Raw genomic sequence first — 57,671 nt, 5'->3', positions numbered from 1 at the left:
CTTCGGATGATCCTTTGGCTCGCCTCAGGGAGGATCTGGTCGCCCTTCTGGCTCATTTTTATGTCGTAGTGGATCACCTGGATCTTCCCGATGAGGAAGCTCCTGAGCTTTCAGATCTCCTTGGCCGCATGGACCAGATCCTGCTAAAACTTTCGTCCATGGTACGGGATCAAAAACGGGGGCTGAAAAAGCGATCCGGATTCACCGTCGCTCTTGTCGGCCATCCCAATACCGGGAAATCGAGCCTTTTTAACCGTATTCTCGGAGAGTCGAGAGCAATAGTCTCGACCGTTCCGGGAACAACAAGGGATGTTATCGAAGGTCGCTATCAAACCGCTTTTGGGGATGTGATCCTTCTGGACACAGCGGGCATTCGGGTTACAGATGATCCTCTTGAAAAAGAGGGAATCCGGATGACAAAATCTCTCCTGAAAGAGATTTCTCTTGGGATATTCCTGCGGACTCCCGAAGATCCTTCTCCTGTCTTACTGAACCACACGGGAGAGTTTCTGACAGTCCTGAACAAGTCGGACCTTCTTCCAAAGGGCTCCCTCAACCGTTTTCTAAAGGAGCTTTCTCCTGCTCCTTCCGTCCTTTACCCCGTTTCTTCCAGAACGGGAAGGGGGCTTCCCGAGCTCTTAATGGCAATAGGCGAACGGGCGAGGATCTATTATGAGGGTGGATCCGTAAACTCTGGAGGGGATTCTTCTCCAATCCGACTGGATTTGCTACAGCGTTTTCAACGGTCAATGAGGCAGGCGCGGATTCCGCTTTCTGCAGGCCAGTTTCTCGAGTCACTCCACAGACTTGAGCAAATGCGCAGAGAGTGGGAGGATCTGTTTGGTGTCGTCTCTCATGAAGAAGTTTATGACCGGATCTTTTCAACCTTTTGTATCGGGAAGTAGTTTGGAGGAATCGTGAATTCATGGGATGTGGTCGTTGTAGGAGGAGGTCATTCTGGTATTGAGGCTGCTTTGGCTTCCTGCCGGATGGGGCTCCGCACTCTTCTGATCACGCTGAATCTTGATATGATCGGGCAAATGTCCTGCAATCCTTCCGTGGGAGGGATCGGTAAAGGGCATATTGTTGCAGAAATTGAGGCTATGGGCGGGGGCATGGGACGGCTTGCAGATCAGTCCGGGCTCCAGTTTCGTATGCTGAATACCCGGAAAGGTTATGCTGTTCAGGCTCTGCGGGTCCAGACCGACCGGTATCGTTATCGTGATTTGGCGAGAAGACTTCTGGAGTCCTATCCTGGTCTCTCGTTGAGGCAAGGAGAGGTTGTCGGCGTTGAGGTGATAGGGGGGAAGGTCCAATCTCTTCTTCTTCACGACGAGACCAGAATTTCCGGGAAGTCCTTTGTTTTGACGACGGGGACCTTTCTCTCGGGTATCCTTCATCAGGGCTTTTCCACTCTTGAAGGAGGACGATCCGGAGACCGGGCTTCAAAACGACTTTCCAGACCTCTATCGGAAGATCTGGGGCTTCAGCTCGGCCGCCTTAAAACCGGGACACCACCAAGATTATCAGGCAAAACCATAGACTGGGCAAAATTAACGATTCAGCCTGGGGATGATCCTCCTTCTTTTTTCTCTGGAAAAACAACCGGGATTTTTTATGAAGGTGCTCAAATTCCTTGTCATCTGACCAGGACAACGGCCCAAACATCAGAGATCATCCGAAACAACCTTGACCGCTCACCCCTCTACAGCGGAAAAATCCGCGGGATTGGTCCCCGATATTGCCCTTCTATTGAAGATAAAATCGTCAAGTTTCCTGACCGGGACTCCCACCACATTTTTATTGAGCCGGAGGGTCTTGGAATCGATGAGGTCTATCCAAACGGAATCTCCACGAGTCTACCGGTCGATGTTCAGGAACAGATCGTCGCATCGATCCCCGGTCTTGAAAGAGCCGCCATCATGCGCCCCGGTTATGCGGTGGAATACGACTTCGTTTTTCCGGACCAGCTTGATCATGGTTTAAAGGTTCAACATCTGGAAAATCTTTTTCTTGCAGGGCAGATTAATGGGACGACTGGTTATGAAGAGGCCGCGGGGCAGGGACTTGTAGCCGGAATCAACGCGGCAGCTTATGCCCGCGGCTCTTCCTTCTGGTATCCGGACCGGTCGTTATCGTATCTCGGTGTCATGGTTGATGATCTTGTAACCCAGGGAATTGACGAGCCTTATCGGATGTTCACCTCAAGAGCGGAAAATCGTCTCTCCCTTCGCTATCACAATGCGGATATGCGTCTCTCTCCGGTCGCCATTGAACTTGGATTGTTGGGGGAAGACCAGAAAGAGGGATTCCTTCAAAAGATGGAGGAATTTTCTGCGGGGAGGGGAGAGATCTCCCGTAAGGTCATTGACGGGAAAAAGGCGATTGATCAATTGAAAAGGCCTGAAATGTCTTTTGATGATCTCTTTTCCGAAGATTCCTCCGCTTTGTGTTCATGGCCAATATCCTGGAAGATTGCTTTTGAGTCTGAGGTCAAATATGAGGGGTATATTCAGATCCATGATTCGCGGAGTCCATTGGCAGCCGAGACGATCATTCCTCCTTCAATCCTGCAAGAAGATGTCCCTGGGATTTCGACTGAAATGATGGTTCGTCTGAGAAAGGCAAACCCCCGGACTTTTTCTGATGCAAGTCAGGTAAAAGGCGTCAGCCCTGGAGCGCTTGAGGCTCTCAGGATGAGGCTGAAGCGTCAAAAGTCGGTTCATGGTGGCTGAACAGGAACGTCTTCTGGATCAATATTGCGACTTGTTACTCCATTGGAACTCCAGGGTTCGCTTGACAGGATTCCACACCAAAAGCGAAATCCAAAAAAATCTCATTTTTGAGCCAGCGAGTGCCTCCAGGTATTTCTCCTTGCAGAATGATCCTTTTCCTCTTGTAGATCTGGGATCCGGGAATGGATCTCCAGGAATCATTTTTGCCATTTTAAATCCTGCCAGGCCCATATTCTTAATTGAGCGTCGCCAAAAAAAAATGACCTTTCTACTGTATGCCGCCGGAAACCTCAAACTGTCCAATGTTCATGTTCTGGAAGATATTACGATGATTAAGCCGTATCTTTCAGGGAGCCAAGTCGATATCTGGTCGAAGGCAGTTTCCTGGGAAGATCTTTTGAAGGCGTGTTTACCGCTATTGCCTCTGTACTCTCCGATCCGGATTCGAAAATTTGGTGAGGATCTTCCTTTATTGACTTGCTCTTCCATGGCTGTTCATGGGATAACATTCAAAGATTTTAAGGAATCCGGACAGTCTGGAAAAGTGGCAGACTTTTATGTCTCAGAAGCTCTTTTGTCTGGCCAAACCGGCCTTTGATGAGGATTGTTCCACGTGGAACAATCGGCTAAAAAGACTATGTATATCGCTCGGGCGGAGGATTGAATGCCAAGAATCATGGCGGTTGCAAATCAGAAGGGTGGAGTCGGGAAGACGACTACAACGATCAATCTTGCAGCGTCCCTGGCTGTTGAAGAAAAAAAAGTTCTGATCATTGATCTGGACCCTCAAGGAAACACGACAAGTGGTTTGGGTATCTCCCTTTCTCCTTCGGCACCGTCATCCTATCAGTTTATTGCCGGAACCCGATCGATGGGTGAGTGCATGCTGGAAACAAGTCTGAAGTACTTATCGCTGTTGCCGGGAACGATGCAGATGGCAGGATTTGAAGCTGAAGGGGCCAAAATGTCAAATCCACATCTGACACTTCGGAAAAAAATGGCAGAGTGTTCCCTTTCGGATTATGATTTTATTTTTCTGGATTGCCCTCCATCTCTTGGCTATATCACGATTAATGCCCTGGTCGCGGCCGATTCTGTTTTAATACCTGTTCAATGTGAGTTTTTTGCTTTGGAAGGATTGTCCCATCTTTTGAAAACGCTTGAACGGGTCAGGAAGTCATGGAATCCCTCCCTTGAAATCGAGGGAATACTCCCAACAATGTTTGACAAGAGAAACAGACTCTCGAATCAGGTATTGGATGAGTTGAAAAATCATTTTCCCGAGATGGTTTTTAAAAGCATCATCCCCAGAAATGTGACTCTTGGTGAGGCACCAAGCCACGGTAAGCCAGTTCTTCTCTATGACGCGATGAGCCGCGGGGCCCAATCGTATCTGCATTTGGCACGGGAGATCCTTGCATATGGCTAAAAACAGTTTGGGACGAGGGCTTGATTCTCTTTTTGAACCAGAAGGACCGAGCCATGAGGGGGATATCCTCATGATTCCGGTAACGGATATTCAGGGAAATCCCTATCAGCCGAGGAAGACCTTCAGGGAAGAAGAGCTCCTTGAGATGATGGACTCTCTGGCCAATCATGGAATTCTCCAGCCGATTATTTTGACCAAAATTCCCAGTCGGGGAGAGGGATACTTCCTGGTGGCCGGAGAAAGACGGTACCGGGCAGCGTGCCGTTTGGGCTGGGAAACGATTCCGGGAATCGTCAAGGATATTCCGGAGACCAGTTTGCTCGAGATCGCTCTGGTCGAAAATCTGCAGCGTTCGGATCTGAACCCTGTTGAAATCGCCGTGGGACTGAACCAGTTGATTGAAGAATGTACCTGGACACAGGAACAATTGGCCAAACATTTGGGCATGAAACGCTCTACCATTGCAAACTATCTCCGCATTCTTGCATTGCCTATTGAAACGCTGGGCCTTCTGGAAACCGGAGAGTTGAATATGGGCCATGCAAAAATCCTGCTTGGCATCAAAGACCCCCAGATGCAGAAGAAGTGGGAAAACAGCATTATAGAAGAGGGTCTCTCTGTCAGAAGTCTTGAAAAGAATATTGGGAAAAAAACGTTTCCCAAAAAAGCCGTTCCCGAATGGGCAGTGTCAAGTCAGGAAACCTTGACGTCAAGTTTTGGAAGGGCTGTCCGGATCAAACCAGTGAAAAAAGCGTTTCAGATTACGGTCGACATTCAGGATGAGAAGGATCTGAATGACTTTCTTGGGCGATTGGGTCTTACTCCCGATTATGAAAGCGAAAGGTCTGAATAATGTCATCTGAAAGCAATTCGTTCAAGAACCAGTCCGGTTTGTCCGGAAAAAACATAACGGCTTTCCTGGGGAAGGAAACCTACTTTAAAGGTGTGATCCAGTTTGAAGGGACCATGCGAATTGATGGAAAGGTCGATGGGGAGATTATCTCAAACCACACTCTGATCATTGGGGAAACGGCCGAAATCGATGGAGCTGTCCGGGTCAGGACTGTGGTTTGCGGTGGCCAGATCACCGGGGAAATCGAATCGGGGGATTCTCTCCATCTTGTCAAACCGTCAAAAGTCAGGGCAAAAATACAGACGAGATCATTGCTGGTTGAGGAAGGGGTGATCTTTAATGGTCAATGTGAAATGCCGGAAGCCGGGAGCGGAGAATCCGACAAGACAAGAAAATGAATAATAAAGTCCTGGTTGGAATGAGCGGAGGAGTGGATTCCGCTGTGGCCGCCCTGAAGATGCAACAGGCAGGATATGACGTTACCGGGGCTATCATCGAAATATGGGACCCACAAGATCAGTCTGAATGCGGGACATCTCCCGAAACCTCCCGTCCCTGGTCCGAACGGGGATGCTGTCATGTGCCCATGGTCAAATACCTCTGCGAAGAAATTCTTTCGATCCCATTTATCATGGTTGACCGGCGTGATGCGTTCCGGAAAAAGGTCATGGATCCCTTTCGTGAGGAGTATCTGAAGGCTCAAACCCCGAATCCCTGCGTGACATGCAATGCTCAGGTGAAGATCCATGAGTTGATGGCGCTTGCCGATTCCCTGAATATTCAGAAAGTCGCAACAGGTCATTATGCCAGAAAGACCCATTCCCCTCTTACGGGAGCTTTCCATGTTGCGAAAGGGAAAGATTCCAAAAAAGACCAGTCCTATTTTTTGGCAAAGCTTCAGTCGTCTGAAATTGAGCGACTTGAATGGCCCTTGGCAGAATTGACGAAGGAAGAAGTCCGGGAGATTGCCAGAAATTCCGGTTTTCCGGTTTCAGAGATGGTTGAAAACATGGAAGCTTGTTTTGTGTCGGATAAAAATCTGAAGTCTTACCTTGATCGCTGGATTCCCTTGGAAATGAAGGGACAATGGGAAGCCGTCGGGCAATCGGGGGAAAAGATCGGATCGATGGAAGGTGGTCTGGGACTTACGCGAGGTCAACGAAGAGGGATGGGAACAGGGTTTGGAGAACGAGTGTATGTCCTCGATATTATTCCCGAAAGGAAGCAAGTCGTTCTTGGTTCGAAAGAGAGCCTTTCTGTTGAGGAATGTATCCTTGAAGATTGGAGTGGTCCAGATCCCGATTCCATTAAAACCCCCTTGTCGGTCGTTTTCAGGTCCTCAATGAAACCGGTGGCTTGCCAGATATCCTGGTATTCTCCTGGCCAGAAAAAGGTTGGACTGACTCTTATGGAACCTTCTCCTTGGGTTTCTCCAGGACAGGTTGGTGCAATATTGTTTGATAGGGAGATCATTCTTGGAGCCGGAACGATCTCCTTATCCGGGAATGAAGAATCTTGAAGGGGGACCGGTTGAACATTGCGTATCTCGACGTGGAGACATCGGGTCTGTTACGGGACCCGGAGGCGAGAGTCGTGGAGTGGGGATTATCCGTCTGGCAGGGTGATGTCGAGGTGTTCCGGGGGGAAAGCATGGTCGGTGGTCAGGGGGCCATTCCGGAGGAAGTCAGCCGGATCAATGGGATTACAACAGAAATGACCATAGGCTATCCTCCCTTGAAAGCGTTATACGGGAAATGGAAGAATCATCTGATAAACGCGATCGTTGTGGCCCATAATCTGTCTTTTGATTTGGGAATGATCAACAGGGACCTGATCCGGCAAGGCGAAATCCCTTTAGGGAATCCTGGAATCGACTCTCTTGCTCTTTTCCGCAGGATGAAACCTGAGCTTTCGTCCTATAAGTTGACTGAACTTGTCCGGACTATGGGGGTGGTTCATGATAATCCCCACCGGGCTATGGGTGATGTGGACGCAATGAGGGGAATACTGACAAAATTATTTGAAAAATCCCTTTCTTCCCATGATGAAGGTGTTCTCAGAATGTGGTGCGGATGGGGAGGAACGAGCGCCCACCGATATCAGAAGGATCTTCTGTCGTGGGCCCAGCAACGGGATTTGCCTGTCTTGATAGAGAGAAGTTTTCCTGGAGGGTTCCTGTCCTGGGGCTCGATAGAAGGTAAAGTCATTTCTTTAAATGGTGAAAGCGTATGTATCGAACAGGGGGGTGAGGAATCAAGCCTGTCCATGCAGGACGTCATGGCTGTAAAATTGGTATCGATCTGAAAAATGGAAGAATCTGTTGGATTTGAAAGTCCTTTTTGTGGGAGAATGTCGTCCGTTATATTGTGTTCACAATTTGATTTCGGTAATTCGAAGAGGAGGCAGTATTGTTTGAATATCGGGGGAAGACCCTTCCCCGATCACCCGAATTACTCATTCGTATTCTGGGACTTCCTGTAAAGGAAAACCTTAGGATTGAAGAGGCGTTGACCCATCGGTCCGCATCTCACGAAAGAGGCAGAAAAAATCCTGTTCCAAACTATGAACGCCTGGAGTTTTTAGGAGACCGAGTCATTGGACTGATTGTGAGCGAGTATCTCTTGAACACTTGGCCCACCGCTAATGAAGGGGATATTGGCCAGATTTTCTCGAGCATCGTCAGTACACAGATTTTGGCTTCGATTGCAAGGCGAATGGATCTGGGTTCTTTCATGATTTTGGGGAAGGGAAGCCATTCATCGGGAGACCGGGATAATCCGTCAATTCTGGCTGATACCCTGGAATCCCTGACAGCATGTCTATATCTTGAGTATGGCCTTGAAACGGTTCGACAGATTCTGATCCCTTGGTTTGCCCAGCCTCTTCGGGAAATTGTCATTGGTCTTGAACAGGCCAATGTGATCAAGGAAGCGAAAGACGGTAAGGAAAGAAAAGAGCCCGAAGCGAGCATTGCCTCTGTCCTGGTGCCTCGCCGGCCTCCCTCCTTGAACTACAAGATGCTTGTGCAGAAATGGTGTCAAAGGAGCCATGGAGTTCAACCGGAATATCGTGTTATCGAAGAATTTGGTCCTCCCCACCAGAGACGCTTCAGGGTTGGAGCTTTTGTGAAGGAGGAGCTTTTGGCCTCCGGGGAGACAACGACCAAAAGGGGAGCTTCCATCCTTGCGGCCAAGAATGCCTGGGAAGTGGTCAGTGGCCGGGATGGTGAAACAAAAAAGACAGATGAACCATTGCAGGAAGAACCAGGAATTCATAAAAGTCATATGGCTGAAGAAGTCATCCATGAGCCGGGCGAGAGAACCGGGGAAATGACGGAAACAGCTCCTGAAAATCTGGATCACGAAGCCCCTACCAAGATGACTGAGACTTTACAGGCTCGTGAGGCATTTCCTTCTGACCAGGAAGAACCATTGATTGAGGACTCGGGTTTGATGATGAGTAAAGAGGTTGTTGCGCCTGGGGAAAAGAGTTCGGCTGGCGAACAAAGTGAGTCTTTCCAAGGATTTTAGGGAATAATCTATGATGGTAAATGGTTTTCCAAAAAAAGGGCAACCCGGAATGGGTCGCCCTTTTTTTAGAGAGATTCTCGTAGGGATGGATTTGAGGAGGAGGTCGTTTTACAATCCACCGATGGGTGTGTGGTTGGCAACTGCATAAAAATGTCCAAAAACGATCACCAGTGCTACCAGTGTGCCGATTACAGAAACATAAGTGAAGGCTACACCGCCGGAATCAGAAATTCTTTTCATGATGAGCTCCTTCTGAATGAACATGCTCCATGCTCTCTTGGGAACCGGATCATATCCCCTAGTGGTTCATTGGGTTTGAATGTTAGAAAAGCCATGAAACATGATTTCAAAAGTGATCAGTCATGTTTCATAAATGAAACGTAACATGAACAATGGGGATTGTCAACGCATTTATTTGTTATTTTTTGTAATAAGTTAAGAGAATTATTGGATAGCGTGAAGGAGAATTGAGTGGATTATATCGAGTCGGTAAAACTGGACTGTTCCGGAATGATGTGTCCCATGCCGGTACTAAAAACCAGGAAACAAATCAACGAAATGAATGTGGGTGAAATTGTTCTGATGATTTCAACGGACCCAGGCAGTCGTCCGGATATGGAGGCATGGACCAAAAAAACAGGACACACTCTGCTGAAAAGTGAAGAAAAGGACAAGTCTTTTTTGTTTTGGATCAGGAAAGAGAAAGAAGGGATCTGACCGATACACTAGACCCGGTTTGGGGAATAGGGAAAAGCCCTGGAGAGGTATTTAAGGGCTCCAGGGCTTTTATTTATTTGGGAAATGGCATTGAAAAGGGGGTCTGAGGGCGACCAAGTGCCGGTACGGAGACTGTCAGGTCTCCAGAGCCCATTTCTGTCTGGCAAGCGAGCCTGTTGTCATCGGCCAGCATCATGGCTTTTGCGAGGAAACCTTCTTTGGCATTTCTGGGCTTGAGGGTCTCTGCCCCTTCCTTGATGATGAGGTTACAGGTACCGCATGCGGCATTTCCGCCGCAAACAAATCCAAATGAAATTCCCTGAACCATCAGGGAGATCAAAATGGGAACGCCAGTTTCGATCTCTACCGATTTGTTCAGTTCTGTAATTGTAAGTTTGGGCATGAAAGAATTCTCCAGAATAGCTCATTGTTGACAGGAATATCTTCTCAAAAATTCAGATGCTCAATTCAAGGAAAGACCTTTTCGGGAACGATAGTCGGTTCCAACCGGTGTAATCAGAAAAACACCTGTTATTCTATTTGTTAAGGAACCGTGTGGTCAACTGAAAGATTTAAGAGAGCCATTTTGAGCAGGATCAAAAAGTTGAAGTTCCTCTCCGCGGGAGATACCATTGGTTAACTGGAAAGGAGATCCACCATGCTGGAATTCGAGGTAAGAGAGATTATATTTGACGGGATGACAAAGTCTTACATCCTGATTTTGCAGGACTTGGAGAAAGAACATACTTTACCAATATGGATTGGTCCGTTTGAAGCCCAGTCCATATCAATGGGGAGAGCGAATCAACCCCCGGAGCGGCCGCAGACACATGATCTGTTCAATGCCCTTCTGGAACATTTGGATGTGAAAGTGTTGTCCGTCGTGATCTCCCGGGTGGAAGAAGGGACTTTTTATGCCGCCCTTCACCTGTTATCGAAAGATTCGGAATTTTCCATCGATGCCCGTCCTAGTGACGCGATTGCCGTTGCGCTAAGGGCCAAAGCGCCTATTTTTGTAAAGGAGGAAGTTCTTGATCAAATGCCGGATGCCCCGGATTTTCGCCAGCTTCTTGACCATCCGGAAGAATCGGACAGCCCGGAAAGCTAACAATCCAAACACATTTTTCCCGTTGTTCTTGATTTTGATCAGTTTATCGTCTTGCCATAAAACGATCAACAATCTCTCAGTGATCGAGTGGAAAACAGAAAAATTTACTCCGTCCCTGATTACGAATGGCCGATTGGCTGTTCTTCCTGTTGGTCAGTCAGAAGGGATTTCATCCGAAACGAAGTGGTTGGGGACGGAACTTGCAAAAGATCTTGCTTCAGACTTCGGAAAGTCGCAAATCGTTGGTCCGGATGTTGTCAGCGGGTATTTGAAAGATCCATCCGTTGCGGAGATTTTAAAAAATCTCAAGAAAAAATCCGCTCCCGATACTGTAAGGGGGATTGTGGGTCTATCTCCGCTTGGACAGAAGCTGCATGTCCGGTATCTTTTGCAAACAGATCTCAGATTGTCGGAAGTTTCTGGGGGAGCGGAACATGTGAGGTTATTCGGACGAATCTGGGATACGGAGGATGATGAGATCATCTGGACAGGCTATGGTGAAGCAAGGGGTTATGTCTATATGTTCTTTCCTGCAGTACCGGCTTCCTTTGAAAAAGATGCGGCGGTAGCGGTAAAGGGGCTGGTAAAGGAGATCGAAAGAAGGTAGGTCCCATCGGGATGAAAGTAAAAAAGGGTACCAGGAAAACCTGGTACCCTTTTTTTATGTCTTTATTATGTCGTAATCAGGCCCAATGGAGCGCAAGTTCCATGGAAGAATCTTGATAGACCGGTACGTGATCAATCTCTTCCAGAAGATTTTCCGAAAGGAGATGAGAGAGAAACTTGGTGTGGAAAGCATGTCCGCCGCGTTTGACAGTGAATTTGCCGATGATGGGCGCTCCGGCGAGTCTCATGTCTCCGAGAAAATCCAGGATTTTATGGCGTACGAACTCGTTTTCAAAAGTTTGTGCTTCCGGATTCAAGAGTCCCTGATCCCCATAGACAAGTGCGTTTTGAAAGGAACCGCCCTTGGCCATTCCCGCAGCCTGCATTTTCTCGACATCGGAGGCGAAACAGAAGGTTTTTGATGGAGCGATTTCCTGCTGGAAGCGATGTTTTGTCAGTCGGAAAGAAAAATCCTGAACAAGCTTTCCAAAAAAATCAATTTCATAATGGACTTCGAATTGGGAAGATGGCTCTGCATGAATTTCCTTGTTTCCGTGGACAAAAGAGACAGGTCTTGTGATTGCGAGAAGTCTTGCCGGGGAGGTTTGCTCCACAATTCCTGCCTTGCGAAAAGCCTGGATAAAGTTGAGAGCGCTTCCGTCGAGGATAGGCATCTCCGGACCGGAGAGGGAGACAATCATATTGTCTAGGTAAAGGCCGGTTGCCGCGGACAGAAGGTGTTCCACTGTCTGAATTTCAGCATTGTTCTCGGCAAGGACGGTTGAAAGGACAGATTTGCTTGAAGAAACATTTTCCACATGAGCGCGAACGGTCTTGCCACCAAGATCCTCACGTACAAAAACAATTCCTGTATTGACCGGGGCGGGGTGGATTGTGGCTTTGGCGGGGAGCCCCTGATGTAAGCCTATCCCTTCGAGAACAACTGTTTGTTTTAATGTTCTTTGATTCCGGACTGTTCCGCTCATGAGTCACTCCTTCCATAGGTTTTCTGGCCTTATCAGAAGCACTTTTTATGCCAGAATGAAACGGGAGGGGAGGGATGGTCCTTGGATTCAGCATCCACGGGACTTGTCCGTTCCCCTTATGGGTCTTATCGGACAGGATTGTTAGAGGAATAGAGTGACGGAGTTGTCACTAATGTGGTAACTCCGCCACAGTGACTTTAAGGGATATCGGCCGGTGGATGGGTAAACATGGTGATGATGGGAATCGCTCCGACAAAAGAAAAGAAAGAAATGAAGATGAAAATCAGTGTGATGAAGAGCCAGGTGGGAATCTTGAAGTCCTGCCTGTTTTGGTACTGCTTTCTGAGGACAAAAATAAAAAAGGTGAGAAAGAAAAGAAGGGCGACAGAAGCGGCCCCTTTCATGAGTGGATCCTTGACTGTGTAAAGGATCCACGAGATCAGGACAGTGATGAGTGTTGGGATCACCACACGGAGAAAAAGTCGATTCTCGAGAGGTTTCATGCTATCTCCGGATTAGCCAAGCGATTTTCTGAGAATGGCCGCATCTTGCAGGTACGGGGTGATGTTCTTGTTTTCCTGCAAGAGAAAGTAAATGCTCGAAACAATGTTGCGATGGAGATAATGTTCAATCGTCACCGGTCCCAGCTCTATCTTGAAGAATGACTCCGCTATGGAAATGTCCTGGGCAATCATTTCCCATGCCGTGTTTTCGGAAGACAGGAATCTGAGATTTTCCCTGTTCAGATAAAAACCTGCCTGACGCACATCTTCCTTGAGGGAGCGACAGAATGTGGCGAGGGATTCTTCAAGCCCTTCGGACAAGGCCTGCTGGATTCCCCTGCCGAGAGAAATGAGTTCCGGAGGGATCCCCAGGGAGTAGAGCGATGCCGTAAATCCGATGGCTCGGGGGAGACGTTTTTGTCCAATTCCCCTGGAATACCCGAACAGGCCGATATGCAGGCGTCGTTCCCTTCTGGAAGGGATATGTTCCGATACGAGGTTGATGGTATCGGCGATTTCTTCCACCGTTTTCTGATAGATCTCGGAAAAGATCGTCGCGAGTCGTTCCCCCTCCCGGATTTCCTTTTCGGAATAGGAAAGAGGAGTTGTGAAAGGAAGGGTCCTGTTCAGAAGGTGTACTGCCTCCCGAACCTTTTCGAGGGGATAGTCGTAGCGGAAGGCCGACTGGAGTGTGACTGTCCGGACGCCGGCATATTCCTCCGCAAATTGGGGGACGGTATTGGGCGAAAGGCCTCCGCGAAATGGGAGTGAACCGACACCCATGATGGGATAAATGCCGATGCCGGATTCTTTTCCGAATTTATAGTACTCGGAGAGGGCGACCTTGGCGGCGATCGTGGCAGGAATGAATCCGGAGTTCAGTGCTGGATCGGATCGGGCGATAAACGGCCGAATGTAGGGAGGCTTTTCCCCATAGGCCTGTTCATGGATCTGGGCATACTCGTTCAGTATGTTGTGGGATGCCGTCAGCTGTGGTACGCCTTCTATGAGGGGGATCACCTGGAGATAGGAAGAATCCGTCTCCTGTTCAAGCGGAACCTCGTCAAAGACCTGGCTTTTGAGTCGGGCGATCTTCTGGAACGTGGTCTTGAGGTGAAGCATTTTCTGGGCTTCGTCCGTCATTGGCAAAATCACTTCAAAAACAGGAGGAGAGTTCAGTCCGAGATCGCGAGCCAGATCCGCGAAGGTCAGAATGCCAATGTAAGCCCTGGCGATCCGGTATCCTTTTTCATACCAGATGTTGGGAAGCCTGAAGGTGAGAAAGACATCCTTTCCCAGCTGATATTTTTGAAAATACTCGTGATATGAGGAAAAGAGTTTGTCTACCACCCCTTCGTCAACATACTTTCCTTCCCAGTCCCACATATATTCCTGGCAGCCGATATCGGTATAACTGCGAAAGCACTCCTCAAGCTCGTCGAGTGTGCTGATAAAGGCTTCTCCGTTGGATTTCCAGTATGGAGCGCTTGCATTGTCCGGGTGCTGCGTCGCCATGGTTGTGGGGATCTTTCGATCCAGAAAGGACTGGTGATAGACCGGACGAAGAAAGTTTTCGGGCAAAAGGATTCTCCTTATAGGAAAAGGTTGGTCAGCGAAGGATGAGAAGACCAAAAATATTTTGGAGGACTGCAGCCCAGAGAAGGACAAAAATGCCCAGCATGACATTGATATTTCTTAAAAGGCTCACCCGTCGTCTGAGAGCCGATTTCTGGACTTCGAGCTCATCAATCATCCGTGAGTCGGCGGTTGTCTCGAGCTGTTTCAGCGAAAGTCCTCGAATTTCTCCGGACATTTTGGCGGTCAGGATGCCCAGGATGCCGATGGCGCCGACAAAACTCAGTTTCAGAAGCCAGAATGTCTCATAGGAATTCTTGTAGGGGAACACCATGTTCTCCAGTGAGACAAGGCGATCAAAAATGACAAAGGCCCCTGTGATGATCAAAAGAGCCATGCTGACCCAAAAGACGGGAAGATAGAACTCTGAAGCTTTTTTGGCCAGCTTCCCTCTGACAGAAGGGTCAATTCCCGAAAGCAGGGGTGACAGGACGAAGAGCTGGAGGACCATTCCGCCGACAAGAGCCGCGGCCCCCACGAGATGCAACCACCGTATGAATGTGATCGTTACGAACATCGTTGGCTCCCAGGTAGGTATTTTAAGCTGGATCCGGGTGGCTGAATCCAGACGGTCATAGGTGAAGCCAGTTGCTCCCATTTTAAGTTCCTAACGAGCGAGTCTATCATAAGATGGTGTCTGTAGGATATCCTTGATCGTGTTTCTAATGGGATCGCTTGGCCTTTTTGGGAAACGGTGAACGCATGTGCCGGAAAGGAAGTCAATGAGGGATTTGGCAAAGGTCCGGTCAGTGGGCAGGGCTGCCATTGAGCAGGTTCGTCCACTGATCATGGCCGGTTTTGATCGTCGTCTGACGATCTCTTATAAAAATGAAATGGATCTTGTAACGGAAATCGATCTGGCTTCGGAAAAAGGGATTGTTGCCATTATCGAGGAAAGTTTTCCCGGGGACGGAATTCTGGGGGAGGAAGGAGGGGAGGTCCGATCAGAAGCCGAGTACCGGTGGGTGATTGATCCTCTCGACGGAACGACCAATTTCGCCCATCACTTTCCCTTTTTTTGCATTTCCATTGGCTTTGAGCAAAAGGGTGTCCTCCAGTACGGAATCATTCACGATCCGATCCGTCGCCAGACATTTGAGGCGGAAAAAGGAAAAGGTGCAACCCTGAATGGTGAGCCGCTCCAGGTTTCCAAGACGCCGAAGCTGTCGGCCGCTCTTTTGTGCACAGGATTTGCCGCTGCGAGAAGAGACGATCCTGAAAGGAACAACATGCCATTTTTTGACCGCTTCTGGAAAAAATGTCATGGAATCCGGAGAACAGGGTCGGCGGCTCTCGATCTATGCTATGTCGCCACAGGGGCGCTCGACGGATTTTGGGAATTGGGGCTTTCACCATGGGATACCGCAGCGGGAAGCCTGATTGTACGGGAGGCCGGAGGGACCGTTACCGATCGGGACGGATCCCCTCATACATTGAAGAGTGGATGTATTGTCGCCTCAAATGGCCTTATCCATCCAGAAATGATTTCGACTCTGGCAATCTGAAGGGGAGGCGCTAGCTTCCCTTCAGGGGAGAGGGAACGAAGATCAGGCATTCGACGATAAAAAGAAGAACTCCGAGAATTTTCCTGCGTTTTGAGAGTCCCATGTCATGAGCGATGCCGGGCGGATGTCCGGCTCCCATGACGAACAGAAGTACCGCCCATACGATCCATCCATGCCATGTTTCCCACCCGAGAATCAATAGAATGGACAAAATGACAGGTCTTGCTGCCCGGTGGAGCCGTTTTCCGAAAAACGCGTAAAAAACGTGACCTCCGTCGAGCTGACCTGCCGGAATGAGATTCAGGGACGTAATGAGAAGACCCATCCATCCGGCAAAAGCAATTGGAGACAGAAGAAGCTCTCCATGGATGTTTTGAGGTCCGAAAAGAGCTCCCACGGCTTTAAAAAGCAGGGATTCTCCCAGCTCGAGTTGACCACCTCCCGCTGGGGGAATGGTGCTGACAACGGTAGATGAATGGACTCCCGCGATGAGTGCAATGATCGCCGGAATGAGTCCGGCCACTGGGCCAGCAGCGGCGATGTCAAAAAGGACATTGGAGGACGTTGGTGCCGGGGGTGTCCGGATAATGGCTCCAAAGGTTCCGATCAGGGTGGGTGCGGGGATGAAGTAGGGCCAGCTTGTCGGCACATTGTACCAGCGGGCCACGAGGTAATGCCCCGCCTCATGGAGTGTCAGGATGGCCATGAGCGTGAAGGAAAAAGGCAACCCTTTTAAAAATCCCCCAGGAAAGTCCAGGGGATTCTGTCCGGAAAGCATCGCTCCTGCGCCGGTGGTGGTGATCCAGGTCAGGCCATACAAAACGGCCGGAAGCAAATTGCGACGGGGAGGCGGGGGGGAGAGAACGGTCTCCGGGAAAAGATCCTCTTCCAAGGAGCTCATTCCTCGGGAAACTGGCTATTGTGATTTTTTCTCTTCTTGGGACGGATCATCATCATGTAATAAATGACATAAAACCCAACACCAAGGTAGGCCGCTCCAGCAACTGTCCCGTAGTCGACCCAAGCTCTGGTATGGGTTTTGTTCAGGAAAGTTGGGGGTCTGTTGGTGGGCGTGTGGCGGTTTCCAAATAGGGGAAGGGACAGTATCAAAGCCACACTGTAGACAATAGCGGTCAGGACCATCATCCAGTAGGGAATGGGACCCTGGGATTTCTGAAGGTCTTTTCCGACCTGAGTCTGCTGAAATGTTCTTGGGTCCTCGCTCATGGGATACCTCCTCCTCCAATCATATCAGCAGCAGGGTGGTACGGAAAGCCTTCTTGGAAAGTCGAATGCCGATTGAGAATCGGGTCCAAGCGCCCTGATCCGTTTCCGGGGATGTTTTAAGATTCAGCTCCGCTATCGTTCGATCCAGCCATGGCTCATAATGCGTGTCGCCCTGAACCCGATCAAGAGGTTATAGATCAACTCCGTCCCGGAAGAACACAGCGTTGTCTGGATCGGATCCTGATTTGGCCACACATTCGCTCAACAGTGCTGTTTCTTCTCAACCATTGAATGAAATCCCGACCTGATAAAACTATGTATCGTTATTCTCTTTCAAAAATCGTTGTGAGTGAGAAAAGGGAGAACCGTATCAGTTTTGGTGGCGGTTCGAGGGCAAAAAAGAGTCAAAAAAACCATTAAAGACCACTTCTTGTTTTAGATTAAATCATTTTTGAATATGATAAGATAACAGAAGAACCTGAAGCATGAAAAACATCCGCTTCATTCTTCGAATCTGCAGCCCTGATTTTTTGATTGACAAGTTCTCTGGAAAAGCCTTAATTTATAACGCATGAATCCCCTTGCGATGGAAAGCCTGAGAAATGTTTGGACGGATTACGCCACGGACCTGAAGGCTGTAGAGAGCTCCCTTCACGGCCTGACGCTCGACGCCAATAGCACAATACGCGATGTGACGGCTCATCTGTTCGGAAGCGGTGGCAAGCGTCTGAGGCCGATGCTCCTGATTATATCCTCCAGACTGTCGGGTTATGACGGGTCAAATATGGTTCTCCTGTCCGCAGCTGTAGAGTTTATCCATACGGCAACGCTTCTCCACGATGATGTTGTGGACCATGCCGAGATTCGCCGCGGCAAACCGGCGGCCAATCAGGTTTGGGGCAATCAGGCGGCCATTCTGGTGGGGGACTATCTTTATGCGACAGCCCTGTACATCGCCACAGGCATCCATGACCATGAGATCAACGATATCCTGACCCTGGCGTGCCGGCAGATGTCAGAAGGAGAAATCCTGGAGTTGATGCTGGATAACAACCCCCAGGCAACGGAAGAAGAGTATCTGGAAGTTGTCGCGAGAAAGACCGCCGCCCTCACAGCCGGAACATGCCGGATGGGAGGCATTCTGGGCGGGCTTGATGCCGCAGGCCGAAAAGCTCTTGAGGATTATGGCTACTTTGCCGGAATGGCTTTTCAGGTTGCGGACGATGCGCTTGATTATATGGCCAAGGAGGAGAGGCTTGGGAAAACTCTTGGAAAAGATCTTTCCGAGGGAAAAATGACCCTGCCTCTGCTCCATTGCCTGTCTGCTGTCTCTCCTTCGGACCGGGAGAAGATCATTTCCTGCATGGGCAAGGGGGATCTTTCTCCGGGTGACCTGAAAATGGTCCTCTCGTTCATGAAAGAGACATCGTCGCTCGAATATGCCCTGTCGCGCGCGACAGGGTTCATGAATCAGGCCCGTGCTGCCCTGGACTACTTCCCCGACTCTTCTCATCGGCAAAATCTTCTGGCATTGTCTGATTTTATCATCGACCGGGATCTCTGAAGATCCGGGCCGTCCAATGATGTTTCACCCTGTATTCCACCCATCCATCTGAAAGGATTTTACCTTGGCAGAAGTGCAACCATTCAAAGGTCTTGTTTACCCGGATTCCCTCAAGGGAAAAATGGAATCATTAACCACCCCTCCCTACGACATTATCTCGAAGGAAGCCCAGGAGGAGTTTTACAAAAAAGATCCGAACAACGTCATTCGGCTCGAGCTCCCCAAAGGTTTTGAGGGAGAGGTCCCCGGAAAAAACCGCTATTCCCAGGCGGCTTCCGATCTGGCCCGGATGATCTCCGAGGGCGTTTTGGTCGAAGATTCCGTTCCTGCCTTCTACACCTATAAAATGAGCTATCGTTTCGGACCGGAAAACGAGCTTCGGACGGTAGAGGGATTTATCGGACGCGTCCGTCTTGAAGAGTGGGAAAAAAAGGTCGTTTATCCCCACGAAAGAACCCTTGCCGGCCCTAAAGAAGACCGTATGGCTCTTTTCCGTGCCACAAAAGCCTCTTTTAGCCAGATCTACTGTGTCTATTCAGATCCTTCGGCCAAAATCATGGGAAGTCTTTCTTCCGCGTCCGTCCCGAGGTTTCGTTGTGTCGATGGAGATGGAGTCATTCACGAGGTTGCGTCCGTCACAGATCCCAAAGTGGTTTCGGCTGTATCCGCATTCTTTCCATCGACTCCGCTTTTTATTGCCGACGGGCATCATCGGTATGAAACCTATCTCGCCTACAGGAACGAACGCAGGAAAGAAGATCCTAACGCCGGTCCGAACGCTCCATTTGAATTCGTGACAGTGTTTCTCGTTGCGATGGAAAACCCCGGGTTGACCGTTCTTCCGACACACCGGATGGTGCATAACGTGGGTGAAAACCCATGGGCTGCCCTGACTGGTTCCAAAAGCCCGCTCAAGACGGTGGCTACGTTTCCCGTTGGCCAGGAGACTGCCTTCCAGAAAGCCCTTCTCGAATCCCCTCCCGGAGAAATTCTCTTCGGTATGGTCGGGGGATCCCCTGTGGAATACCGGATTGTTTCGCTTCCCCGTGCCAAAGGGCCAGGGGTTCAGGCACTTGACAGCTATTGGCTCCAGGAAGGGGTGCTCGCCGAAGTCCTTTCCGTGACCCGAGAGCGTGTGGCGAAGGAAGATCTTCTTCGATACAGCAAATCCGCAGATGAAGTCATCAAGAAGATTCGTGCGGGTGAATATCCTGTGGCCTTTATCCTGAGACCGACCGGTGCCCGGGTGGTAGAGGATGTTTCTCTCCGGGGCGAGCTGATGCCGCAGAAGTCGACTTACTTTTATCCAAAACCGTTGACGGGTATGGTGATGAGGCTCTTGTAAAAAATTTGTCCCGTTTTTGAGATCGGGCAAACTTCAGTAGGGGGTCGGGACTTGGGTCCTGACCCCCTTTTTTATTGAGGGGTTCCAGAATGCTCCAAGGGCGTCAGCCGTGCGAGCGCCCGGGAGAAGTCATCCGGAAGTGGTGCTTCAAAGGCGAGCTCGACCCCAGTCTCGGGATGGAGAAAGGTCAGTTTGGCGGCATGGAGCATTTGACGGGGATAACGTTCTGGAGAGCCGGCATTTTTTCCGGCATAGACCTTGTCACCCAAAAGGGGATGTCCGATATGCTTGAAGTGGACCCGGATCTGGTGGGTTCTTCCGGTGAGAAGCGTAATGTCCACCAAGGCGCAATTCTCCCGATAGGAGGTGATGACCCGATAGCGTGTGGTCGACTGTTTTCCGTCTTCTCGCACGGCAAACATTTTCCGGTCATGGGAAGACCTTCCAAGAGGGGCATCGATCTCTCCCCTGCGTTTTTTTGGGATTCCGGAGACCAGCGCCAAATAACGCTTTGAGACGATCCTGTCCCTGAACTGGACCATCAGATTGTTGACGGCGTGTTCTGTTTTGCCAATGACCATCACTCCAGAGGTATCCTGGTCAAGACGATGGACGAGCCCCGCCCGCGCCAATTTTCCGGGAGCCTCTCCATCATCGCCTTCGGCCGGAGGAGCCTTTTCTTCCAAGTCGGTTTCCTTTGCTTCAAATGCCAATTCCGCAAGGTCACTGACAGGACTTTCATTATTTTGACCGAAATGGGCTAGAAGGCCATTGACGAGCGTTCCGTTGGGGTGACCGGGAGCCGGGTGTACGACAAGACCGGCCGGTTTGTTCAGGACAAGGACGACCTCATCTTCGTAGAGGATCTGAAGATCCATTTTTTGGGGAAGATCCATCTGCTGGCGGGGAGGCGGGATCAAAAGCTGAATGGTATCCCCCATCCTGACCTTGTGGGAAGGGGATACCATCTGGCCGTTAACGAGGACAAGCCCTTCCTCCATGAGTTTATGAACTCTTGAGCGGGAAAAGGGAACGCACTGGGCGACAAGGTAATGGTCAACCCTTCTGGGTGTTTCAATTCTGGGGACCTTGTACTCCCGGAACTCTCCCTGTTCGGGATGAGGCCGGGAAGTCTCAGGCATCCCCTTTTTTTCGGGACCGTTTTCTGGGTGTGGCAGCGTCTGTGGTCCTTGCAGCGGCTTTCTGGGCATTTTCCAGATACAGGCGGATCATGCTGTTTCCGGGATCCTGTGTCTGGGCAATCTTCCATTCGGAGATGGCCCGTTCGATGTTCTTCTGGTCCATCAGGACCGATCCGAGATCAATCCTTGCCTGAAGGTTCATTGGGTTGAGGGAGAGTGCTTCTTCAAGCATGGAAATGGCGGCATCTTTTTCTCCGGCCATGGACAGAGACCAGCCAAGTTCCCGGAGAATCTCGTCACTCGGAGAGATTTCCAGAGCATCTTCCCACTCCAGAATGGCCTCTTCCCACTTTCCCTGCTCTGAATAAAGAAGACCAAGAAGCTGATGGACCCTTGGGTGGGTGGGATCCACTTCGGAAAGCTCAAGAAAGATTCTTTCGGCCTCGTCAAGATGGCCCTGTTCAAAAAAGATTTTCCCAATGGTTTCAAAGGCATCGGTGTTCAGGGGATCTTCTTCGAGAAGAGCGTTTAAAAGCCGAACGGCCTGACGGATTTCGCCTTTTCCGTGCAGGGCAAAAGCCGTATGGAGCATGGCATCGCGCTGTTCGGAGGTGGAAAGGGTTCTTTTCAGGAGCATGCGCCCGACGGTCGTCGCCTCTTCGAATTCCCGGTGATAGACCAGAAGATGGAGAAGATAGAGCGACAGACGATTGTTTTTCGGCATTTCCTGCAGGAATTCACGGACTTTTGTCATGGCAAGGTCAAAGCGTTCGGCCATGATGAGAGAGTCGATCAGACAATATCTGCCCACTTCCGATTTGGGGTCGGAGGCGAGAAGGGCCAGGCAAAGATTATAGGCCTTGAGCCACTCTTTGTTCTCAAGGGCAATTTGTATTCTGGGCGTTAACTGCTTTGCAGCGTTGTCCATGGAGAGACCTCCTTTGCCCGTCGTACTTTTTTTCATTCAAATCTTTCCTAGTGAGTCGTATTGCCGGGGTTTTGAGGTTTTCCGGGTGATGATTCCGGAGACGTTCCGGAAGGTGTCGGGAACAATCCGAGACCCACGAGCAGGGAAACACCGATGACAATGGCCGAATCCGCAATATTAAAAGCCGGCCAGTGATGACCTGCGACCTGGAAATCGAGAAAATCCACGACCCGGCCCCCCAGAACCCTGTCACTCAGGTTTCCGAGGGCACCTCCCAGAACCAGCGCCAGGGGGAGGAACTCAAATCCTCTTTCACGCCGCCTTCTGGAACTATAATAAATGATCCCCGCCGCGGCCGCAACGGTCACCCCCACAAGAATCATCCGATGAAGGTTCTCTCCGTCCCCCTGAAACATCCCGAAGACAATCCCGGTGTTCCTGACAGAGACGATCTGGAAAAAATGGGGAATGACCACGATGGCCTCTCCCGGAAAGAGAGACTGGTGGATCCAGTTTTTCGTGAGCTGGTCGAGGAGAAAAACAGTTGCTGCAATCAGTATGTAGATCCACCAGCTGAATTTCCAGGAGGCAGTTGTTTCCCGGCTAGGCTCCATTGGAGGAGCCTTCTTCATGGCGTTTTGCTTCCTGGACGATCGGGAAGCACCGGTGACATAAAGGGAGGTGCTCCGGGTTGTCTCCAGTGGCGGGTGTCACCATCCAGCACCGTTCGCACTTGGTTCCCGAAGCCCGACGTATCATCCATTTTGCACCCGGAAGAGCCTGACTTTCTGTCATCGCAAGGATGGTTTGTTCCTCTTTTTCCGGCACCTCTTTCAGGAAAGAGAATCCAGAGACGATGAGGAACATGGCCGGATAGTCCGGTGGAAAATGCTTCCATGCCCCGGGAATCGTGTTTTCCCCTGTGATAAAAGATACTTCGACATCAAGGCCCGACCCTGCTTCCTTTTTTTTCCTTAGGTCGTCAATGATCCGGCCAAACTCCTGACGATAAACCAGCAGCTCTTCCATACTTTTTTCGAGGGTTTCATCTCTCCGTCCGGGAATCAGTGGCGGGTAAGCTTCGCCTTGTATCCATGCGGTTGCATCGGTTTCCCCGCTGGGGAGAAGGCCGAGAGGGAGAAGGTTTTCGGCAATCTCGTCCGATGTGAAAACGAGTATTGGCTGGATCAAAAGCAAGAGTTCCTTAAGGATCAGGGCCATCGTTTTTTGCGTTCCGGTCCTGAGGGGTGATCGGGCGGCCTCTGTATAGAGACGGTCCTTGATCATGTCGAAGTACAATGCCGAGAGGGAAACGGAGCAGAATCCTGACAGATGGTGCACTACCGCCGGGAAATCATAGTCCCGGTAGGCGGCTATGATTGTCCCTTTTGTCCCTTCCCAGAGGGAGAGAATCCACCGGTCAAGCGGGTCTGCTGAATCTTCCGTTCCAGAAAAGTCCGGCTGATAGTCGTAGAGATTCCCCATCATGAAGCGGAATGTGTTTCTGATCTTTCGGTAGGATTCGACCAGATGGGACAAGATGACCGGTGAGAGCCGGATGTCCTCCCGGTAGTCGGATGAGGCTGCCCAGAGCCGCAGGATATCCGCTCCATGCTGCTTGATGATTTCCGACGGGCTGATGACGTTTCCGATCGTCTTGGCCATTTTTCGTCCTTGGCCGTCGACTACAAAGCCGTGTGTCAAAACCGATCTGTAAGGAGGGGCATCATGAAGGGCCACACTTGTGAGAAGGGAGGAATGGAACCACCCCCTGTGCTGGTCAGAGCCTTCAAGGTACAGGTCTGCCGGCCAGGAAAGTCCTGGTCTTCTCTTGAGGACCGCTTCATGGCTGACCCCCGAATCGAACCAGACATCGAGGATATCCCGTTCGAGTTCAAGGTTCTGGCCGTGGCAACGCGGACAGGAGACCCCTTTTTTGATTTCTCCGGCCTGTTCTGGATCAAACCAGAAATCGATCCCTTCCTTCCGGGTCCTGGCAACGAGCCGTTCCATGAGATTGTTGTCGAGGAAGCTTTCTCCGCAATCGGAACATCCGAGCGCCGGGATCGGGACACCCCAGGATCTCTGTCTTGAAAGACACCAGTCGGGCCTGTTCTCGATCATGGAGGTGATCCTGTTTTCACCCCTGGCGGGAATCCATGAAACTGTCCGGATCGCAGCCAGGGTTCTCTGTCGGAGATTTTCCGCGGACAGGGAAAGAAACCATTGGGGAGTGGCCCGGAAAATCACCGGTTTTTTGCATCTCCAGCAGTGAGGGTAGGAGTGGCGATAGGCAGAATGGGAAATCAGACGGCCAAGGGAGGATAAAAGCGCCAGAATCTGCTCGTTTGAAGCCATGACGGGTTTTCCGACAAACTCGTCAAGTCCCATTTCGGAAAGGGTCTGCAGATATCGTCCGCGATTGTCCACGGGTGCCTCGACGGGAAGTCCGTGGAGGAGTCCCAGTCGATGGTCGTCCTCTCCATGGCCGGGAGCGATATGGACCATCCCCGTTCCCTGGTCCATTGTGACAAAATCCCCCGGAAGAAGGGGAACCCTGGCTCCTGTGAGGGGAGATGTGACAAAGGGAATCTCCCGGGCGAGATCCTCTCCCTTCAGGGTCCTGACGATGGAAAATCCTCCCGAGAGATTGCCGAGCCCGGCAAAGCTTCCCTCTTCTGTCCAGAGCGCGCTTGAGACAAAGAGCCGGTCATTTTTGGAAAAGGGGCCGGAGTCTTCTCCGCCGGTGTGGCTGAGTTCAAGATAGTCGGCATCAGGATGATAGGCGACCGCCTTGTTGGCCGGCAGTGTCCATGGGGTCGTGGTCCAGATGGCAATGAAGGTGTTTTCAGGAGAGGTTCCGGATTCGGGGGTTGCAAAAAGAACCGTTGCGGCTTGGGAGGTATGGTCTTCGTATTCGACCTCAGCCTCGGCGAGGGCTGTTTCGCACTGGGGGCACCAGAGAACCGGCTTGACGCCCTTGTAGACCAGTCCTTTTTTCACCATTTCCCTGAAAGAATCGAGGATGGTGGCTTCATAGTCAAAAGACATCGTGAGATAGGGGTGATCCCAGTCGGCCATCACTCCCATCCGGCGAAACTCCTCCATCTGGATCTTGACGAATTCATTCGCGGATTCCCGGCATTTCGTCCGGATCTCGACAGGTGTCAGTTCGGATCGATTCTTTTTCAGGTCTTTCAGGACCTTGTGTTCGATCGGGAGCCCATGACAGTCCCAGCCGGGAATGTAGGCAGGGCGTTTGCCCTCCCGGATAGCGACACGGTTGATCATGTCTTTCAGCACCTTGTTCAGGGCATGTCCCATGTGAAGGTGTCCGTTGGCGTAGGGAGGGCCGTCGTGGAGAATGAAAAGGGGCCGGCTACCCATCCTGGACAAAAGGGCCTGTTCGAGGCCAATCGAGTTCCAATGATTCAAAATGGAAGGTTCTTTTTCTGGAAGCCCCGCTTTCATGGGGAAATTTGTCTTGGGAAGGTTTAATGTCTCTTTGATTTCCACGAGGTCTCTTTTTCTCCTGTATCTGATATCCGGCCAATAACGGGGATCCGTCAGAAGTTGACGGGCTCTTGTCTAACTCAGGCCATTTGGTTATGATGGGCGTTCTGAATGGGCGATTAGCTCAGCGGTAGAGCACTGCCTTCACACGGCAGGGGTCACAGGTTCGAAACCTGTATCGCCCACCATTCCCCCCTGTCATTCCTGAAAACGTCCTTCTCCCAAAATGGATTTTTGGATGCAATCCTGGTGCGATCGAATTCCGTTTACCCGTTCACTTTAATCTATTTTGGGTCTTCGGGGAAAGGGGATCTTCATGGCAACGTCTGTGAAACGGGGCGACCTCCAGTGGCGGGTTCAGATCTGAATTGAAGCCTATCGGAAACGATGACCCGGAAGATGTTCTTTATGGGACATTCTCCGGATGTTCCCTTGTGTATTGCGTCAGGAAGACTTCCAGCTCATCGATAGGCAGCGGTCTTGACAGGGCAAATCCCTGAATGACCGGACAGGAGAGGCTTTTCAGAATGGCGACCTCTTCTGGTGTCTGGGCCCCTTCTCCAACCAGATCGAGATTCAGATTCTCAGCCATCTGGATGATCGTTTTCACCAGGGCCATGTCCGTCGGATTTTCCCTCATCCTGAGGACAAACTCCTGCGGGACCTTGATTTCATCTGTCACCAGCTGGGTCAGGTAGGAAAGGGAGGAGTAGCCGATTCCGAAGTCATCGATCGATATCCGGACATTCATGCTTCTTAACTGGTCCAGTCGGCTTTTGGACTCCCGGATGTCTTTCATCAGAAGGCTTTCTGTCAGCTCAATGGAAAGCCAGCCGAGAATCTCCCGATTCTGATCGAGTGTTGTCAGGAGTGTGTCCCAGAAATTGTTATTCCAGAACTGACGTGCTGAAAAATTCAGTGCAACGCGAATGGGCGGAAATCCTTTTCGTTTCAGTCTGCGGATCGTTTCCAGGACCGTTTGAAGTCCCCATTCTCCAATCGGGACAATGAGGCCTGTTTCTTCCGCCAGAGAGATGAAGTGGGAAGGGGAGAGAGGGACTTTTTCTCCAGGCTTGTTCCATCGGATGAGCGCTTCAACGCCAACGATTTTATTGTTTTCGACATTGATCTGTGGCTGATAGCAAAAAACGAATTCCTTTCTCAAGATGGCGTTTCTGAGAGACTGGGTTTTTTCGTAGCGGGTCTGAATCTTTTCTTCGAATTTCGGGTCAAAAAACTGCACGGTGTTCTTTCCAAGGCTTTTTGCATGGTACATGGCGATGTCAGACCTTCGTAGGAGGAGTGTTTCATCCTCCCCGTCATCGGGGAAAAGAGAAACTCCGACGGAAACGGTCGTCACCAGAAGATGTTCATCAATCTGGACGGGAGCGGACATCACCCTGATGAAACGTTTAAGGAATTCATTGAGAAGAGATCGATCCGGATCGACAGGACAAAGGAGAAGAAACTCGTCTCCACCGATTCTGCCAACCAGATCCTCGTGATGGGCCATTTTTAAGAGTCGCTCCGCCATGATGCACAGGAGCTGATCGCCTATGGAATGGCCAAGCGAGTCATTGATCTCCTTGAATCCGTCCAGATCAATAAACAAAAGGGCCATCTCCGAGACGGACTCTCTCTGGATCTGGATCTTTCTCTTGAACTCCGCCATGAAGGCATTGCGATTCAAAAGACCCGTCAGGGAATCGATGTGGGCCAATCTCCAGATCTTTCTTTCCTGCTCTTTGTCCAGGGTAATGTCTTTTTGGTGAACCAGGATCTGGTTGACGGTCCCTTTTTCGTCCATCAGGGGGGAAACGACCGTCTCCGTCAAGAAAGCTGTCCCATCATGTGACACGCCCTGAAATTCACCCTGGTAAAATTCTTTTGACGCACAAACCTCCTCAAGGGACAATTCCCCGCCCACGTTGGAAGGGGGAAAGAGTTCCCGGATGAAAAAGTCGCAGGGTTCCGCATGGGGATAACGGATCATGAAAAAAAAGGCCCTGTTGGCCCACTGAATCCTCCCGTCGGGAGTGGCGATAAAGAAAGGGGTTCGGGAAGAATCCAGAGCGGCTTTCTGAAGCCGCAACTGGTTCTGTTCTTCATAACGGATAAAAGCCAGACGGATTTTCTCCGAGAACTCGATCAGCTGTTCCCGGAATCCCGGAGAAATATCCTGTTCATGTTGTGAGTTGACGGTCAGCGTTCCCCAGGGAAGAAGTGATTTGTCTTTTCTGAGGATGGGAATGACCTGGGAGACGCTGAGTCCGACTTCTTCATACCAGGAAAAGAGCGGAGAGTCCCGAAAGTCTTCCAGGGTCACAAAGAGGGGCTTTCTGGTGTGAAGAGACTTGGAGCTGACCCTGTGGATTCCGGGAGGGGTATCCCAGCGAAAATGTCCGGAAGCTTCCAAAAAAAGCTTCGGGAAGTCCGGGACCGAAGAGGCAATTTCGACATAACGGATGGTTCCGTCAGGGTTTGGCATCGAAAAGTAGGTCATCAGGAAATGAAAGGATTCATCGAGTCTCTTCACGATCATGGAGAGGAGAGAGTCAAGAGGTTCGCCCAAAAGAATCATTCGATCGAGCTCGAGAGAGATCTGTTTGAAGGTTTCTGTTTCCATTTCCCGGGATACGTCCCTGACATGGGCCATGATGGCCCTTGTTTGCCCATAGGTGATGCAGGAGTAACTGACGCTGACATGGATTCTTGTGCCGTCGAGTCGCCTGAAGCGGCGATTGGCCTTTTGTGAATGGAAACCGGATCGATCAAGGCTTCGGATCACCTGGCGCGTTTTGGATTCGGAGGAATTGGTAAATATGGAGACAGGTTTTCCGACGATTTGATCGGGCCCCTGGTAGCCTAGCATGCGGCAGAAGACTCCATTGGCCTGCAGGACAATCAGTGAGTCCGGATCCATGAAGAAAATCCCGTCCGGTGCCTGTTCAAAAAAGCGTCCAGAATCGAACAGTCCCTGACTTTCCAAAAGACTTTCCTCCCGATATGAAATGCGTATTTCTCCGGATCAAAGAACCAGTTACAATATAAGGGCGATGCTCCTGGAAATCTATCCCTGATCAAGGAACCTTTCCGGACTGTCTCATGGATGAGGAGGCTTGTGTCTCCTTCAGGAAGCAAGTTTTGTGCTGGTTATCAAAATAGAACGAGGGTAAATGAAGCAGCACAAAAATTGGTCGGGACTTCCCATGGGGATTGCCATGGCAGGTGTAGTCCTTCTTTTTTCGGGATGGGTTCTGTTGCTGATTTTCTGGCATTTGACCCGCGAGAAGAGCCATGTCGACAACCGGATCCGTACAGGAGCCCAGATTCTCTCAACGCTCGACTCGACCGATATTGCCCTTCAGATTTTGGCATCGAATGGATCTGTCCATTTTTTTTCCCCGGAGATCCTTTCAGGATGGGCCGTCCAGGTTCACAGCGAAATCGAAAGTGTTATGGATTTGCCGTTTTCGTGGACACCATCCGACCGGATTCTGATCAACAGGCTCGACCGGGCATGGGCAAGACTGTTCAGGGCAATCCAGGCCCCCGGCACATCCCGTCAGGGACACCTGTTCGGGACCATCCACGAGATTATCCTGACCAGGCAATCGATCTCGAGAAGGGCCTCGCATTCGATCAAGCGACTCGAGAAAGTCTCTCGGGGACTTTCCAGGACACTTGTCTTGATCGAGGCGGGAATCGTGAGTGTGGGGATGAGCGCATTTGCGCTGTTTTCCCTCTCGCTGTACTTTTTTCGAAGAACCGTTACCTCCCTTGACCGGGTCTCCGTGGCGAAGTCCTACCTTTCGGCCATTCTGGAAGCGGTTCCGACCTCCCTCCTCCTGAAGGATTCGAAGGGAGGCTGGCTTCTGGCCAACAAGGCCGCACTCGATGTTTTTGGTCTTGACGAGAGCTCTTGGAAAAACCGGACCGACCGGGAAATGGCCCGTGAGAATCCTGTTTATCAGGAGTTTTTTTCAGCTTGCCAAAATCTCGAGCGGCAGGTCATGGAAAAAAATGAAAAAACGGTTTCGATCGAAACCGTAACGGGCAAAGACGGTCTATCCATCAAGATGGAAGTGACCCGGATCCCGCTCATGAATCCGGACGGGACCCCCCTGGGAATCGTGGTCAGCGGTTATGACATGACGGACAGGATCCGGGAAGAACAGGAAATTCTTCATCTGAAGGCCATCAATGAAGTTCTGTCCGCTGTGGATGAGATGATTCTTGGGGTTCCCGAGTCTTCCCCGCTTTTTGAGTTTGTCTGCAATGCGATGACCTCTCGTTTTCCTCGCTCCCTGAGCTGTTGGATCGCTGAACTGGACCCTGAGGGAATTCTCCGCCAGAAAGCCTTTTGCGGCATCTTTGGGGAAAATTCGGAAGAAGACGGCAGAAAGTCTCTTCAGGATCTGGAAAGGGGGCTTTCCCTGGAAGCGCTTGAAACCGGAAAGAGCCGGTTATGGAGAGATCCTTCTCCGGAAGATCATCTGATCCGTTCGGGCGCCTCTGTTCCTTTTTTTCGAGGGGGCCGGGTTGCGGGACTCATGAAGTTAGGCACTTTGGAGGAGGGGCTCTTTTCTCCTGAAATGCTCCGGTTGCTGGAAAGCATAGCCCGAAGCCTGTCTTTTGCCCTGGACAATCTGGACCGGGAAAACAGCCGTAAACAGAGCGAAGAGGGCCGGAAGCAGCTTGCTTCTCTCTATGAGGCGCTCTCCCGGATCAATCGCCTGACGGCGGAGGTACCCTCTCCGGAAGTCCTCTACCGGGAGACGGTCCGGATCGCGGTTGAAACAGCCGGTCTTGCCCTTGGGTGGATTGGCCTCCTCAGGGAGGATAAAAGGCTCGATTTTATCGTGGTGGAAGGTCGTTCCAAGGGGTATGCCGAAGGGTTGGTGATCTCTTCCGATCCGGATATTCCTGAAGGACAGGGACCGGGAGGGCAGGCCTTGCGGACAGGGGATCCGGTAATCTACCCGAACTTTTCCTCGAACCCGTCTTTTGCTCCATGGCTTCAGAAGGCCGAACGCTTCGATCTGTCGTCGAGTGCCAATTTTTCCTTTTCAAGGGAAGGCAAGGTTATCGGGGTGATGGGGCTTTATTACGATCGCCTGCACTCCTTTTTTCCGGAACAGATCGACCTGTTCCGACAATTCGCATCAACCCTTTCTTTTGCCCTTGATAACTGGGACAGGGAAAGTCTCCGCAAGACAAACGAGGCCAATATGGAACTTGCAGCCTCTGTGGCACTGAATACGCATGAAGGGGTGGTGATCGCCAACTCCGAAATGCGCGTTCTTGCAATGAACCGGGCCTTTACCGGCATGACGGGGATCGCTGAACCGGAATTCATCGGGAAACCCCTGGAACAGCTCCCTCTCCTGGAAAACGGAAAGGACTTTTGGCAGGACATTCAGGAGAAGGCAACCGTGGATGGGTCCTGGAAAGGGGAAGTTTCTATCGCTTCTGAGAGCGGAACCTTCCTTCGGGGGCTTTTGACCATCAACGCCGTCAGGAATTCCGACGGGGTGCCGACCCATTATGTCGCCGTTTTTACCGACATCACCCGGATCAAGGATGAACAGGCCAGACTCGAGTATCTTTCTTTCCATGATCCCCTCACGGGACTCCCGAACAGGAGGGCTTTCTCCGACCGGGTGGAGAAAGCGCTAAGAATGGCCAAAAGGAGTGGAAACCGGGTATTGGTGGCCATTCTGGATCTGGACGGTTTCAAGGAGGTCAACGACCGGTTCGGCCATGAAACCGGAGACAGGTTTCTTGTCGAGGTATCGGATCACATAAAAGCCGTTTTGAGGGAAAATGATATTCTTGCCCGTCTGGGCGGGGACGAATTTGGACTTTTGATCGAATCCATCGGGATCTCCGATGGAATTGATGAAATCATGGACCGCTTTGTTCAGGCGATGAACTTCCCCTTTCAAGTGGAAGACTATGCCATCACCCTTTCCGGCAGTATCGGTATTGCGGTTTTCCCGGAAGACGGAGAGGATGCCGAAAGGCTATTGTCACACGCCGATCTTGCCTTGTATCAGGCCAAGGAACGCGGAAAGAACCAATGGGTGGCCTATGAGCCATCGCTGCAGGAGGATCTCGACCGATCTTCCCGCGTTCGGGGAGATCTGCGAATGGCTCTGGAAACTCCAGGGGCGCTGTTTCTCCAGTACCAGCCGCAAGTGAATATCCGGACAGGGAAAGTGGTCAGCTTCGAGGCTCTTCTGAGGTGGAACCATCCCGAGAGGGGAGTTCTTTGCGCGGAGGAGTTCATCGATATCGTTGAAGCCGATGCTCCGCTGATTTCGGCTCTTGGGAGAATGGTCATCCGGAATGTTCTGTGCCAACTGGAAAAATGGAAAGGGCTTGGGTGGGATGATCCCGTTTCCGTCAATGTCGGAGCGCTTCATTTCCTGGATTCAGGGTTCCTGGACGAGTGGAGTGGCTTGTGGAAAGATTTTCCGGGAATTCCCCGAAGCGCTGTCAATATCGAAATTTCCGAATCTGCGGTGCTTCGCGATCTTTCAGCATCGCGTGTCTTGATCGAAGCGTTGAGGGATAGCGGCACCGGGGTCATTCTGGGCGGTTTTGGAAGCGGAAGCTCCTCCCTGACGGGACTTTCCGGCCTGAGCGTTTCCAAAATCGCAATGGATCGATCGGTGACCCGGACACTTCTTTCCGATCCTTATTCCATCGCGATTGTCTCGGGGGTATTGTCCATGGCGGGTATGATGAAGGTCCCCCTTCTCCTGGGAGAGGTGGAATATTTTGAGCAGGGGATCCTGTTTTTGGCCTCCGGAGGGAGCCTTGTTCAGGGCCATGCGGTGGGTCTTCCCCAGAATCCGGAGACTCTTCCGGCATGGATGGATTCCTTTTCCCTTCCGGAGGACTGGTTCTTCTGGGCCGACCTCACCTGGCCTTCAGGGGAGATTGACCTTTTACGGGCGGCATTGGAACAAAAAAGGCAATTCCGCATGTGGATGGAAAATCCGAAAGGGACCAGGATGTGTTTTGATGAGATCCGGGAGAGCCGGTGCTTTTGGGAGTCTTTTATCGCCGGGGAAGGCAGGGAAAGATTCGGATCCCGCATGGAGTTTCAGGAGATCAAAAAAATCTCCCGCCATTTTCACGAATCACTCGACGGGTTATCCTTGATGGCTCCGGAGAAGGGGGCATCCTCTACTATGAAGGATCTGCTGTCCGATCAGAGGGAAATGATCCGCCTCCTCGGGAAACTGGTTTCCTGAATGAAGATCCGGGGACCGTCTTTTTAAAAGATTGTCTTCCTGAAATCTTTTGGCTTAAGATCCATTTTTGAGATTCGCTACCGGAATGTTCCGACAATAAAGCCTGCCTGAGATTGTTACCGTTTGAATTCCCGGGGGAGAAGCATTTTTGAAAGACCAAAAAAATCTGACTTCGGAAGAATTCTTTTCCTCTCTTGACCCCCTTGAGCGATATGTTCTCGGAGCGCTCTTCTTGCTGGGAGAGGTGGAATCAAAAATAAAAATCGTCAAGATTCTGGCTACCCCTGGTCTGCCACGGCCATCGGAAGATGAGCCATGGAGCATTGAGGTTCTGGAGAGAATCAGTTCCCGTCTTGATCTTCCCCGCTGGCGAGCAGGGAAGGATGGCTGGATGGATGACAATGGGTTGATCGCATTGTCTCTTCGGGAGATCTTTTCCCGACCCGAAGGGGCCACTCTTGCCAGGGCCATCCGTTCGTCCATCGTATCGGAATACCAGGAAAACAATGCCTATGCCAACGTTTCGAGCGGGACGTTTTTTCAACAGCTTTTTTTGGCTTTTTACTCGAACAATCCGGCATATTTCCAGAAGCTCCTTGCCCAGGCGGAGAGAGCCTTTGATGCTTCCAGATGGATGGCTCCCTTCACGAACCACCTTTTAGAGACCCATCTTCCCGCCGGATGGATCGCCTCTCTGGACGAATCCCTTCAGAGGTATGTCCTTATGCTCAAGATCGATTCTCTTGCCAGGAGGGGATTTGTCACTTCTGGAATCGAGTCTGCCATTGGCCATGCGCGGACGATCGTGGGCTCCATTGAGGGGCGTCCACTCCGCTCCGTCCTTCTCCGTCTTGGCTTGACAGCCGGTCACATGTCCTGGGTTTCCCGGTTTCCCGATATCGAGCCTCCGTCAAGCTTTGTTGTTTCCGGAATCCGGGGCTGGGAGGCTTTTTTCCGTGAGGAGTTCGAGTCCAGCGCACTTCTGTTCCGGGAGATGACTGCCGAATACCGGAAGATTGTTGGCAAAAGGAAAATTCTTCCCGAGGACCCCTACGGTCTTTTCTACGCCCTCTCTCTTTTCCTTCTGGACAGGAAAAGCAAGCTTCGACAGACCGAACTTCCCAGGCTTTTCGATCTTCTGGACAACGGGAGTACATGGAGCTATGAGGGCTACAAGGCGATCATGGCCCTGGATCTCTCCCAGTCCGGTCTCGATGGAGACGCGCAGATTCTGATCGAAGATCTCTGGAAGAGGCCTGTTTTTGAAGAGCCGCTTTCAAGGGCTATTCTGTCTCTTGCCCTCCTGATTCTGCTGCCTGACAAGGCCCGGAAGCACAAGGACACATTTTTTTCCGAATTTCTGAACTTTCGGGATGTGATGCCCCTTCCTGCCGGCATCTATGCCGAAATTCTCCTGCGGCTGGGAGAGACGTCCGGGGAGATCGAGGCGTTCAGGAAAGAGGAAAAAATCGACTTTCTTCTCCATCCGTTCCTGAATCTTTTCCCGAAGGACAACGCCTGGGAGAGGAGTCTCACCGGCATTGAATCTCTTCTTGGGGAAAAGGCTGATCTGGAGGAAAAACGGGAGCGGAGGATTGCATGGCTTCTGGATATCAAACGTCTTCAGGCCTTTCCTGTCGAACAGAGCTTCAAGAAGGGGGAGTGGAGAGGGGTCAAGCCGATCGCCCTCAAGAGGATCCAGGCCCAGGATTCATCCCTTCCATTATCGGAAGAGGACAAGGCGGTGGCCAAAACAATCCGGAGCTATTCCTATGGATACTATGGAAAGGTCGATTATGCGACCGATCCATACGACTCGATTCTGGCTCTGGTCGGACACCCGGCACTCTATCTTGCCGACAGTCCAGCCACCAGGATCGAGCTTGTCGGCTCTCTTCCGGAACTTGTGATCACCGAGGTCAAGGATGGATACCGTCTCGATCTTTCCCATCGGAGTGAGACTCCTTCCGTCTGTCTCGAACGGCTCTCCGCAACCCGCTATCGGGCGATCGAACTCTCCAAAGCGTTTGTTTCCATGGGAGCCCGGATTCCGAATACGGGGCTTCTGGTCCCGAAGGAAGCCCGGAACCGTGTCATTTCCATCCTCCAGCAACAGGTCCCCTTCCTCTCTGTGAGGGCCGAGATCACCGAATCCGATCTTCCGGCGGTGGAAGGGAAAACGATTCCGGTCCTTCAGATCGAGCCTCTGGACCTGGGTCTTGCGATCACGGTGGGGGTACGGCCATTCGGAGCCGAAGGGCACTTCTTTCCGGCGGGGGGCGGAGGGAGGCTTGTCAACGGGATACAGGGCGGAAAAACCGTTCACGTACGCCGGAACCTTGAGGAGGAGCTGTCCTTCCTTTCTCGTCTTCTGGATTCTCTGCCGGTCCTTGCGGGCCGCCCGCCCGAAGGTCAGACCTACCTTCTCGACGATCCGGAAGAGGCTCTACAGCTTCTTCTCGAACTTCAGGAGACGCCTCATCCCCGGGAAATCGAATGGCCCAAGGGGGAGACGCTGAAGGTCAGTTCCCCCGTGACCTCCAAAAAACTTCATCTTGAGATTCGTGAAGCCAGGGACTGGTTCGACATTGACGGCAAGGTGGAGGTCGACCAGGATCTGGTCATCGGGATGAAGGACCTCCTGTCGGCCCTCAAGGAGTCCCGCGGTCGATTTGTCCCTCTGGGAGAGGGGAGGTTCCTGACCCTGACCGAGCGGCTCAAATCCCAGCTTGAAAGGTTCCGTGAGGTTTCCGAGGAGGAAAAGGGCGGACAGAGGGTCAGCCATCTTGGGACTCTGGCGATTGATGAGATGCTCTCGGAGGCCGGGTCTGTGACCGGGGACAAGAAATGGAAGGCCTTCAGGGAACGGATCCGGAAAGCGGCCGATTACACTCCCTCCCTCCCTTCGACCCTTCAGGCCGAACTTCGGGATTATCAGCTCGAAGGGTTTCTGTGGATGAGCCGGCTGGCCGAGTGGGGGGCAGGGGCCTGTCTGGCCGACGACATGGGGCTCGGGAAGACGGTCCAGGCGATTGCGGTGATGCTCGACCGGGCCCCCTCCGGCCCGATTATCGTTGTTGCGCCAACCTCGGTCTGCAGCAACTGGAGTGCGGAGATCGCACGCTTTGCCCCCTCCCTCAATGTCCACGTCCTGAGGGAAGCCCAGGACAGGATCTCCCGCGTCGAGGGGCTTGGACCGCTTGATGTCCTGATTGCCAGTTACGGACTCCTTGCCATGGAGGAGGAACTCTTGTCGAAGACGTCCTGGACGATGGCTGTTTTCGACGAGGCCCAGGCGTTCAAGAATGCCGAGACAAAACGGGCCCAGGCGGCCAGAAAGATTCAGGCGGATTTTCGGCTGGCCCTTTCCGGAACGCCGATCGAGAATGATCTCGATGAGCTGTGGAGTCTTTTCAGCGCGATCAACCCTCTTCTTCTGGGCTCCAGGGAGCGTTTCCAGTCGAGATTTTCCGGCCCCATCGAACGGGGGAAGGATACCCGTGTCCTGGCCTCCCTTCGTTCACTGGTCCGTCCCTTTATGTTGAGAAGGACCAAGAGCATGGTTCTTTCGGAGCTTCCGCCCAGGACCGAGGTCACGATCAAGGTCGAGCTTCCCTCCGATGAGCGTGTCTTTTACGAGGCCCTCAGGCAGAGCGCTCTTGAGGCCCTTTCCAGTCTCGGAGAGGAGAAGGGGGTCCAACGGATCCATATTCTGGCGGAGATTACCAAGCTCAGGCGGGCCCTCTGTCATCCCTCCCTTGTCGATCCGGGATCCCTTCTGCCGGGAGCCAAGCTTACCGCTTTCCTGGAGCTGTCGGACGAACTTCTGAAGAATCGCCACAAGGCGCTTGTCTTCAGCCAGTTCACCGGTCAGCTTGAGCAGGTGGCCAAGGCTCTGGATGCCAGGGGAATATCCTACCAGTATCTCGATGGGAGCACTTCTCCGAAGGAGCGGGAAAAGCGGGTCAGCGATTTCCAGTCCGGAAAGGGAGATCTTTTTCTGATCAGCCTTCGGGCGGGTGGAACGGGGCTCAACCTCACGGCTGCCGACTATGTGATCCATCTCGACCCCTGGTGGAATCCGGCGGTGGAGGATCAGGCTTCAGACCGGGCCCACCGGATCGGACAGCAGAGGCCGGTGACCATTTACCGGCTGATTGCGACCCAGAGCATCGAGGAAAAGATCCTCGATCTTCATAAGAGGAAGCGCGACCTGGCATCCGATCTCCTGGAGGGATCGGAGATGACCGGCCGGCTGACGAATGAGGATCTGATCGCCCTGATCGGAATCTGAAAAAGAGAAGTCGGGACAAGAGGGGGAGGTGTTCGCCAGTCGGTTGCGGGTGGCTGTTTTCGGAAGGATCATGGCGGATCGTTCGGTATATGTGACAAAAAAGATAGTCTTTTAGAAGCTTGACCTTTATTGTCAAAGAGGTGGATGATTGAAGGTATGGAAACGATCATTCCTCCTTATTCTGAAAACGATTCCGTTTTTGAAATCGGCTTCTTCAAAAAGATAGCGGAAGGGGCCCCTGTAGGCATTCTTCTGGCGGATTCAGTCACTCGTCAGGTCGTTTATGCCAATCCAGCATTTGTCAGGATCACGGGGTACCCCGAGTCCGAAGTTTTGGGAAGGAACTGTTCCTTTCTCCAGGGAAGCGATACGGATCAGGCCGAAATCCGACAAATCAGACAGGCGCTTTCCTCCGGAACCTCTTTTCATGGAGTCCTTCGAAATTATCGGAAAGATGGCTCCCTTTTCTATAATGAACTCAGCATTTCTCCGGTCACCAATTCCGATGGAGCTGTCCAGTATTTTGTCGGCTATCAGCAGGATGTGACCCAGGAGAAGCGCCGGACCCTGTTTCTTGAGATGCTCATCGGAATCGGGGAGTTGCTGAACGAGACACTTTTCGAACAATCCAACGAATCCATCCTGGAAATTGTCAATGAGCAAATCATCCGGACATCGCTTTTTCATATCGCTTCGGTGAGCGAGGTGAAGGGGACGAATGAGATCTGTTATTTGTCTGCCGTGGGTCCGGGTGTTTCTTCCGTTCCGGCTGTTTGCGGAAACCCGGCGGCCGGTCCCTGTCCACTGACCCTTCGCGCCTGGGGTTCAAACGAGATCGCTTTCGACAACCATTATCCGGACAACCCTGAACGTCAGGCGATCAAGGGCGTCATGGTCGAGCAGAAATGGTACAGCGCGGTTATTGTGCCCATTGTAACGGCTGGGAAAATGTCTTATGGCCTTGGTTTTGTCTCTGCCCTGTACGGAGTTTTCGACGCGGAAGCCATTTCGTCGCTTCAGCGCATCAAGACAATGATCGAAGATTTTTTTGCCAGGAAGCTTGAGTTTCTGAGCCGGGTGGAACTCTCCAAGAGAGACCCGATGACCGGTCTGGTCAACCGGATGGCTTTTGGGGAGATCTTTTCCGAAGTGCTTTTCCGGACCCGGCAAAAGGAGACCCTGACGGCGATCGTCTATGTCGATCTCGACGGGTTCAAGGTGATCAATGACAGTTACGGACATGAGGCTGGTGACCGGGTCCTGACAGTGGTCGGTGAACGGCTGCGCCATGTGATACGGGCTGGTGATACGGCCGTTCGGCTTGGCGGAGACGAGTTCCTGCTGTTACTGGAAGGGATGGACAGCCTCCCGGAGATCGATTCCTTTCTTGAGAGAATCGCCGGAGTGATCGGGATGCCGATCGTTTGGAAAGATGTGCAATTTACGATTCAGGCCAGTTTTGGCGTAACGATCTTCCCAACGGATTCCGGGGATGTTGATGCGCTTCTGCACCATGCTGACCAGGCCATGTATATCCATAAGAGATCCGACAGGCAGACACGGGGCCCTTATGTCCTTTACGATCCGCTCGAGAACTCTTTCCATCGAAAGTAATTTTCTCTCTCACTCAATCGTTCTTCCCTGACAAGATCCGATCTTTCCGATCCTTTCCACCCTATTGGCCGACTATCTGGGAGACAGTGAGAGAGGAGTCGTCTGCGGAGATGCCACCCCGACAAAAAGCGTGATGGAGCCCCCTTGGACAGGGTTCTCCCTGGAGTGGTTCCGGATCCAGAGATTGCCGGATCCGTCTGTTTGGATGTCGAACGGGCGGAAAATCCCCTCCCCCCTGAACCCCCCTTCGGGAGAGAGAGGGGTTTGATCCTGGGAGTAGGCGGACAGGCTGTTCCCGTGGGAATTGACGACCCACAAGGTATTTTCCCCGTCGATGGAGATGGCTGCCGGGTCGTCGAGTCCTCCTCCGGAGAGTGGAGATCCTGTGACCGGATTGCCATCGTCTGAGAGCCCGGTTATGGAGTCCGGATCGTGGTTTCCGATCCATACGGTGCCATTCGAGTCGATGGCCATGGCTGCCGGGTGGCTGATCCCGGCGGTTCGTTTGAAGCGCCCTTTGATGTTCCAGTCGGGATCGAACTCCACTACAAGGCTTTGATTCCGGCGGCTGGCCCAGATATTGCCCCCATCGTCTGCGGCAAGGGCATTGATTCCCGCTTCAGCAATCCGGTGAAGACGTTTTCCCTGATCGTCGAAGATAACGAGCGCGTTCCCTTCAGAGACCCAGATGGTGTGCGTTGCGGGATTCTGGACCATTGCCATCGGGGAATGGCTGATTCCGGGAAAGCTCTTCCACGGGAGGGACCCGTCGGGAGTCCTTTCCATCAGTCTGCCCTTTTCGGCAATCCAGAGATTTCCCCGGGGATCGATCGTGAGGAGTGCGGCTCCTTTTCCGGGGAAGGTCTCAGAGGAAATCCTTAGAAAGGGTTTCCCCGGTCGGGGATCCGGAGAGAGGTGAATGAGCTTTCGTGGGCCGGAGCAGATCTCCCAGAGGGATCCCCTGCTGTCGATGGCCATCGACCCCTGTGGGATCCGACAGGATTGTCCGGAAGGAATTCCCGGGAAATCGAGCTTCAGAAGAAAGTCGGAAAGTTCAGGAGTGGTTCCCGGAAGAAGGGCAAGGATTTCCTGTTGGTGGCTTGTGGGGTGGCCCGAAAGGGAGAGGCTGGCTTCAAGGGTGTCCTTGACCCGATGGTTTTGGGTGGAGAGAAGGGAGAAGAGTTTCCGGCAGGAAGAAGCCGGTTGTTTGTCGCACAGTCCAATAAGGGCCGATTCGACCGACAATGTATCTGAAGAGAGGGAGGGGGAAAGCTTTCCGCTTCCGGTCTGTACGATTTTTGTGGCGAGTGTCCAAGCGTTCTGGAAGCCGGTGGATGACAGCGGGGCCGGGTCGATCCTGTCGCCCGTGATGGCTTGTCTCAAGCTGTTGACGGCGGCCAGGGTGGTCAGTTCATTGATGACGACGGAAACGGATCTTTTGTCAGGGGGAAGGGAGTGGGCCTTTCCCGGCTGACGAGACGGGAGAAGGGCCATAAGACGGATGGCAGGATTGGAGAGTCCCTTCCGGATGGCTCCCCATGCGGTGAGATAGAGTCGTCGATGCGGCTCGGGGCGGTAGTGCAGGGTCACTTTCCCCTTGTGATCGGTCATTCCGGTGGCGATCGTCTTTTGGGTGTTTTCCAGAAGATCGATGGCGGTCAGTGTGATTCGGGATCGGGGAAGGGGCTCTCCGGAGAGGGAGACCCGGACGGAGAGACTCCTGGTCGGGGTGTTCGGGGAGTTCTTTCCAGAATGGTGTCCGAATCTCTCAAGAATCCTGTCCTGATTCCTGTCGGGGAATCCACCGGCCCCTTCCAGAAGATCCAGGGTGTTTTGGGGGAGGACCTCGTTTGTTCCGGAGACGGCCTCCTGAAACAGTCCCTGACAGGTCTCCGGGTGGCTTGCGCACAGGGATGCGGCATGGGCCCATCCGGAGAGTGTCGTCTGGCTGGCCAGGGAGAGGGAGCTTTCAAAACCGCCAGTTTCAAATTGTCCGCTCTGAAGATCGATTTCTCCCCGGTACTGGGCAAACAGAGAGGAGAGTCTTTTCGGGTCTCCGAAGATCCTGTCGAGCTCCAGGGTAGGGAGAAAGGTGGCGACGGCCGTTGAGACAATCCGGCTGTTCACGGTCCTGATCACGGGGGTTCGGGGAATGGCTCCGTTGGCCATCCAGACGGGTGCAATCATGGAAAGAGACCGGTTTTGCCCACCACCGCCATCTCCTCCCCTGACGACGATATAGACAAGGCCGGGATCGGCAGGGGGGAGAAAGTGGAAGGAAAATCTTCCATGGGAATCGGTGGTTTGGGGCTTGGAAAGGGTGATTGGTGTCCGGTCGGCTTTTCTTCGGGACTTGGTCAGAAAGACTTTGGCTCCCTTGATCGGGTGTGATCCGGAAAGAACCTGTCCCTCGATGGAAACCTCAAGGGGGTGGGGAGTTTTGACCGGGGATGGATGAATTCTGACGGGAGGTGGTGATGCGCTGCTTTTTGGGTTGGGTGCCAATACAAAGAGGACCGTCTGGAGAATCATGAGGAAAAGGAATGGTCTATGGGGTCTTTTCTGCAGAAGGTCCGGTGTCGTCATGGAGATCTCTCCAAAAGACAGGTGATGGACAAGGCGTTTCAAAGAGGGAAGATGGTTGTATTCTAGCCGATTGAAAAAAAATCTTCTTGAAAGGGATTTTGGGGAATGTGAGGATGAGAATGGAAAAGGGGGCCAAAAGGCCCCCTTCTGAAAGCACTGTGACAGGAAAAACTTAGAATACGAATGTGGCGCCGAATTCTACGGGCATGTAGAACATGGCGCTTCCGGCGGTACCATTGTTCGGAACCCCTAAAGCATCAGTTGCTGTACCTGCCAACCCTCCCATATTGCTTAGGTAAGCCATCCGAATGTTCGCAAAAATGTCAATTCCGGCCAATGTATCTGAGATCTTGGCAAGGGGGGTGACCACACCTACTCCCAAGTCAGCATAGAGTGGCATGGATTCACCATCTAGGGTAATGGCAGGACCAGCATCGCCGAAGATCTGGGGATTGACCCAAGATCTTCCGGCAGTGAAGTCGTAGACTCCGCCAAGTGTGATTGGGATTACTGGGGTTCCTGCCTGATTGTATGCACCCTTCCCTGCATTAGCCATATAATTATTTATTGGGTTTAATCCGAAAGACTCAATTTCGATGGAAGCGGTCAGGCCAAAATGCGGTGTAATCCAGTGGGTTGCCGTGACTCCGCCACCGTAGCCCCCGTTGAATTGGCTGTTGTCAAAGGTATCCATCCATCCGAAGTTTGCCGACAGGCTTGTGGATTTGGGAACGTTTCCGTCAAAGGACGAATCCATCGGTGTGTTCTGTGCGGCGTTCTGCATGGCAGCCATCTGCATGTTCATCATCTGGCCCTGTGCCGTGGCATTGATGGGTGTCGGGTTCGATGCCGGTGCGGCAGGGGTAGCCGAACCGTCCACAGCCCAGGCGGATGCCACCGGAGACAGAGCGGTCGCGGACAAAAGGGCAAGAGAAAGAACTGCGAGTCTGGCCTTGGACTGTTTTCGTACTGAGAACATGAGGAACCTCCTTCAAGAAGTCATGACGAATGGTTCTTCGCCGGAGTGAAAGACCACAATGTTTAAGAGAAACACCCGTCATCTCCCGCCAAAAATCCTCTCCTGCTTTATAAGTCAGGGTATTTATTGGGAATGGACGATGAACGCCATCACATAAGCAAAGCAAATGCCAGATTTTTAATCTTTATAAAATAATGTTTTTATTTTTTTGGGCGATTTTTTTCTCTTCCCTTTGAAACGCATGTTTCATAGATGTATTTAAAATATTTTTATTGAGGCAAGGTACAGGAAACGAAAAAACCTGAAAACGGAGAAGGGCCGTATCGAAGATCAAAGAAAACACCGGATCAATAAAAGACAGGGGCCGATGAACTGGCCCCCGGAAGAAGGGATATATTGGCGGGTACGATCAGTTCAGGGAAGAGGCAATGGGGGAGGGGCTCTCCATCCCGGCACGCATCCGGGCGGAGGCTCGGTGGAGAGGCACGGAAAGCTGAGGGTGACGTTCCGCTGAGTGCTCGAGATGCTCAGCAAGAACGCCTACCGGGAATTTCCGGTGGTATCCCGGAGCTTCCCGGGACATGAGAATCGCCCGTCTTCTATAGTCTTTAAGCGTATTGTGAAGAGGCATCCGGTAAGACAGAGAAACCTCAAGGATCAGATCGATCGCCCGTTCTCCATGGGCATCGAGATAGGCATCGAGAATCTTTGAGAAAAACGCAAAATGACGGGATTCATCTTTCGCCAGCTGCCGAAGGAGATGGGCCAGCACCGGTTCAGAGACCGCTTTTGAAAGGCACTGGTAATAAAGCTGTGTCGCCTTTTCCTGGAGAAACGTATAGGTAAAGACCTGTACTGGTTCGGAAAATCCGATCGAGAAAGGTTTTATCGACTCTTCGATCATGTCGTTCAAGAGCTTGTCGGTGCTTGGAGCGATGTCTGCCGCCAACTGGTAAAGGGCAAGGGCTTCGGCATGACGGTCCTCTTCAAGCCCCCATCGGATAATAAAATGAAAAAGCTCCCGGTTGTGGATCGAATGTTTCAGTTCCCGGCCGCCGTCGATGGGAAAGCGGGAGAGATAGTCCGAAATATAGGTGGGTGTGTGGTTTTCGATATGGGTGACGAAGATGACCGCCTCTTTCTGCCCCTGGGTCAAAAGGGACGAGTCGATCTCCTGTTTCTCCAGGAGTCCGAAGCGATTCCAGTCGGAATCGTCCGCCAGGCGGTTATAGTCGCTGATCAAAGGTCGCAGTGTGTGGACATCAAGGGTCAGATTCACAGGTTACTCCAATGGAAGAAGGTTTCGGGGCCCGCATGGTCAAACAGATTGGTACGAAATGGCCAACCGCCCATGAGATTCCCCTTAAAAAGGCACAAAAAACGAACCACAAAAGATATAGCAATTTTCATGCTATCTAATAAAATTTATATTTTTAAATGAGTTATGGATTTATGATTGGAGTGAGGAATGAAACATCTTTCAGGTTTTCGAAACGGATGTTTCATCTGTCATGGTGATTATCTTTTGTGATGGGTGTTTTGGAGATAGATCGATTGGAATGTTCTTTTCAGCAGGTCTGAGTGTGTACTGAATTAACTCATTATCAATTTTATATAAAATGAAATTATTCTTGAAAAATGAATGAAAAAAGTGTATTTTCCCCGGGCTCTTCTTTATAGGGGAGAGTGGAACAACAAGAAGCTTTTCAACAAAAAATAGAAACGGATGGTTCTTTTGCCAAAAGTCACACTGATTTTTGATCGTTCTCTTGAGCGACTGCTTCCTCCCAATCGGCCTTTTTCAGAGTCGTGGGTGTTTGTCAAAAACTGGAATGAAATCATGCCATATCTCGAAGTTCTGAAACCGGCCAGAATGATCCTGAACTCACGATTTCCCGATCCTCCCGATGTGATATGGCGTGACCTGATGATTCCACCCGTCATTCTGGTCGGGGAGGAATCCAAAAAACTGTCCATCCGGAAGTGGCTTGCTTTTCTGCCTGTACTGGATCAGGTGGTATCGAAAGAAGAATTTGTCTCCCGATACGAATTCATACTGGATTCACCTCCTTTTTCCGGAAGCTCTTCTCCGGAGTCCTGGCTGCCCCTTCCCGGAGGATTCCAGGATTTTCTGGGGTATTACCAGCATTTCAAGAGAGCGCGCTACATGCTTACGGACCACCAGTGGAAGATCCTTCAGATGATTGGAAGGTTGGGAGATGTCGGCCTGGTGGCAAAAGAGATGGATCGCCATCCGAGAACCATTCGGGACCAGATTGAAAAGATCGGGAAAAAAATGGAGCCCCTCGATGTGGAAAGCTTTTTCCGGAAGCCGGTGGCGGCCATGATCGATCAGGTTCCCGGGTGGTCGGTCAAATTTTCCGAACGAAGAGATCCCCGCCACACCCCCTCCGATCAAACCCCCTGATCCTATGTTTCTTCGAATCACTTGTCCCCCGTCAGGTCAGGACCTGGCGGGGGATGTTCTTTTTTTGGGCTGGCAACGCAGGCAAAAATAACTGGATCGGCCTCCCTCCTCTTTTTTGAGAATCGGACTCTTGCAGAGTGGACAAGGTGATCCATCGAGTCCATACACCTGCAGCTGGCTCTGGTTCCCCCCTTCTTCTCCGAAGGCGTCCTTAAAGCTGTGGATAGAGCTTCCTCCACGATCGATGGCTTTCTGGAGGACAACTGCGGAAGATTCGAGGATGCGGCGCGCCTCGGCCCCTGTTATCCGGAAGCCTTTCCGGTCCGGGTGGATCCCGGATTCAAAAAGAATTTCCGAGACATAGATATTCCCGATCCCACTCGCGATCTTCTGGTCGAGGAGAATCGTCCGGATCGAACGCCGGGAAGCCCGGATACTGTGTTCAAACTGTTCGGCCCGGATTTTGAGAATATCGGGGCCGGTCGTTTGAAGGATCCCGGAAAGAGCTATGTCGGTTTGCCACTCGACTCGTCCGAAACGTCGGGGATCCCGGTAAGACAGGAGCCTCTCGCCTTCGGGGGTCTCAAGAGTGATGGCCAGATGGGTATGAATGGTTGTTTGGGAGGGTTGGAGGGGGAGTTGGGAATCCTGCCTGTTACCGGATATGTTCCATTGCCCCGACATGCCGAGTCTGGTCAGGAGCGTCCCGGACTCACCGGCAGGAGATTTCATGGAGAAAAGAAGAACTTTCCCGATGCGGCCCAAGTCGGAAAATTGCCATCCCGAAAGATCCGGTATGTCGGACAGGAAGATTTTTGGATAAGGGCCGCTCCGGAGAGAGCGCACACGGGATCCCAAAAGAACGGGAAGAAGTTGTTTGCGGATTGTTTCGGCTTCTGGAAGTTCTGGCATGAGGATATTCTAGCATGGTCACTTGCCGATAAATCTTCCCCTGTTTATTTTAAGAGGCGTGCTTCGCAGATGGAATTCGCGAGGTCAATGATGTCTGCGCATTATGATGAAAAATCTTTTCCTGATTGTATTTTTGTCGGGGACCGGGTCAAGATGATGTCGGAGTGCCCATCCTTGATATCCATTTGAGAATGGATTCTTCGTTTGCCGCAGCTGGTTTCTGTCGTCAGAACCGAAAACCGGGAAATCAGAGAATACATTTTCTCCCTGGGGGGATCGGTTTTTTTCAATCGTGTATTAGACTGTAGGCTCTTTTATTTTTTGAAACTGATGAGATGATGGTATATTTTCTATACCATGTTCAACTTCGCCCAAGTCTATTGGAACTACCGGTAAAAACAGAAGATGGGTCCAGATATTTGGAGATAGGGCTGACCAATCGGGAACACTGGTCGGCCATCATTACCTGCAGAGAGAGAGAGTGATTCGCCTGATTTCCGTCCGTAGTTCGATGAGGGTGATGGTATGACTGTTGTTCTGGAGTTACTCAAATCGAAGCGAAGATTGCGAGCCAAAAAGCGCGTTTGGATCGGGAAGCAGGGAAGACTGTATGACCCGGCAATCCATTATCAAGGTATGGTTTGCCGAACGACTTGAACAGTTGCCCGTGCATTCCCATTCTTGACTTTTCATCACAAGGCTTAAGCCGCCAACTTTAGTTGGTCAGCTCTAGAGCCAATTCTATAGAGCTGACCATGATGACTATGGCAGGGAATCACGGACCCGCCCCCAAGCGGACGCTGTCGTGGACGTTTCCGGTCTTTCAAGCGGATATTTCTCTCTCTTCTGGATGTCATTTCCAGAAGCCGACGGATCCCCCGTTGGGCAATGACCCGGCTGGCGTTTTGAGCGGTGTTCTTTTTGAGTCCACAGCGCTGTCAGACGAACCCGGTCTGGAAAGGCCGGTTGTTTGGATGAATGGAGAAGGATTCCTGATGATAACAATGCAGTCACCACTTTCCAATGATGTGAACGATTGGCTCCATTTCCGAATGAAAAAGGCTTTCCCTGTTCTTTCCGGCGATGGGCCAGACAGTCTTGAGGTCATCCCGCTGACAGGAGACGCCTCCAACAGACGATATTACAGGGTGGTTTCAAAGACTGCTCCCCTGTCGGCGATCCTGATGGTCAAGGGAAAGCCCGAGGGTTTCAAGGCATCGGAGGAAAAAACAGGCCGGGGAGAAAATTTGCCCCCGGGAGATCCTTTTCTCCTGATTGGAAAATTGCTTTCCGCATCATCACTTCCGGTGCCAGAAATTCTGGGAGAAAACGACGACGGTTCCCTTCTGTTGCAAGAGGATCTGGGGGATTGGAGCCTGTACTCTTATCTTCAGGAACATCCGGAGGAAGAGAGTCTTCTGTCCTGGCGGATTCTGGATCTTTTGCTCTCCTTCGGAAGACAAACCATTCCGGGGGAGTTCTCGTGGCTTAAATCACGGGTCTATTCTGAGGAGCTCCTTTTCTGGGAGTTCGAGCATTTTCTCGAATATGGAGTCTCCCTTTCCGACAAAAGCGCGCTTTCAACAATACGCTCCCTCTTTCAGGAAGAGGCATCGGTCCTTTCCGGACGATTGCCACTCGTTCCGGTCCATCGGGACTTTCATTCCAGAAACATCATGATCGCTGGACGAGGGGCTGTCTTGATTGATTTTCAGGATATGCTGATGGGCTCTCCCCTGTATGATCTGGCCTCCTGGGTGTTTGATGCTTACAGGGTTCTTCCCGACGATTTGCTCAATGAGCTGGTTTCGGGACATTACCATCGCGGGATCAGCCTCGGGATTCTTCCGGAGAGTCTTTCCGAAGGAGAGCACAGAAACCTTCTCGCTAGAATGGCTCTCCAGCGAAATCTGAAGGCTTGTGGCCGGTTTTTCTATATTCGGGATGTCAAGGGAAATCCCGGGTATATGCAAGCGGTTTCCGGAACACATCGGAATATGAAGCGACTGGCTCTCTGGGAGCCATCCGTTGCACCTCTTGTGCAATCCTTTCTTCCTTTTCTCAGAAACCCGGAAAAGTAAGGGTGGAGAAAGGTTCTGATGTCACAGGATTTGTCCTGATGGCGGGAGCGGGATCCCGTCTCAGGGGGATTTTCCCGAACATCCCGAAGCCTCTTGTTCCAGTCGACGGGGTTCCCATGGGAATCCGGGTCATCCGTCAAATGAGGGATGCCGGGATATCCCGGATCATCGTCAACCTTCACCATGATGCCGGGACAATCCGGGAGGGGATCAGCCGGGCTCTTCCATCAGGTATCGAGATTCTCTGGTCTTATGAGGATATTGTCATGGGGACAGGAGGAGGGATTCTTCATGCAAAACCATTTTTTCAGGAATCGGATATCCTTGTGGTTGCCACATGCGATATCCTGACAGGGTACGATCTGGGCAAGGGGATCTTGGCTCACCGGACATCCGGTGAAAGGATTTCTCTGGTTCTGTCTCCATCCGGGCCGGAATCCGAATCCGGAAGGATTGCCACGACTCAAAATGAGGGTGTTGCATTCCCTCCATTCGATTCGGTGGCGGGGGATGTTCCCCATTTTTTTACGGGGATTCATCTGATCAATCCTGATGTGTTTTCAGGTCTTGGAGAAAATCTCGCTCCACCTTTTTCTATCGTGGAGCTTTATCGGGAATATCTCGGAAAAGGTGGTTTTATCCGGGCCCAGGTAACATCCGAGCCCTGGCTCGATCTGGGAACGGAAGATGGATATCGCCACCGCGAATCATTCCTGGAAGAATTGAGGCAAGGGAGCGGGAGGAGGGAAAGGTAACGGTTCCCAAAACCCTGCCGGCTTTTCCACCCGTAAGTTCGGGCAATGTTCCGGGTCTTTGTGTCATGCTGAGAAGGGCCAGATAAGCAAAGGCCATCGATTCCACGGCCTGGGCCGGTATGCCAAGGGTCTCGGACGGGGAGACCTCCTTGTTGCATCGGATCCTGAGCCGGTTCATGAGCGTCAGGTTCCTTGCTCCGCCCCCGCCCACGATAATCTCTTCGGGACAGGGCGTTATCCAGTCCAGGGACTTCGCGACAGACAACGCGGTGATTTCGGTCAGTGTCGCCATCAGGTCCTCCGGAGAGAATCGGAGGGGCATTTGTCCGAGAATTTCCCGGAAACGATCTTCTCCCCAGGATTCTCGCCCGGTGGACTTTGGTGGCGCCCGGTGGAGCCATGGGTCCTGGCAGACTTTTTCGACAAGAGATTCCACTGCTTGCCCATTGCCTGCCATTTCGCCGTTTGGATCGAATCCTCTTTTTCCTTTGGAGATCCATCGGGCTCCCGCGTCGATCAACATGTTCCCGGGACCGGTGTCAAAGGCGATAATGGGATTTCCGGAGCCGCGCCGGGAAGGCAGGCTGGTGATATTGGCGATTCCCCCGAGGTTCAGAAAGGCCCTGTTGATCGTTTTATGGGTCAACACCGCTCTGTGAAAGATTGGTGCGAGGGGGGCGCCTTCCCCTCCAGAGGCGACATCGGTACGGCGAAAGTCCGAGACTACGGGAATGCCGAAAGCCTCCGTCAGCAAATGGGGATTGGTCAGTTGTACCGTGTGACCCGGGATGGGGATGCCCGAAAGGGATAGTCCGGCCGAAGGATGATGGGAGGAAGTGATTCCGTGGCTTCCGATCAGGTCGACCTCTTTTTCCGAGATCGAGGCCGATGCCAGCAGTTTTTTGAAAAGATCCAATTCCACAAGGGAAACGAGATTTTCCGTCATGCCCCAAAATCCGGAAATCGTTTTCCCGGGAGCATTTCCCGCCAGACCATTCCGGATCGTATCAGAAAAACTATTGTCAAAAGGGTGATGGGCAAAAGCCAGAAGCGAGACAGATCTTTTCCGGACCCGGATCAGCGCTCCATCCAAACCATCGAGAGAGGATCCGCACATGAATCCAGCACAAACAAAGCCATCAGTGAAATATCGGGATTTTCCAGCCATTTTTCTCCTGTCGGTGGGGCCATCCATGGAGATTCCTCCCCTTGAAGGGGGAATCATAGCCATGGCAGGTCGGTCGAATGTGGGAAAATCATCCCTTTTGAACCGTCTTGCAAGGAGCCACCATCTGGCCCGGACAGGTCGCATGCCGGGAAAGACGACTCTGGCAAACCTTTATGAAATTGGAACGGGGGGGTATTTTCTTGACCTTCCCGGATATGGATACATGCAACGGGGCCGGGATGAGGCAACCGACTCCCGGGCTATTGCCGGAAGGCTATTGAGGCGCCTCGGCAATATCAGCCGTATGCTTCTTCTGGTCGACTCCAGAAGGGATATCCTGGAGTCCGATCTCCAGGCCCTTTCATGGTTTTTGTCCATGGGGCTTCCGGTATCGGTTGTCATTACAAAATCGGACAAGCTGAACCGTCAGGAGCAGTCCAGAATCAAGATGGACTGGATGGCGGTTCTTTCCAGAAATCCCGGTGTCGATCTGACCCCCATTCTGGTCTCTTCCAAGAATGGAGACGGGATGGATCTTCTTTCCGCCAAGGTTTCAGAGTCGCTCTACGGAAGCCCTTCCTAGGTTTTTTCGTCCGGAGGAGGAGTCATGTAGATGACGACATAGGATTTTCCCCTCAGCTGTTCAAGCCATGTCAGAAGTCTCTTTCGGGTTGTTTTCTTCGAAAGGTCATCCTGGATGCGGGCTTTCAGGTCACGGAACCTCTTGTAAGGGTGGCTTTCCCGCTTGAGGACCTTGATGATGTAAAAACCCCTGTCCGTCTGGATCAGGCCGCTTGTTCCACCAACCGGAACTGAGAATGCCGGTCCAATGAGCTCCGGAAGGAGCTGATCTTTGGTCAGGTCTCCGAGATTTCCCCCGTTGTCAGAATTTGGTCCTTCCGATTCCGAGCCCGCGAGAATGGCAAAATCATCTTTCCTTGAGATTTGCCGGAGAATATGGTTTCCCTTTTCCCGGACCGCAGCGATCTGGGCGGGTGTCGCATCGGGGGGAAGCTTGAGAAAAATGTCGGCAAGGGTGACATGGGGGGGAAGGCGAAATTGTTCCCGATGGTCGAGGTAGTATTGGCGGACCTCATCCTGGCTGATCACCACCGTTGAGCGAACTTCCGTATTGATGAGTTTCAGGATGGTCATCTGTTTCCTGAGCTGTTCCCGGTATTGATGATAGTTCATTCCCTGCTCGGAAAGCGCCTGTTTCAGCTGCCATCGGGCGGTGAAGTTGTTTTTTTGCATGATCGAATCGATGGTCCGGTCGAGCTCTTCGTCGCTTAATGTCAGCCCGGTCCTGTCAGCCTCTTCCATTTCAAGCTGCTCATTGATTTTTTTCATCATGAGCTTGTACTCAAGGGATGTCACTAGTTCCCTGTAGGCCGAGCCCCGGTATTGTGCATGAAGCTTTTTGAATGTCGGGGCAAGAGAGCGGTCGATCTGGCTTTTTGTGATGACGTGATGGTTGACCACGGCAAGAACCGAATCGAGAAGAATCGGCTTTTCGTCGGCCTGGGCGGGTGTCTGGCAGAAAATGAAGAGAGCTGATGCCAGTATTCCGGAAAGAAAGTATGTCTTGCCAAAAAGGACTTTTGTTGTCCTGGAGAGGTGGAGAGTCATGAAAAGTGGCCTTTATGCTGTTAAGGGTCGTTTAAAAGATGACCCGTCTGTGGAATGGGGGTCTCCTGTCATTCTATTCCAGATCGACTGGAAAAATCTTCCTGTAGTGACGTGTGGGTTTCCAGGGTTTCTGGAGCTCCTGCTCGGAGAGCCAGAATTGAAGGAGCCGGCGGCGATTCCTGGCGATAAGGATGGCCCGGATCTTTTCCCTGACTTGGGACAGGGGCTTGACGTTTTCGGGAATCAGTCTGACCAGTTTGAAAAGATGGTACCCATAGGTGGATGGAAGGAGATCCGTCACTTCTCCCGGTGAGAGATCAAAGACCTTGTCAAAAGGCTGAGGCATCTCTCCCTTGCCATAAGGGGCCATCAGGCCACCGGCCGATGCCTCCATTCCCAGGGATTTTGCCTTGGCGAGAGCGGAGAAGGATGCTCCAGCGTCGAGTGCCTTTTGAATTGCGATCCCCTCATTGCGGTCGGATGTGACGATATGACGGACAAGAGCTTGCTCAGGGAAAGAGAAGCTATTGATATGATTGTGATAATAAAGCCTGATTTCCTGATCGGAGATGATCTGTCGGGGAGCGATGCGCTTTATGGCCTCCCGGATCAGGAGCCTTTTTTTTTCGAGTTCACGCATGGTCTTGTCTTCGGGGAGCTGTTCAAGATCGTCGGGAGGCAAGGAAATACGCCGGTCCCGGATGAAATCGAGAAAGAGCTGGTCCCGGATGGTTTCCCCGAGAACCGTTTTACGAACAGATTCTGACCATAGGGCAGGATCCCCTTTGGTCAGGTCTGAAATGCCGATAAATGCAGCCTCATGCTGAAGATCTGAAACAGTGACAATTTCTTTTCCGATGGAGCCCACGATTTCGTCCGTGGGCCCCTTGAAATGGCAGGAGGTCAGGATCAGAAATCCTGCCAGAATCCCGGATAGCCGTATTCGGGTGATCAATGGCCCTTTGGTGCTTGTCCGGGAGTCGCCGTGTTACCCGGAAGGTTCTGGCTCTGGGCGACAAGCGCGGCAAGTTCCGGCTGGTTGATATTGATCTTCGTCTTGGCCCTGAGCTTGTTTGTCAACGCCTGGGTCAGATCGGTGCGCTTTTCACGTTTGAGAAGTCTTCTGATCCCTTCCTTGGATTCGGCCAGAGACAATTGGTGTCCGGCGACAAAGTGGTCGATCCGGAAATAGTGGACGCCATCTTTGAGAACAATCGGCCCGGTAACGGCTCCCTCCTTCACGCCAAAGAAGAAAGGCATGAACTTGGGGGGAAGGGTGCCTTCGAAAATTCGGCCAAGAGGACCGCCCTTGAAGGTTTTGATGGCTTTTTTAAAGCCTCCTTTTCGGTCGAGGCTGTTCTTGAAGTGATCGGCATCTTTTTGAGTCGGAAAGACGACCTGTCTGGCTTCAACATAGCCTGGCTGGCGAATTTCCTTTTCATGTTTCTGATAGTAGTCTGAAATGTCGGCATCTGTGACGGTGAGCTTGTCTTCGACTTCCTTTTTCAGAAGGGCTTTTTTCAGGATCCGGTCTTCAGCTCTGGCGATCTCGGACTTGATCGTGGGGTCAGATGCAAGACCTTCATCCTTGGCTTCCTGCGTCAAGAGCTTTTGGTCGACCATATGGTTCAGGACATCGGAGACCGTATTCGGGTTGACGGGAGGCTGAACGCCCAGTGAAAAAAGCTTTGCGGAAAGCTGGGCCGATGTAATCGATGCATTTCCCACGGTTGCGACGACACCCTTTTGAGGAGCCCTGTTGCATCCGGCGCTGATGGCGATTCCCGCGACAAGAGTGGCAACGAGAACGTTTTTCAGGGTGATCCCTGTCAAAGATGGGCGTTTTTTATGAAGAAAGGTCAATGGATCATCTCCTTTGGTATTTTGAATTGAGCGTGGGGGTCCGGATCTGTCTGGAGAGAACCCGTTGTTACGAAAGAAGTTCTTCAAGTCTGGCCAGATCATCCGGAAATCCGGAAGCCGGTCCCGAAAGTGTAAAGGATCCGTCCCGGTGAAAGGTGATCCGGTCGGGGAACGCCTGGGCGATCTTTCCCGCATTACGGGGGGAGAGAGCTTTTTCTGCTGAAGGCTTGAGAAAGATTTCCCTGTCTTTGAGACGAACTTCCGAGATTCCCATTCGGGTGGTCATGACCCGGATTTTTGCCCCAAGGATCAATGCCCTGGCCGATCTTGGCAAGGGCCCAAAGCGGTCCCTGAGCTCCGATTCGATCTGATCGATCTCCAAATCCTTGAAAGAATGTGCCAGACGCCTGTAAAAGTCAATTCGCAATCCGGGGTGAACGACATAATCTTCCGGGAGACGGGCTTCTCTTCCAAGATCGATTCTGGGTGTTTCCCGGACAACGGGAATCGCGACAGGCTCAACCCGGGTTTGAATGGCTTCCTCGACCATCTCCATGTAGAGGTCAAGTCCCACCATGGAGATATGTCCGGTTTGCTGATGGCCGAGAAGGCTTCCTGCTCCGCGAATTTCCAGATCTCTCATGGCGATCTGGTAACCGGATCCCAGCTCTGTGTTGTCCTGAAGCGTTTTCAGCCGTTTTTTTGCAAGCTCGGTCAGACCGCCTTCTCCGGCGACAAGGAAGTAACAATAGGCCTGCGTTCCGGATCGTCCGACCCTTCCCCGGAGCTGATAGAGTTCCGCGATTCCAAAAAGGTCCGAGCGGTTGATGATGATGGTGTTGGCCTGGGGAATGTCGAGACCGGACTCCACGATCGCCGTTGAGACGAGGATACGATAATGACCCGAGATAAATCGGTCCATGATGGTCTCCATGAGCTGGCTATCCATCTGCCCATGGGCGACTCCGACCGGAACCCCCGGAAAGAGGCTTGAAATATAGTGAGCCATGCGGGAGATCGAGCTGACGCGGTTGTGGATAAAAAAGACTTGACCATCCCGTGCAAGTTCCCGGTCGATGGCTTCCCTGATACGATGGCGGTCGAATGGCAGAATGGCGGTCTTGATCGGCTTTCGACCGGGAGGAGGGGTCATGATGAAGCTGATTCCTCGAAGACCCGAAAGGGACATCTGCAGTGTTCGGGGAATCGGTGTCGCCGACAGAGTCAGGACATCGACAGTCGGGTATTTGTTTTTGAGTTTTTCCTTGTGTCCGACACCGAATCTTTGCTCTTCGTCAATGATCAGGAGTCCCAGGTCCCGGAAGATGTTCTGGGCGCCCAGGAGGGCGGATGTTCCGATCATAATGTCGATCTTCCCCTCCGAAAGATCCTGCCGGAGGAGTCTTTGTTCCTTGGCAGTCAGGATCCTGGAAATCTGTTCGACCCTCACTGGAAATCCGGAAAAGCGTTCCTTGAATGTTTCAAAATGCTGAAGGCAAAGAAGGGTCGTCGGAACCAGCACCGCAACCTGTTTCCCATCGGCGACGGCCTTGAAGGCCGCTCTCATGGCGACTTCGGTTTTTCCAAACCCCACCTCTCCAAGAACCAGCCGGTCCATAGGAGTGGGGGATTCCATGTCTTCGCGGATATCCCGGGTGGCTTCTTCCTGGTCTGGGGTCAGGTCATGGGGAAAAGCATTTTCAAATTCTGAGATCATGACCGAATCCTGGGAGAAGGGAAATCCCGGAAGTGCTTTCCTTTTGGCATAGAGATCGACCAGTTCCTGGGAGATTTTCTCGATTTCCTTCCGTACCCTCGATCGGGTTTTTTGCCAGGAATGGCCACCAAGACGGTCGAGTTTGGGGGGAGATCCTTCTGGTCCCCTCCAGGGTTTCAGAAGATCGACCTGGTCGACCGGAACATAGAGCTTGTCTCCGTCACGGTATTCGACAATCAGGAATTCGCCGGGAATGTTCCCCACTTCGATTTCTCTAAGCCCCCGATAGATACCAATCCCCTGCTGTAGATGGACAACCGGTTCCCCTTCGGCAAGTCTGATCTGGTCCCTCCGGAAGGCCGCCGCAGCTGTCCGGAAGCGAGTTTCTCTGGTGCGGTCATATTTTTTTCGGAACAGGAAGGTGTCGGAAACCAGAAGAGTGTTATCTGGCGCGATGTAGATTCCTTCTCCGATATCTCCGAGGATCGTTTGGATCGATCCTTCCGGAGGAGGATTCTCTTCCTGGAGCTCTGAAAGGGGCGTAAAAGGAATGGCCTGGTTTTCAAGGATTTCCTGGAAGCGATCCCGTTGCCCACGGCTGCCAAAAAAGGTGATGACCCTCATCCGGGAGGAGAGTTCCCGGAGCCTCAAGATCCATGATTCATTCCTGTCGATCAGTTTTTCCGGAGGAGAAAAGAGATCGGGCGCATCGGGGTCATCGCGGAAGACAGACAAGAGGATCCTTGGATGGTCGGAGCCAAAGGAAAAAGGGGTTTTTTCTCTGGCTCCGAATGGAATGAAGGCCTTTTCAGGCGGAGGGAGCAATGCCCGCTCTTCCGCCGGAATGGATTCGTATGCATCGCGAATCCTCTCCTGCCAGTCATTGATCCGGATTTCGAGGGCATGGGGATCTTCGATGAAGAGTACAGGATCGGGGGTGTAGTCCAGCGGGCTGGTGATATCGTCGTAGAACTGTCCGATGTACCGCTCGATTCCGGGGGCCAGCGGGGTGGCCTGGTGGACTGAAAGGAAGTCCTTCAGTTCTTCAGAAAAATGGCTTCGGTTTATGGGCGGCAGCCATTCATGGCTAGGAGCAAGATCCAGTTTTTCGATGGACCCCATGGATCGTTGGGTATTGGGATCAAATCCTCTCATGGAGGTCAGCTCATCGTCCGTAAATTCGAGTCTGACCGGTTCAGGCCTTGAAGGTGTATAAAGATCAAGGATGGCACCTCTCACCGAAAACTCTCCCGGGGCAGTGACCTGTGGAACCCTGAAAAATCCGAGGGCGACCAGGGATTGGATGAGTTCCTGCCGGTCAACAAGTGTTCCCAGGGTGATTTCGGAAAGTCCCCCTGACAGAAGTCTTTTGGGTAACGTTTTTCTGGCGATGGCAGGAAAGGTTGAAACGACGAAGGAGACCGGTCGTCTTGAGAGCTCGGATAATACCGAGATTCTTTCGGCTCTCAGAAGGTCGGGAGGGCTCTCTTCCTCATAAGGAAGAATCTCTTCTTCGGGGAGAAGAAGCCCATCCGGGGCTTCCGGAAAAAGGGCATTGAAGCTGTTGATGTCATTGTAGAGGGATCGCGCCCGTTCCATGTTGGCCGTCAGAATCCAGAGCGTTCTGTCGGGGATCTGATCGAGAATAAGACCCGGGAGCAGAAAGGAGGCCTCGGGGGGAATTCCGGCAAGGGAGATTTCATCTCCCCGGGTCAAAGCGGGAGGAAGAAGCTGTTTGATGCGGTGACTCAGGCTTGGAAAAAATCTTTTCAAGGAAAGGCCATTTCTATGGGCATTGTCCATATTTTTTGATGATCATCTCCACAAGACCTGTGGTTGAGGAGTCCGGAACGAGTGGAATGGAGAGAACCTCTCCTCCGCGCTCCAGCACAAAAGGGGCTCCGACAATGCTTGAGATCTCCCAGTCTCCTCCTTTGACAAGAACATCAGGTTTTATTGCCATGATGAGCTCCAATGGTGTTGGCTCATCGAAGAGGATAACGGCATCAACGGCTCCAATGGCCGCCATGACGCGAGTTCTCCTGTTTTCCGGGACAATGGGGCGAAGGGGTCCCTTGATACGGGAAACAGAAGCGTCGGTGTTCATTGCAACAACAAGGAAATCCCCAAGGCTTCGGGCTTCTTCAAGAACCTCTACATGTCCGGCATGAAGAAGGTCGAAGCATCCGTTGGTAAAGACGATGTCATGTCCGGCCTGGCGCTGTTTTTCAAGCGCCGGAAGGAGTGTCTGGAGAGTGTGGATCTTCCCTGCTGAAGAATATGAAGAAGGGATGGTCCTGTTGGGATCAGGCAAAGAGCTCTTCCTCCACCAGTTCGCAGACGGCATGTCCGAGTGTAATGTGAGTTTCCTGAATGCGCGGCGTCATTTTTGAAGGGACGACGATGGAAAGGTCGGCATTGTCTTTAAGCTTTCCTCCGGTGCCACCGGTGAGTGCGATGGTCTTCAAGCCCATTTGGCGCGCTTTTTCCATGGCTTTCAGGACATTTTTCGAATTTCCGCTTGTACTGATACCGATGGCGATATCCCCTTTTTGACCATGGGCTTCGACCTCTCTGGAAAAGATGTCTTCATACGAGTAGTCATTGGAGATGCTGGTGAGTGTGGCCATGTTTGTTCCGAGGGCAATGGCAGGTAGACCTTTCCTGTCCTTGTAGAAGCGGCTGACAAGCTCTCCTGCGATATGGCAGGCATCCGATGAGCTCCCACCGTTTCCGAAAAGGAGTACCTTTCCTCCCTGACGATAGCAGGAAACGATCATGTCAACGACCTTAGCAAGCTGTGGAAGGGAATCCTTCATGAATGCCTCCTTGACGGAAAGACTTTCCTGAAAGATGAGTCTCATTTTGGAGATGCGGGTTTCGTCGAGTGGCTGGCTCAAGAGTGTTTCTCCTATGGGTTGTATTCGGGCCGTCCCTGATCGATCCAGTTGCGGCAGGCGATGAGGGCTCTGGACATTTTTTCGATCGAGATCCGGATGACTTCATCGTCATGTCGGGTGGACAGGAAAAACGCTTCAAACTGTGAAGGGGGAA

47 protein-coding genes and 1 tRNA gene (2 of these 48 only partly in view) are annotated in these 57,671 nt (G+C 51.9%); 23 read left to right on the top strand and 25 right to left on the bottom strand.

The genetic code is table 11. The features are described 5' to 3' along the window. From LFE_RS12290 to LFE_RS12250, 9 genes are all read left to right on the top strand, one after another. A protein-coding gene (locus LFE_RS12290; protein ID WP_014450543.1) for a tRNA modification GTPase crosses the window boundary here: on the top strand, positions 1–905 show its 3' portion. 448 nt of this gene lie to the left of the window's left edge; 905 of the gene's 1,353 nt are visible here — the last part of the coding sequence; its start codon lies beyond the left edge, outside the window; its stop codon occupies positions 903–905. A gap of 12 nt (positions 906–917) precedes the next feature. Then, a complete protein-coding gene (gene mnmG / locus LFE_RS12285; RefSeq protein WP_014450542.1) occupies positions 918–2,735 on the top strand; it encodes a tRNA uridine-5-carboxymethylaminomethyl(34) synthesis enzyme MnmG in 1,818 nt (605 codons plus the stop codon). Next, positions 2,725–3,333, top strand: a complete 609-nt coding sequence (locus tag LFE_RS13375) for an RsmG family class I SAM-dependent methyltransferase (protein WP_014450541.1) — start codon at positions 2,725–2,727, stop codon at positions 3,331–3,333. Before mnmG ends, LFE_RS13375 begins: the two co-directional genes overlap by 11 nt. A 66-nt stretch (positions 3,334–3,399) precedes the next feature. After that, a complete protein-coding gene (locus LFE_RS12275; protein ID WP_014450540.1) occupies positions 3,400–4,164 on the top strand; it encodes a ParA family protein in 765 nt (254 codons plus the stop codon). Further along, positions 4,157–5,017 (top strand): ParB/RepB/Spo0J family partition protein, encoded by an 861-nt coding sequence (locus LFE_RS12270; RefSeq protein ID WP_014450539.1) that lies wholly within the window; start codon positions 4,157–4,159, stop codon positions 5,015–5,017. The genes LFE_RS12275 and LFE_RS12270 overlap by 8 nt, the downstream gene beginning before the upstream one ends. Continuing rightward, positions 5,017–5,415, top strand: a complete 399-nt coding sequence (locus tag LFE_RS12265; RefSeq protein ID WP_014450538.1) for a bactofilin family protein — start codon at positions 5,017–5,019, stop codon at positions 5,413–5,415. The genes LFE_RS12270 and LFE_RS12265 overlap by 1 nt, the downstream gene beginning before the upstream one ends. Continuing rightward, a complete protein-coding gene (gene mnmA / locus LFE_RS12260) occupies positions 5,412–6,536 on the top strand; it encodes a tRNA 2-thiouridine(34) synthase MnmA (RefSeq protein ID WP_014450537.1) in 1,125 nt (374 codons plus the stop codon). The genes LFE_RS12265 and mnmA overlap by 4 nt, the downstream gene beginning before the upstream one ends. 11 nt (positions 6,537–6,547) lie before the next feature. After that, positions 6,548–7,321 carry a 3'-5' exonuclease gene (locus LFE_RS12255; protein WP_014450536.1) on the top strand — a complete coding sequence of 258 codons (774 nt, stop codon included), beginning with the start codon at positions 6,548–6,550 and terminating at the stop codon, positions 7,319–7,321. Between the two features lie 104 nt (positions 7,322–7,425). After that, positions 7,426–8,547 carry a ribonuclease III family protein gene (locus LFE_RS12250; RefSeq protein WP_014450535.1) on the top strand — a complete coding sequence of 374 codons (1,122 nt, stop codon included), beginning with the start codon at positions 7,426–7,428 and terminating at the stop codon, positions 8,545–8,547. Positions 8,548–8,655: 108 nt separating this feature from the next. On the opposite strand, the gene LFE_RS14595 is transcribed toward LFE_RS12250, so the two are convergent. Next, positions 8,656–8,787 carry a hypothetical protein gene (locus tag LFE_RS14595; protein ID WP_014450534.1) on the bottom strand — a complete coding sequence of 44 codons (132 nt, stop codon included), beginning with the start codon at positions 8,785–8,787 and terminating at the stop codon, positions 8,656–8,658. A 231-nt stretch (positions 8,788–9,018) separates the two neighbouring features. Here LFE_RS14595 and LFE_RS12245 point away from each other — a divergent pair, with 231 nt between their 5' ends. Next, positions 9,019–9,264, top strand: coding sequence for a sulfurtransferase TusA family protein (locus tag LFE_RS12245; RefSeq protein ID WP_014450533.1), 246 nt, complete (start codon positions 9,019–9,021; stop codon positions 9,262–9,264). Positions 9,265–9,337: 73 nt separating this feature from the next. Here the strand turns inward: LFE_RS12245 and LFE_RS12240 are convergent, their stop codons facing one another. Then, positions 9,338–9,667 carry a 2Fe-2S iron-sulfur cluster-binding protein gene (locus LFE_RS12240; protein ID WP_014450532.1) on the bottom strand — a complete coding sequence of 110 codons (330 nt, stop codon included), beginning with the start codon at positions 9,665–9,667 and terminating at the stop codon, positions 9,338–9,340. A 255-nt stretch (positions 9,668–9,922) separates the two neighbouring features. Between LFE_RS12240 and LFE_RS12235 the strand changes: the two genes are divergently transcribed. Next, the gene (locus LFE_RS12235) at positions 9,923–10,372 is read left to right on the top strand and encodes a bifunctional nuclease family protein (RefSeq protein ID WP_014450531.1); all 450 of its coding nucleotides are present in this window, start codon (positions 9,923–9,925) and stop codon (positions 10,370–10,372) included. Continuing rightward, positions 10,296–10,979 carry a hypothetical protein gene (locus tag LFE_RS12230; RefSeq protein ID WP_158310279.1) on the top strand — a complete coding sequence of 228 codons (684 nt, stop codon included), beginning with the start codon at positions 10,296–10,298 and terminating at the stop codon, positions 10,977–10,979. Before LFE_RS12235 ends, LFE_RS12230 begins: the two co-directional genes overlap by 77 nt. A 76-nt stretch (positions 10,980–11,055) precedes the next feature. Here LFE_RS12230 and lpxC read toward each other — a convergent pair whose 3' ends face one another. The 4 genes from lpxC to LFE_RS12210 all read right to left on the bottom strand — a co-directional run bounded on the left by lpxC (position 11,056) and on the right by LFE_RS12210 (position 14,700). Next, a complete protein-coding gene (gene lpxC / locus LFE_RS12225; RefSeq protein ID WP_014450529.1) occupies positions 11,056–11,964 on the bottom strand; it encodes a UDP-3-O-acyl-N-acetylglucosamine deacetylase in 909 nt (302 codons plus the stop codon). A gap of 197 nt (positions 11,965–12,161) precedes the next feature. Next, on the bottom strand, positions 12,162–12,467 hold the full coding sequence (locus LFE_RS12220) for a hypothetical protein (RefSeq protein ID WP_014450528.1): 306 nt from the start codon (positions 12,465–12,467) through the stop codon (positions 12,162–12,164). 12 nt (positions 12,468–12,479) lie between these two features. Then, positions 12,480–14,048 carry a phosphoenolpyruvate carboxylase gene (gene ppcA / locus LFE_RS12215; protein WP_014450527.1) on the bottom strand — a complete coding sequence of 523 codons (1,569 nt, stop codon included), beginning with the start codon at positions 14,046–14,048 and terminating at the stop codon, positions 12,480–12,482. A gap of 28 nt (positions 14,049–14,076) precedes the next feature. Beyond that, entirely contained in the window at positions 14,077–14,700 is a 624-nt protein-coding gene (locus LFE_RS12210) for a hypothetical protein (protein WP_014450526.1), read from the bottom strand. A gap of 124 nt (positions 14,701–14,824) precedes the next feature. Between LFE_RS12210 and LFE_RS12205 the strand changes: the two genes are divergently transcribed. Further along, positions 14,825–15,607 carry an inositol monophosphatase family protein gene (locus tag LFE_RS12205; RefSeq protein WP_014450525.1) on the top strand — a complete coding sequence of 261 codons (783 nt, stop codon included), beginning with the start codon at positions 14,825–14,827 and terminating at the stop codon, positions 15,605–15,607. Between the two features lie 10 nt (positions 15,608–15,617). Here LFE_RS12205 and LFE_RS12200 read toward each other — a convergent pair whose 3' ends face one another. Both LFE_RS12200 and LFE_RS12195 read right to left on the bottom strand, forming a co-directional pair. Beyond that, positions 15,618–16,499: a site-2 protease family protein gene (locus tag LFE_RS12200; RefSeq protein WP_014450524.1), complete on the bottom strand. Its 882-nt coding sequence runs from the start codon at positions 16,497–16,499 to the stop codon at positions 15,618–15,620. Positions 16,500–16,504: 5 nt separating this feature from the next. Beyond that, complete coding sequence (locus LFE_RS12195; protein WP_014450523.1) at positions 16,505–16,834, bottom strand: hypothetical protein; 330 nt, start codon at positions 16,832–16,834, stop codon at positions 16,505–16,507. Between the two features lie 586 nt (positions 16,835–17,420). Here LFE_RS12195 and LFE_RS12190 point away from each other — a divergent pair. Together LFE_RS12190 and LFE_RS12185 are read left to right on the top strand one after the other, a co-directional pair. After that, positions 17,421–18,398 (top strand): polyprenyl synthetase family protein, encoded by a 978-nt coding sequence (locus tag LFE_RS12190; RefSeq protein ID WP_232502530.1) that lies wholly within the window; start codon positions 17,421–17,423, stop codon positions 18,396–18,398. A 73-nt stretch (positions 18,399–18,471) separates the two neighbouring features. Then, a complete protein-coding gene (locus LFE_RS12185) occupies positions 18,472–19,743 on the top strand; it encodes a DUF1015 domain-containing protein (protein ID WP_232502609.1) in 1,272 nt (423 codons plus the stop codon). Positions 19,744–19,814: 71 nt separating this feature from the next. On the opposite strand, the gene LFE_RS12180 is transcribed toward LFE_RS12185, so the two are convergent. Genes LFE_RS12180 through ileS form a run of 4 tightly spaced genes read right to left on the bottom strand, consistent with a single transcriptional unit; the run spans position 19,815 to position 25,329 of the window. Beyond that, entirely contained in the window at positions 19,815–20,885 is a 1,071-nt protein-coding gene (locus tag LFE_RS12180) for an RluA family pseudouridine synthase (RefSeq protein WP_014450520.1), read from the bottom strand. Beyond that, positions 20,878–21,849: a tetratricopeptide repeat protein gene (locus LFE_RS12175; RefSeq protein ID WP_232502529.1), complete on the bottom strand. Its 972-nt coding sequence runs from the start codon at positions 21,847–21,849 to the stop codon at positions 20,878–20,880. Before LFE_RS12175 ends, LFE_RS12180 begins: the two co-directional genes overlap by 8 nt. A gap of 11 nt (positions 21,850–21,860) precedes the next feature. Further along, positions 21,861–22,427: a signal peptidase II gene (lspA, locus tag LFE_RS12170; RefSeq protein WP_014450518.1), complete on the bottom strand. Its 567-nt coding sequence runs from the start codon at positions 22,425–22,427 to the stop codon at positions 21,861–21,863. After that, the gene (ileS, locus tag LFE_RS12165) at positions 22,417–25,329 is read right to left on the bottom strand and encodes an isoleucine--tRNA ligase (protein WP_014450517.1); all 2,913 of its coding nucleotides are present in this window, start codon (positions 25,327–25,329) and stop codon (positions 22,417–22,419) included. The genes lspA and ileS overlap by 11 nt, the downstream gene beginning before the upstream one ends. Positions 25,330–25,439: 110 nt before the next feature. On the opposite strand from ileS, the gene LFE_RS12160 reads away from it, so the two are divergent. Beyond that, positions 25,440–25,514: transfer RNA gene (locus tag LFE_RS12160), tRNA-Val, on the top strand. A 218-nt stretch (positions 25,515–25,732) separates the two neighbouring features. On the opposite strand, the gene LFE_RS13370 is transcribed toward LFE_RS12160, so the two are convergent. Beyond that, the gene (locus LFE_RS13370) at positions 25,733–28,315 is read right to left on the bottom strand and encodes a sensor domain-containing protein (RefSeq protein WP_014450516.1); all 2,583 of its coding nucleotides are present in this window, start codon (positions 28,313–28,315) and stop codon (positions 25,733–25,735) included. A 187-nt stretch (positions 28,316–28,502) separates the two neighbouring features. On the opposite strand from LFE_RS13370, the gene LFE_RS12145 reads away from it, so the two are divergent. From LFE_RS12145 to LFE_RS12135, 3 genes are all read left to right on the top strand, one after another. Then, positions 28,503–32,591: a bifunctional diguanylate cyclase/phosphodiesterase gene (locus LFE_RS12145; protein WP_014450515.1), complete on the top strand. Its 4,089-nt coding sequence runs from the start codon at positions 28,503–28,505 to the stop codon at positions 32,589–32,591. A gap of 148 nt (positions 32,592–32,739) precedes the next feature. Next, on the top strand, positions 32,740–36,885 hold the full coding sequence (locus LFE_RS12140; protein WP_014450514.1) for a DEAD/DEAH box helicase: 4,146 nt from the start codon (positions 32,740–32,742) through the stop codon (positions 36,883–36,885). A 144-nt stretch (positions 36,886–37,029) separates the two neighbouring features. Then, complete coding sequence (locus LFE_RS12135; protein ID WP_014450513.1) at positions 37,030–38,499, top strand: diguanylate cyclase domain-containing protein; 1,470 nt, start codon at positions 37,030–37,032, stop codon at positions 38,497–38,499. 72 nt (positions 38,500–38,571) lie between these two features. Here LFE_RS12135 and LFE_RS12130 read toward each other — a convergent pair whose 3' ends face one another. From LFE_RS12130 to LFE_RS12120, 3 genes are all read right to left on the bottom strand, one after another. Beyond that, a complete protein-coding gene (locus LFE_RS12130; protein WP_014450512.1) occupies positions 38,572–41,085 on the bottom strand; it encodes a hypothetical protein in 2,514 nt (837 codons plus the stop codon). A 172-nt stretch (positions 41,086–41,257) separates the two neighbouring features. Continuing rightward, positions 41,258–42,064, bottom strand: coding sequence for a hypothetical protein (locus LFE_RS12125; RefSeq protein WP_014450511.1), 807 nt, complete (start codon positions 42,062–42,064; stop codon positions 41,258–41,260). Between the two features lie 409 nt (positions 42,065–42,473). Continuing rightward, positions 42,474–43,343 (bottom strand): acyl-ACP desaturase, encoded by an 870-nt coding sequence (locus tag LFE_RS12120; RefSeq protein WP_014450510.1) that lies wholly within the window; start codon positions 43,341–43,343, stop codon positions 42,474–42,476. Between the two features lie 456 nt (positions 43,344–43,799). Between LFE_RS12120 and LFE_RS12115 the strand changes: the two genes are divergently transcribed. Continuing rightward, a complete protein-coding gene (locus LFE_RS12115) occupies positions 43,800–44,492 on the top strand; it encodes a hypothetical protein (protein ID WP_148272653.1) in 693 nt (230 codons plus the stop codon). A 36-nt stretch (positions 44,493–44,528) separates the two neighbouring features. Here the strand turns inward: LFE_RS12115 and mutM are convergent, their stop codons facing one another. Beyond that, entirely contained in the window at positions 44,529–45,404 is an 876-nt protein-coding gene (gene mutM / locus LFE_RS13365) for a bifunctional DNA-formamidopyrimidine glycosylase/DNA-(apurinic or apyrimidinic site) lyase (protein WP_014450508.1), read from the bottom strand. 995 nt (positions 45,405–46,399) lie between these two features. Between mutM and LFE_RS12100 the strand changes: the two genes are divergently transcribed. Both LFE_RS12100 and LFE_RS13360 read left to right on the top strand, forming a co-directional pair. Next, positions 46,400–47,485, top strand: a complete 1,086-nt coding sequence (locus LFE_RS12100; protein ID WP_014450507.1) for an aminoglycoside phosphotransferase family protein — start codon at positions 46,400–46,402, stop codon at positions 47,483–47,485. A 2-nt stretch (positions 47,486–47,487) separates the two neighbouring features. Next, positions 47,488–48,240, top strand: coding sequence for a nucleotidyltransferase family protein (locus LFE_RS13360; protein WP_014450506.1), 753 nt, complete (start codon positions 47,488–47,490; stop codon positions 48,238–48,240). On the opposite strand, the gene LFE_RS13830 is transcribed toward LFE_RS13360, so the two are convergent. Next, positions 48,122–49,435 (bottom strand): anhydro-N-acetylmuramic acid kinase, encoded by a 1,314-nt coding sequence (locus tag LFE_RS13830; RefSeq protein ID WP_158310278.1) that lies wholly within the window; start codon positions 49,433–49,435, stop codon positions 48,122–48,124. The two genes, LFE_RS13360 and LFE_RS13830, sit on opposite strands and share 119 nt — an antisense overlap. Here LFE_RS13830 and yihA point away from each other — a divergent pair. After that, positions 49,434–49,991, top strand: a complete 558-nt coding sequence (gene yihA / locus LFE_RS12090; RefSeq protein WP_070100184.1) for a ribosome biogenesis GTP-binding protein YihA/YsxC — start codon at positions 49,434–49,436, stop codon at positions 49,989–49,991. The genes LFE_RS13830 and yihA overlap by 2 nt on opposite strands. Here the strand turns inward: yihA and LFE_RS12085 are convergent. The 7 genes from LFE_RS12085 to hemL form a co-directional block, all read right to left on the bottom strand. Beyond that, on the bottom strand, positions 49,988–51,037 hold the full coding sequence (locus LFE_RS12085) for a SurA N-terminal domain-containing protein (protein WP_014450503.1): 1,050 nt from the start codon (positions 51,035–51,037) through the stop codon (positions 49,988–49,990). The genes yihA and LFE_RS12085 overlap by 4 nt on opposite strands. Positions 51,038–51,110: 73 nt before the next feature. Then, positions 51,111–51,992 carry a peptidylprolyl isomerase gene (locus LFE_RS12080; protein ID WP_014450502.1) on the bottom strand — a complete coding sequence of 294 codons (882 nt, stop codon included), beginning with the start codon at positions 51,990–51,992 and terminating at the stop codon, positions 51,111–51,113. Further along, the gene (locus LFE_RS12075; protein WP_014450501.1) at positions 51,989–52,900 is read right to left on the bottom strand and encodes a peptidylprolyl isomerase; all 912 of its coding nucleotides are present in this window, start codon (positions 52,898–52,900) and stop codon (positions 51,989–51,991) included. The genes LFE_RS12080 and LFE_RS12075 overlap by 4 nt, the downstream gene beginning before the upstream one ends. A gap of 67 nt (positions 52,901–52,967) precedes the next feature. Then, a complete protein-coding gene (gene mfd / locus LFE_RS12070) occupies positions 52,968–56,390 on the bottom strand; it encodes a transcription-repair coupling factor (RefSeq protein WP_158310277.1) in 3,423 nt (1,140 codons plus the stop codon). 13 nt (positions 56,391–56,403) lie between these two features. Next, positions 56,404–56,931, bottom strand: coding sequence for a D-glycero-beta-D-manno-heptose 1-phosphate adenylyltransferase (gene rfaE2 / locus LFE_RS12065; RefSeq protein ID WP_014450499.1), 528 nt, complete (start codon positions 56,929–56,931; stop codon positions 56,404–56,406). Next, positions 56,924–57,517, bottom strand: coding sequence for a D-sedoheptulose 7-phosphate isomerase (gene gmhA / locus LFE_RS12060; protein ID WP_014450498.1), 594 nt, complete (start codon positions 57,515–57,517; stop codon positions 56,924–56,926). Before gmhA ends, rfaE2 begins: the two co-directional genes overlap by 8 nt. A gap of 11 nt (positions 57,518–57,528) precedes the next feature. Then, a protein-coding gene (gene hemL / locus LFE_RS12055) for a glutamate-1-semialdehyde 2,1-aminomutase (RefSeq protein ID WP_014450497.1) crosses the window boundary here: on the bottom strand, positions 57,529–57,671 show its end. 1,174 nt of this gene lie beyond the right edge of the window; the window shows 143 of its 1,317 coding nt (coding positions 1,175–1,317); its start codon lies beyond the right edge, outside the window; the stop codon is at positions 57,529–57,531.

This window comes from Leptospirillum ferrooxidans C2-3 (assembly GCF_000284315.1).
In the GTDB taxonomy this organism is placed as follows: Bacteria; Nitrospirota; Leptospirillia; order Leptospirillales; family Leptospirillaceae; genus Leptospirillum; species Leptospirillum ferrooxidans.
This window is presented reverse-complemented; position numbering and strand designations above follow the sequence as displayed.

Coding starts and splice junctions, on each gene's coding strand:
- LFE_RS13375 (WP_014450541.1), top strand. CDS start 2,725: ATGGTGGCTGAACAGGAACGTCTTCTGGATCAATATTGCGACTTGTTA.
- LFE_RS12275 (WP_014450540.1), top strand. CDS start 3,400: ATGCCAAGAATCATGGCGGTTGCAAATCAGAAGGGTGGAGTCGGGAAG.
- LFE_RS12270 (WP_014450539.1), top strand. CDS start 4,157: ATGGCTAAAAACAGTTTGGGACGAGGGCTTGATTCTCTTTTTGAACCA.
- LFE_RS12265 (WP_014450538.1), top strand. CDS start 5,017: ATGTCATCTGAAAGCAATTCGTTCAAGAACCAGTCCGGTTTGTCCGGA.
- mnmA (WP_014450537.1), top strand. CDS start 5,412: ATGAATAATAAAGTCCTGGTTGGAATGAGCGGAGGAGTGGATTCCGCT.
- LFE_RS14595 (WP_014450534.1), bottom strand. CDS start 8,787: ATGAAAAGAATTTCTGATTCCGGCGGTGTAGCCTTCACTTATGTTTCT.
- LFE_RS12240 (WP_014450532.1), bottom strand. CDS start 9,667: ATGCCCAAACTTACAATTACAGAACTGAACAAATCGGTAGAGATCGAA.
- LFE_RS12235 (WP_014450531.1), top strand. CDS start 9,923: ATGCTGGAATTCGAGGTAAGAGAGATTATATTTGACGGGATGACAAAG.
- lpxC (WP_014450529.1), bottom strand. CDS start 11,964: ATGAGCGGAACAGTCCGGAATCAAAGAACATTAAAACAAACAGTTGTT.
- LFE_RS12220 (WP_014450528.1), bottom strand. CDS start 12,467: ATGAAACCTCTCGAGAATCGACTTTTTCTCCGTGTGGTGATCCCAACA.
- LFE_RS12210 (WP_014450526.1), bottom strand. CDS start 14,700: ATGGGAGCAACTGGCTTCACCTATGACCGTCTGGATTCAGCCACCCGG.
- LFE_RS12205 (WP_014450525.1), top strand. CDS start 14,825: ATGAGGGATTTGGCAAAGGTCCGGTCAGTGGGCAGGGCTGCCATTGAG.
- LFE_RS12195 (WP_014450523.1), bottom strand. CDS start 16,834: ATGAGCGAGGACCCAAGAACATTTCAGCAGACTCAGGTCGGAAAAGAC.
- LFE_RS12190 (WP_232502530.1), top strand. CDS start 17,421: ATGGAAAGCCTGAGAAATGTTTGGACGGATTACGCCACGGACCTGAAG.
- LFE_RS12180 (WP_014450520.1), bottom strand. CDS start 20,885: ATGCCTGAGACTTCCCGGCCTCATCCCGAACAGGGAGAGTTCCGGGAG.
- LFE_RS12175 (WP_232502529.1), bottom strand. CDS start 21,849: ATGAAAAAAAGTACGACGGGCAAAGGAGGTCTCTCCATGGACAACGCT.
- lspA (WP_014450518.1), bottom strand. CDS start 22,427: ATGGAGCCTAGCCGGGAAACAACTGCCTCCTGGAAATTCAGCTGGTGG.
- LFE_RS12145 (WP_014450515.1), top strand. CDS start 28,503: ATGAAGCAGCACAAAAATTGGTCGGGACTTCCCATGGGGATTGCCATG.
- LFE_RS12135 (WP_014450513.1), top strand. CDS start 37,030: ATGATTGAAGGTATGGAAACGATCATTCCTCCTTATTCTGAAAACGAT.
- LFE_RS12130 (WP_014450512.1), bottom strand. CDS start 41,085: ATGACGACACCGGACCTTCTGCAGAAAAGACCCCATAGACCATTCCTT.
- LFE_RS12125 (WP_014450511.1), bottom strand. CDS start 42,064: ATGTTCTCAGTACGAAAACAGTCCAAGGCCAGACTCGCAGTTCTTTCT.
- mutM (WP_014450508.1), bottom strand. CDS start 45,404: ATGCCAGAACTTCCAGAAGCCGAAACAATCCGCAAACAACTTCTTCCC.
- LFE_RS12100 (WP_014450507.1), top strand. CDS start 46,400: ATGATAACAATGCAGTCACCACTTTCCAATGATGTGAACGATTGGCTC.
- yihA (WP_070100184.1), top strand. CDS start 49,434: ATGGAGATTCCTCCCCTTGAAGGGGGAATCATAGCCATGGCAGGTCGG.
- LFE_RS13830 (WP_158310278.1), bottom strand. CDS start 49,435: ATGGATGGCCCCACCGACAGGAGAAAAATGGCTGGAAAATCCCGATAT.
- LFE_RS12085 (WP_014450503.1), bottom strand. CDS start 51,037: ATGACTCTCCACCTCTCCAGGACAACAAAAGTCCTTTTTGGCAAGACA.